Raw genomic sequence first — 55,436 nt, forward strand, 5'->3', positions numbered from 1 at the left:
CGATACGGCGCGTTCTACGGGCCGGGTGCCATTGATGACCAGGTCACGCTGCTGCGCAAACGGCAGTACCCGCTTGTCGGACGCGGCTCCGGCTACAGCTCGTGGGTGCATCTGGACGATGCGGCCAGTGCCACCGTCCTGGCCGTGGAGCAGAAAGTCACTGGCGTGTTCAACGTCGTCGACGACGACCCTGCGCCCGCCAGCGAGTGGCTGCCCTATCTGGCCGAGTGCGCGGGCGCGAAGCCTCCGCGGCGAGTTCCCGTCTGGTTGGCTCGGCTGCTGGCCGGGGATCAAGCGGTGCTGATGATGACCGCAGGCCGCGGCTTCTCCAACAGCAAGGCCAAACGCGAACTCGGCTGGCAACTGAGCTACCCCTCCTGGCGACAGGGGTTCAGGGCAGAACTCGGATGACACGGATAGAGCAGTTCGAGGATCTTCGGCCGCTGCTGTTCTCGATCGCCTACCGAATCCTGGGCAGCGTAAGCGAGGCCGAAGACGCCGTCCAGGAGACCTGGCTGCGCTGGACCGCCTCCACGACAACGCCGGTGTCAGCCAAGGCGTACCTCTGCGCCGCTGTGACCCGGGTCTCGATCAACGTGTTGCGCTCGGCGCGCTTGCGCCGCGAGCACTACGTGGGGCCATGGTTGCCCGAGCCGCTGTTGGGAGACCCATACCAGGACCCGCAGCGTTCGGCCGAGCTTGCCGACTCGGTGTCGATGGCAGCACTGTTGCTGCTCGAGCGGCTCAGCCCGCTCGAGCGGGCGATCTTCGTGCTGCGCGAGGTGTTCGCCTTCGACTTCCCCGAGATCGCCTCGACCGTAGGACGCTCGGAGGCGGCATGCCGCCAGCTGGCGGTCCGGGCTCGCCGCCACATGGACGAAGGACGACCTCGCTTCGAGGCCGATCGGAAGCGGCGCGAAGAACTCGCCGCCCGGTTCCTCGACGCCGTCCGAGACGGGAGCGTCGACGAGTTGCGCGAGTTGCTCGCCGCCGACGTCCAGCTCATCGGCGACAGCGGCGGCAAGGCCCCGCAGTTCGCCGAACGCATCGTCGGTGTCGAGAACGTGGCCAGGATGCTCGCCGCCCTCGCCGCGCCGTTCGCACGGGTGGGCGGGGTCGTTCAGCCGCACCAGCTCAATGGCCAGCCGGGCGCGATCTTCCGCGACCAAGAAGGCAAGGTCGTCAACACATGGACTCTCGACATCCTCGACGGGCAGATCCAGATCATCCGCTCAGTCATCAACCCCGACAAGCTCGCCCACCTGGGCCCCCTGGCGGACACCTGGATAGTCCTGCGCGACACCCAGCAGGCTCGCACAACAACGGGGCCTCGTCCGAAGCCGGACGACGTCGAGCTCACCGAACTCGACGCAACGCGGGACGGGTCGCGGTGATCAGGATCGGGTCATGTCGTCGCCGCGTCGGAGAAGCCAGAGGAAGGCAACCGAGACTGGTCCGCGATCTCCGTCGCAGTGATCAGTCTGCTGTCCGAAGCGTCCCGCTGACCGGCTTCGGTCTCGTTCGCCCGTGGGGAGAGGTGGCACCGACGCGGCTGCCAGTCACATCGGTGGCCGTCGCGTGCGTCCGCTCGTCCAAGACGACGTGTTCGTCAGTGCAGCGGCACGACCGCGACCGGGCAGGTCGCGTGATGCAGCACGCCCTGGCTCACCGAGCCGAGCAACGTGCCGGCCAGCGCATGCCGCCCGCGCGAGCCCACCACGAGCAGCCGCTCCGCGGTCGACTCCGAGACCAGCCCGGCCACCGCGTGATCGCGGATCACCGCGCCGTGCACGTCCACGTCCGGGTACCGCTCACGCCATCCGGCCAGCGCCTCCGACAACCACGCCTCGCCTCTCGCCGGCGCGGGCGGCTTGGGGCTCCAGACCATCTCGGTGAGCAGGTCCGGGTGCCAGCACATGACCGCACGCAGCGGCGCACCGTGCCGGCTGGCGTACTCGAGGGCGAACTCCAGCACTTCCTGGGACTCCTCGCGCGGGTCGACCGCGACGACCACCCGGGCACGCTCGGCCGCGTCGCCCGCAGGCCCGCGCACGACGACGACCGGGCAGCTCGCTCGGGCCGCCACGGCCGTGCTGACCGAGCCGAGCAGTATCGATCCGGTCGCGTGCAGGCGCCGCGAGCCAACGACCACCAGGGCCGCGCCCCGTGCCTGCGCGAGAAGGGTGGGCGCCGGGTCGCCGTCGATCGCCTCTGTGGTGACCTCGACATCGGGCGCGTACGCGGCCGCGTCCGCCTCCGCGCGGGAGAGGATCGTCTTCGCCGCACTGCGCACCAGTTTCGTGTCCGCGGCGGGCAGGTTCCCGTACATCGCCATCGAGCCGTACGTGTACGTGCCGTCGTATGCGTGCACGATCCGCACCGGCAGCCGGCGCGCCCGAGCCTCGTCCAGCGCCCAGATCAGCGCTTGGTCGGCCCCCTCGGAGCCGTCGAAGCCGAGGACGAGCGGCGCCGTTGCGGTGCTGTTCACGTTGTTGCCTCTCTGCGCGGGAGTTGGTGTCTGGGGTGCAGGTTCGTACCGGCCCGGCGCGCGGGGTTGCTGGCCTCGAGGAGCACCCGCTGCTCCGCGGCTGCGATGGTGCGGCGCACCGGGTCGACGACGTCGGGGTTGACCGAGACGGACGTGATCCCGAGCCGCACCAGGTGCTCGGCGAACTCAGGACGGTTCGACGGCGCCTGCCCGCACAGCGAGGAGGTGATCCCCGCGTCCTGGCAGGCCGCGATGATCCGCCCGATGGCGTCGAGCACGGCAGGGTCGGATTCGTCGAAGAGTTCGGCGCACACCGTGGAGTCGCGGTCGACCCCGAGCATCAGCTGGGTGAGGTCGTTGCTGCCGATGGACACCCCCTCGATACCCAGCTGTGCGTACGTGGGGATCCAGTATGCGACGGACGGCACCTCGGCCATCACCCAGACCGGCAGCCGAGCTGCCGTCCGGTGGGCACGCACCAGATCCAGGCATCGTTCGAGCTCCCAGGCGGTGCGCACGAACGGGATCATCAGCCGCAGGTTCGGCGTCTGCTCGGCAACCGCGCCGAGCACGTCCAACTCCAGCTCGAACAGGTCCGGCTGGTCGACGTACCGGTAGCAGCCGCGGTAGCCGATCATCGGGTTCTCCTCGTGCGGCTCGAACTCGGTACCGCCCTCCAGTCCGTGGAACTCGTTGGTGCGGAAGTCGATGCTGCGGTACACCACCGGCCGCGGCGCGAACGCCCTGGTGATGCGCAGCAACGGTTCGGTCATCTCGTCGATGAAGGTCTGCTTCTGCCCCCGCTGCAGCAGCAGGCGCGGATGCACGCCGTGCAGCGCATCGGCGACCATGAACTCGGCGCGCAACAGGCCGACCCCGTCGACGTCGAGGGCTGCGACCTCCTCGGCGTGCTCGGCTACCGCCAGGTTCACGTAGAGCTTGGTGCCCAGCGGGGTCGCCGCCGGGGCGGCCGCCGCAGCCGCGCTGCCCGCGGGCTCGATGGCTGACGTGCCGACCACGCCGGCCAGCACCTCGCCGGTGCGGCCGTCGACCGTCACGACATCGCCGTCGTGCAGGGTCGTGGTGGCGCTGCGCGCACCGACCACGCACGGGACGCCCAGTTCGCGCGACACGATCGCCGCATGGCAGGTCATCCCGCCGCCGTCGGTGATCAGTGCGGCCGCCCGCCGCATCGCGGGCACCCAGTCCGGGCTCGTCATCGGCGCGACCAGCACCTCGCCGGCCTGCAGCTGGACGCCCTGCTCGGGTGTCATCAGCACGCGCACCGCACCCGACGCGCGCCCGCTCGAGGCGGCCAGGCCCCTGAGCAGGACGTCGGCCCGGCCGGGCTGTGCCGGGCGGTCATCGTGCAGCGTCGTGATCGGCCGCGACTGCACGAGGTAGGTCACCCCGTCCGCGACGGCCCACTCCAGGTCCTGCGGCGTGCCGTAGTGGCGTTCGACGTCGAGACCGATCCGGGCGAGTTGGAGGATCTGCGCGTCATCGAGCACCCGCGCCTGCGCACTGTCCTCGTCGAGCGTGATCTCCTCGTCCGCGCCGTCCGCGCCTCGGACGATCTGCAGGTGCTGGCGCCCGACCCGAACACCGACGATGCGCGGGCCCTGCTTGTTGACCAGGTAGGTGTCCGGTTCGACGCGTCCGCTGACGATCGCCTCGCCCTGGCCGAGGATCGCCTCGATGACCAGCTGCTCGCGATCGTTCGTGGACGGGTCCACGGTGAACATCACGCCGGACCGCTCGGACGGGATCATCCGCTGCACCACGACGGCGATGCTCGGCTCCTCGTCCACGCCGGATGCGGCGCGGTAGGAGATGACCCGCTTGCCGTACACCGATGCCCAGCAGTCGACCACCCTGCCGAGCACGGCCTGCGCGCCCATCACGTTCGTGTAGGACACGTTCATCCCGGCGAAGGAGGTGTCGCCGGCATCCTCACTGGTTCCCGAGGACCGCACCGCGACCGCGATGTCGTCGCCCAGGTCGTGATAGGCGGCCGCCACTTCCTTCGCCAGTTCGACGGGCAGCGGGGTTGAGCCGATCAGCGCCTGCGCGAGCTCACTGGCGTGGGTCAGCGCGGCGTCGTCGGTCGGGTCGAGGTCGGCGGTGAGCTCGCGGAGCTTGCCGCGCGCCCCGGACGCCTCGACCGCGGAGAGGAACGCTTCGCTGGTCACGACGAAGCCGGGCGGGACGGGCAGCCCTGCCGACGTCAGCTCGCCGAGGTTGGCGCCCTTGCCGCCCACCTGCGCGGCGTCGCCCAGACCGATCTCGTCGAACCACTTGATCGTCTTCATGGCACCCCCATCGTCGATCCCCTGCGTCCACTCTCGTCCGGGCGCAGCGGAGCTGTCAGGGCCCAACGGCCCGTCCTGATCGGGACCAGTGCCGCCCAAGGGCACTTGCCGCGACGCGTTCCGGCTCGCGACCGTGGACACAGGGACACAAGGACACCAGGAAACAAGACACCAGGACACAAGGCGCCGACCGCGCCGTCGTAGGCAAGGGAGCCGGGCCATGGTCACCGAACAGCCACTGCTACGGATCGAGCATCTGAGCAAGAGCTTCGGCGCCGTCCAGGCGCTGCGTGATGTGTCGCTGGACGTGCCCGCGGGCAGGGTCACCGCGCTCGCCGGCGACAACGGCGCGGGCAAGTCGGTGCTCATCAAGTGCATCGCCGGCAGCTACCCGCCGGACTCCGGACGCCTGATCTGGGACGGGCACCCGGTGTTCCTGCGCGGTCCCAAGGACGCGGCGGCGCTCGGGATCGAGACCGTGTACCAGGACTTGGCGCTGTGCGACAACCTCGACGTCGTCCAGAACCTGTTCCTCGGCCGCGAGAAGGTACGCCGTCACGGGCCACTGGACGAGGAGGCCATGGAGCTGGCCGCACGCGACACCCTGCGCAACCTGTCCGTGACGAGCATCCGATCCATCCGCCAGCGGGTCGGCGCGCTTTCCGGTGGACAACGCCAAGCGGTGGCGATCGCCAAGTCCGTCCTGTGGAACTCGCGACTGGTGATCATGGACGAGCCGACGGCGGCGCTGGGTGTGGTGCAGACCCGGGTCGTCCTCGACCTGCTCCGCAAGCTCGCCGACCGCGGTATCGCGGTGATCGTGATCTCGCACAACATGAACGACGTGTTCGCGGTCGCCGACCGCATCGCCGTCCTGCACCTCGGTCAGCTGGTTGCTGTCCGGCCGATCGAGGAGCTGAGCCGGCAACTGATCGTCGAGCTCATGACGAGCGGCTACAGCGAGGGCAGCGGCTCGGACGCGGCGGCCGCACACCGCTCGACGCCGGCACCGGCACCGGCACCGGCACCGGCACGCTAACCGTCCACTAAGGCCGGCCGTGCCGCCCTGATCAACTCGATCCCGCTGCTGCGGTCCAGGCCACCGATCTCCCAGCTGTCCGCGCGCACCTCGATGGTTGCGTTCTGCGAGCCGACGCGGATGCCGCCGACGCGCAGCGGAACGAATCGATCGCGCACTGCGGGCGCACACCACAGCCGTCCGGCGCCGACGTCCGGATCGAAGCGCAGCATGCTGCGCAGCAGCAACAGCGGCGCCGCCGACGCCCATGCCTGGGGCGAGCAGGACGTCGGGTACGGAATCGGGTCGGTGAACTCCTCTCGCGCGAACCCGCAGAACAGTTCGGGCAGGCGGTGCTCGAAGTGCTCGGCTGCATCGAGCAGACCGGCGGTGACACGCTGGGCGTGGTCCACGAAGCCGTACCGCGTCAGGCCGGCCACGCAGATCGCTGTGTCGTGCGGCCAGACCGATCCGTTGTGATAGCTCATCGGGTTGTAGGCACCCATCGACGACGACAGCGTCCGGATCCCCCAGCCGGTGAACAGCGGCGGCGACAGCAACAGGTCGGCGATCCTGGCGGCCTTGTCCCGATCGGCGATCCCGGTCCACAAGCAGTGCCCGATGTTGGAGGTCAGGGCATCGACGGGCCGCTTCTCATGGTCCAGGGCCACCGCGTACCAGCCTCGGTCGCCGAGCCAGAACGTCTCGTTGAACCGTCGGCGAAGCCGGCGCGCCCGACCCGCCCATCGCTGCGCCGCTGCCTGCTCACCGACCTGCGCGGCAAGCGCCGCGCCGGCGCGGAACGCAGCGTAGGCGTACGCCTGTACCTCGGCCAGCGCGATCGGCGTTCGTGCGAGCCGGCCGTCGGCGAAGTTGATGCCGTCCCACGAGTCCTTCCAACCCTGGTTCACGAGCCCCCGGTCGGTCTTGCGCTCGTACTCGACGAAGCCGTCGCCGTCCTGATCGCCGTGCTCCTCGATCCAACGCAGCGCGCGCGCCGCGTGCGGGAACAGCGCGTCCACCTCGTCCCGGTGGCGTCCCCAACGGTTCAGCTCGCCGAGCAGCATGACGAACAGCGCGGTCGCATCTGCCGTGCCGTAGTAGGTGCTGGCGCCACCGAGCGCCAACTCGGCCACCGGGCCGAGCCGGGTCTCGTGCAGGATTCGCCCCGGCTCCTCCTCTGACGCCGCTTGGAACTCGCTCCCCTGGCGCTCGGCCAGCGTCTGCAGGGTGCCGAGAGCGACAGAGCTGTCGACGGGTAGCAGCATCCACGAGGTGAGCAGCGCATCACGGCCGAACAGGGCCATGAACCACGGTGCGCCCGCCGCGACAACGGCGCGTTCGGGATGGGACGCGTCGAAGATGCGGAGCGATCCGAGATCTTCCAGGCTGCGCCCGAGCACCGCCCCGAACGCCCGGTCGGCCGTGTGGATCTGCGGGCTGGCACGCTGCCAGGCGCGTGCCTTGCGTGCCGGCGCCGCCTCGGCGGCGTCCTCGCCCCGGCTGTGGAGCAGGGGAATGGTCTTCCCGGCGATGATCGGCAGCACCTCAACGGTCATGGTCGTCGTCTGCCGCGGCGACAGCGCGATCTGCCAAATGGCTCCATCCGCAGTGAGCACCGCACCGACGTCGTGCATCCGAACCAGCACGCCGAACGGCCGTCCGGCCCGCACCCGCGTGATCCGCAGTTCCTGCCCGCTCACGCTGACGTCGGTGTGCGCGTCCAGAACGCCCGCACGCTGGTCCTTCACCTCGAACAGGTCGGCCAGGTCCGCGCTCACGGCCAGTTCCACTCGGCAGCGTGCCGAATCAGCACCGGTCGAGCGGACCGTGATGTCCTCACGCATGCCGTTGCCGACGTAGCGCCGGCGGATCACGAGCACCGCGCTGTCGGACCGCCCGTCCGCGGGCGCCACCCGCCCGATGAAGGACGCGGCGAACGGATCGGAGCGGTGCACGGTCACCGGAAGCACATCCGCACCGTTGATCCGCAACCGCCAGCGCGAGATGACCCTGGTGTCCTGGACGAACAGGCCCTGGACCGCTCGGGCGTCCATGTTCGCGTTCGCGTCGCTGATGCAGAACGACGACCCCTCGATCAAGGTGATCGTCGCTGCGCCGCCACCCACGACTGGTGGGTTCTGGAACGCGGTCACGCGCAGAGCACACCGCGGCCGCGAGTTCGAAGCCAGGGGCGAACGTCCTGGGCCTTGTGCCGACGGGGCGCCGCGTGATCGGTGACCAAAGCCCCTGGGGCCCGCGCGCGGGCGCGCCGAGAGTGGGAGTGTCACCGAAGGAGGGAGCACCAAATGACCACCAGGACAGCCCCGTGGGACCAGGTGAGTGCCAATCTCGACCGGCTGGGTACGGACGTGCGCAACCGGTTCGAGCAGGCGGGCGCCGACGTGACCGCCGAGCGGGCCGCGGTCGAAGCGGCGGTGCAGTCGCTGATCGCCGCGATCGAGGACGCGTTCGGAACGGCCGGGGATGTCGTGCGCGACCCGGTGCTGCGCAAGGACCTCGCCGCGGTGGCCGCGTCCATGCGGCACGCGCTGGTCGGCACGCTCGAGCAGCCCGGCGCAGCGGTCAAGCAACTTGCCGGCCGGGCGCGACGCCCCGCGCCGGCCAGGACCGCCACGAAGGCGAGTGCCCGCACGCCGTCCGGGTCTGCTGGCACCAAGAAGCCTGCGGCGCGTCGCGCCGCAGCGCCGCGACGGCCGGAGCACTGACGCCAGGGGTAGGACCGCGCCGCGCATGGCGGGGGACGTGCGTGGCAGCGCCCGGGCAGGGCTGACCGTAGTAGTCGCGGCAGGGCCGGGGGTCGGTGCAATTGCCGGCCCCCGGCCCGCTGTCTTGCGTGCTCACCGTCCGATCGGGATCTCACCGGCCCCGGCACTGCTCTCGAGGCGGTGGCGGGCCAGCCGCACGGCCATCTCCGAGAGGGAGTCGTGCGCGACCGACCCGCGCAGCTGCTCGAGGGCGAGCCGCACGTGCGCCCGTATGGTCGACGGTTGCGCCGTCGCACCCAGCTGCGCGCTCAGCTCGCGCGCCAAGGAATCGACAAGGACGTCCAGACCGGCTCGTTCGACCGGACGGGACGGGGATTCGGCCACGCCCATCGTCAGCTCCCCCGCTCAGCTCTGTCGCGCGTGCCCGTCGGCCGGCCCCTCGACCGGATAGCTGGCCACGAGCCTGCCCCGCACGTCGAACACGGCAGCCGCGGTGCGCTCCAACCCGGCGCGCCCGCTGCGGTAGTGGTGCGCGCACAGGAGCAGCTCGCGCCGACCTGCACGACCGTCAGCGCGCGGCAGGACGATGCGGTACGCGGCCGCGCCGGGGCAGCAGTCGGCCCGTTCGGGCGCGCGCACCTCGTCCGCGGCGATCAGCAGGTCGTCCCATGGGAAATCGAATTCTTCGCTGCCGTCACGCTTGGGGCGCGGCCCCGGTGACGGGTGCCAAGGCTGCAATCTCATGTGATGAGGATCCGCGAACCTGCGGGCGGCCAGTAGGTTCCACGTACCCCAGTTGCGGGGACTTTGGACCCACCGGCGGACGGTGCCGCCACCGGTCTGCAGCCGGCCGCGCGGCCAGCAGCCGCGCGTAGAGCCGCTCGTGATCGCCCGCCATCCGCTGCATCGAGAATCGTTGCGCCGCGGCTGCGCGGCAGCGCAGCCGGTCGATCGAACCGAGCCGGCCGGCCGCCGCGACGAGGTCGTCCTCGCTCCGCGCGAGGAAGCCGGTGACGCCGTCATCCACGATCTCCGGTGCCGCGCCGTACGGGCAGCCGAGCACCGGCGTCCCGCAGGCGAGCGCCTCGGTCATCACCAACCCGAAGGGTTCGGGCCAGGCGATCGGGTCGATCAGTGCGGGCGCGTGACGCAACAGCTCGACGCGCCCGGCCAGCGGCTCCTCCACGAGGACCTCGTCCGACGGGCGGAGCAGCGGGCGAACCGCCTCGGCGAAGTAGGCGCGCTCGTCGGCCTCGCGCACCTTGCTCGCGATCACGATGCGGTACCCCGCACGGTGCGCGATCCGCACGGCGCGTGCAACTCCCTTGTCCGGCGACATCCGCCCGACGAACAGCAGGTAGTCGCCGCCGCCGGGGCCCAAGCGGTACGCGTCCAGATCGATCCCGTGGTGGATGACCGCGGTGACGGGCACCGAGCCTGCGCTGACCGCCTGGGCCTGTGAGATCGCGACGAGGGCGACGCCCCGCGCGGTCGTGGCGGAGAAGATACGCAGCGCCTCGGCGTTGAACGGGCCGTGATTGGTGACGACGCGGGGCGCGGCGCCGAAGCTGTTCGCGGGGCCGATCAGCGAACCGAGCAGGGTGTGATCGTGAATGATGTCGACGTCGGCGAGCGCGTCGTACGCCGCCAGCACGTGCGCTGCTTCGTACGCTCCGCTTCCCATGGGCTCGACCGCCCGCTCGTACAGCGAGAACTTGTGCACCGGGCACGCCGAATCGCCGAGCGTGAACAGGACGACCTGATGTCCCAGCGCGCTCAGCCCGCGAGCCAGATTGTCGACCACCGCTTCGGTGCCCCCGTAGCGGGGCGGGGGAACGGGTACCCAGGGCGGCGCGATGAGGCCGATACGCATGGGCCGCCGGCCACCCGGCCGCATCGTGTCGGCGGGATCCGCTGCCGCCCGCGCCTGCATCACCCCTTCAGCACAGCGGGCAGCAGATCGGCACGGCAGGGCCGAACGTCACTGCGCCCGGCGGCCACGGTCCTCAGTTCTTCAGCGGGACCAGGAGCACCGGCCGCCCTGCCTCCAGCACCGATCGGCGCACCGTCAGCGCCCGGCCCGGCTCCAGATGCTGGGACCAGCCGAGCGCGATGAGGTCTGCCTGCTCGGCCTCGGCAACCGAGCCGACGAGCTCGCCCGGCGTTCCGGAGCGCAACTCCAGCCGTCCCCCGGCCGGCGCGTGCCGCGAGAGGAACTGCGCTGACCACGCCTGCTGGGTGTGCGCAGCCTGATCCCAGAACATCGGCGCCGTCGTGGCGTCGAACACGTGCAGGACCACGATGTCGACGCCGGCGCCGGCAAGGAGCGCGACGAGGTCCGCCACCGCCTCGGCCGACGCGGGCGTGCCGTCGAGCGGCACCAGCACCCGCGAGACAGCCGCGACCGGCCGGCCGAGATCAGGCGGTACGAGCACCACCGGCTTGCGGGCCCGCCGCACGACGCGCCAGCACACCGCGTCCTCGTCCGGCCCCGCAGCGAGGACCGCCGCGACCACGTCCACGGTGTCGAGCTCGGCCAGCACCTCACTCGCGCGGTGCGCCGCCAGTTGCCCTCGCGTCGCGGACAGGGTGCGCAAGTCGGCGCGCAGTACCTCGGCCAGCGCGGACCCGACCTCCACGACAGGAGCTCCCCCGCCCGGCTCGGCCACCGCCAGCACTTGAGTCATCGCCTCACCTCCGCACGAGGTGCCGGCACGAGCGCCGCCACGCCGTTCACCCGCACCGGCGGGCCGCCGAGCAGCCGCACCGCCAGCGGACCGTCGGTGCCGACTTCCACACGCCCGTCGGCCACCCGCACCCGGACCCGCCGGCGCAGGCATCGCATCCGGACCGTGACGGTGTGCCAGCCGGACGGCAGGCACGGGTCGAGCGTCAGTGCGCCGCTGTCCACCCGCGCGCCGAGGAAACCGAACACGAGCGCCTGCCACACGCCGCCGAACGTCGCCATGTGCAGCCCGGACGAGGTGCTGCCGGTCAGGTCGTCGAGGTCCAGCCGCAGCGCGACCCGTAGCAACGCGAGCGCCTCGTCCGGGCGACCGGCGCGGGCGAGAAGCGCTGCCGAGATCGCCGGGGAGAGCGAGGATCCGTGTGCCGTCCGAGGTTCGTAGTAGTCGAGGTTCGGGATCAGCGAGCCGGCAGCGACCTCGTCCGGAACGAGGTGGTGCAGCATCAGGACGTCCGGCTGCTTGATCAGCTGCGAGCCGGCCACGCGTTCGCGGCCCAGCAGCACGTCGATGGCCACCGGTGCGACGGCGAAGTCGGCGACGCGCAGCGGTTCCAACCGGTAGTAGCCGGCGAACTGCTCGTACCGACCTGTTTCGGGGTCGTAGCCGTCGACCAGCCTGTCGGCGAGCTCACGCCAGTTCGCCGCGTCCGCGTGGGCCGGATTCAGCGCGGCGGCAGTGCGCAGGTTCCAGCGCGCCAGCACGTTCGTGAACGCATTGTCATCGACGAGTTCGTGGTACTCGTCCGGACCGATGACGCCGTCCAGGTGCGCGGCGCCGGCCGCGTCCAGCCGTACGCGCGAGGACCAGTAGCTCGCCGTCTCGACGAGCAGCTCGCGCACCGGGGCGGTCCCGCCGGCCGGCTCACCGCACCATCGCGCCAGGTGCACGGCGCTCCACGCCACATCCGCGGTGATGTGCTCCTCGAAGCGGCCGGTCAGGATGTCCACCGGTTGACCACCGATCGCACCGGTCGCCGGCGTGACGTCCGCGCCGCTCGAGGCCGACTCCCACGGGAATCTGGCGCCCGACCGGCCTTCGGTGCGGGCGGCGGCCCGTGCGGTGGCCAGCCGCCGCACGCGGTACTGCAGCATCGCCGCGGCGGCGGCCGGGTCCATTGTCGCGAGCGCCGGCAGGACGAACACGTCGCTGTCCCAGAACACGTGGCCGCTGTACCCCGGCCCGGACACCCCACGGGCACCGAGCCCCTGTTCGCCACGGCGGTCAGCGTTGGACCACAGCTGGAACAGTGCGAACCTGATCGCGAGCTCCGCCGCCCGGTCGTCGGGGATCTCCACGCCGGCGTCGCGCCATCGCCCGGCCCACGCCGCACGCTGTTCGGCCAGGAGCCGATCGAACCCGAGACGTTCGGCCTCATCGAGCAACTCCTGCGCGCTCGACAATTTCGGGCGCTGCGGCGCGATCACGTACGCGGCCAGCCGCTGCACCGTCCGTATCGCGCCGTCGCGACCGATGCGTTGCCGGGCGACCGCACCGATTCCGCCGCTGTTCCCGGTCGATTGCGCCCACCATCGCCCGTCGACCTGGCCGGCGGTGGACGACTCCGTCGCCGCCGGTCGTAACGCCCGACCGGGCCGGAGCCGGCCGACCGCGGCCTCGGCCCGAAGTGCCACCACTCCCGGGCGTGCGACGCTCATGAAACGCATGCTCTTCAGCGGCGATGGGCCGGGCGTCGACTCGGTGCGCAGCAGCACGCCCGAGCGGAGGTCGAGGATGCGCTCGTCCCGCACCACCGGCGGTGCAATGTCCAGGTCCGTCCACGCCGGCCCGGGGAGCAGGTGCTCGGCGGACCCCGAACCGCAGTAGATGCCGCTGGCCAGCAGCAGCGGCATGGCGGGAGCGACTGCGCCGGCGGCTTCCTCGCGGTTACCGCGCGTGCCGATGCCGCCGGCGCCGATCGTGAGCACGGCGTCCGCCGTGCCGGCGTCTGATGCGTAGACGGTCCAGCGCACGTCTTCATCGATGCCCGGTACGCGGCGCGCGCGGCGCCTGCGCACCTGCTCGGCGAGCAGCCCGGACACCAGCTCCGGCCCGGCCCGCAGCACGAGCACCAGCTCGCCCGTGATTCCGACCGCGGCCAGCTTGTCCAGCTCCGCCTGCAGCGCCACCCGGTCTGTCGTGTCGAGCACGACCACCTCAACACCCTGTTCGCGCAAGCGGTTCGCCGCGCGCCGCACATCGCGCGCCCGCACGCGGTCCAGTCGGGACATCACGTGCTCACGGTCCAGGATCACGGCATCGACGGTGCGCCCGATGCACGACTGCGCTGCACTCGAACTCGCCATGCGCGACGTCCCGTTCCTCGACCTGTCTGTGCATCCGACCGCAGCAGCATGCGGGCACGCGAGAGTCCAAAGTCCCTGGCCGGGAGCATTCGCCGGGGACCACAGTGAGGTTCGGACGAAATCGAAGGGACGCGCGATGCCTTCCACGGCCGCGGCCGACGCCGCCGAAGTCCACGAGACGCACAGCGCGGTCGTGCTGATGTTCGGTGATCGTGCCTACAAGTTCAAGAAGCACGTGAGCCTCGGGTTCGTGGACCTCGTGACTGATGCGGCTCGCCTCGCGGACTGCCGCCGCGAGGTCGAGCTCAACCGCCAGTTCAGCCCGGACGTGTACCTCGACGTCGTCACCATCGCCGGCAGCGACAGCGAACCGTTCGAGCGCGGCATCGCGATGCGCCGGATGCCGAGTGAACTGCGGCTGTCGACCCTGGTGCAGTCGGGCGCCGACGTCGACCAGCACCTGCGCGCGCTTGCCCGGCTCGTGGCGTGCTACCACTCGCGCGCAAGGCGCGGGCCGGAGATCGACGCCGAAGCCGGCCTACCCGGGCTGCGGCGGCGGTGGGCTGACAATCTGCGCGAGAGCGAACTGCTCGGCCCGATGGCCGTCCCCGCGCAGGAGCACGCCGAGGTCGCGCGGCTGGCGATGCGTTATCTGGACGGCCGGGCCGACCTGTTCGCCGAGCGGGCCGCGGCCGGCGCCTACCTCGACGGGCACGGGGACCTGCTCAGCGAGGACATCTTCTGCCTTCCGGATCACCCGCGCGTGCTCGACTGCCTCGAGTTCGACGACCGGCTGCGGTGGGTGGACGCGCTCGACGACGTCGCGTTCCTCGCGATGGACCTGGAGCATCTGGGCCGACCCGACCTCGCCGAGCGCTTCCTGAACTGGTACCTGGAGTTCAGCGGGGCACCGGCCGTCGAGTCGCTGTGCCATCACTACGTCGCCTATCGCGCGTTCGTTCGCGCAAAGATCGCCGCACTGCGCTCGGCGCAAGGCTTGCCGAACGCCGAGGCCGGCGAGTATCTGCGTATCGCACTGCGCCACCTCCGCTCCGGCGAGGTAAACCTGATCATGGTCGGTGGGCCGCCCGGATCCGGGAAGACCACCCTCGCCCGCGCGCTCGTGGAGCGGCTCGGCTGGTCACTGCTCAGCACCGATGAGATCCGGCGCGAGTTCGGCGGTCGTGACCGGTACGACCCAGCGGCCAAGGCCGCGGTCTACCGGAGGCTGCTGGCGCGCGCCCGAACCTCACTCGAGCACGGCGTCTCGGTGATCGCGGACGCGACCTGGGGCGACCCGTGCACCCGTGCGTTGGCAGAGCAGCTCGCAGTCGACACGGCCAGCACGCTGGTCGCCGTCGAGTGCAGCGTCGCGCCGGAGTTGGCCGCGCAGCGCGCACAGCAACGACTGGCCGACGGCGAATCGAGCTCGCGCGCAGGGGCCGACGTGGCGCGCCGGCTCGCCGTGCAGCGCGCGCCCTGGCCCCGAGCCGTCCGAGTCGACACCGAGAACGGGGTGCAGCGCGCCGTCGAGCAGGTCCTGACCGTGCTCGGGCCCGACCTCGCCGAGCGGGCCGATCCCGGATGAGCCGGCCCGAATCCGGCCGTCTGCAGCGCAGCTGGCTCGACGTCGACGGGCGACCTGCGGCGTTCGCCGTCGCCGGTGCCGGCCGGCCGCTGGTCTTCCTGCCCGGCTGGGGCCTGGACATGCGCGCCTACCGAAGGGCGCTGCACCAACTGATCCGGCACGGGGTTCGCGTGTACGCCCCGGCCCTGCCGGGCCTGCACGGCACGGCACCTCTGCCGCCCGACCAGTTCAGCCTGGCCGGCTACAGCAGCTGGGTGGCGAAATTCCTGGACGCTGTGGGGCTGAGCGAACCGGTCGCCCTGGTGGGGCATTCGTTCGGCGGCGGCGTCGCCATTCGCACCGCGTACGACTGGCCGGACCGAGTCAACCGGCTGGTCCTGGTGAACGCGATCGGCGGCGCCACCTGGAGTGTGCGCGGGGGGCAGCTGCGACCGATGTCAGAACGCCCGCTGTGGGACTGGGGACTGCACCTGCAGACCGACGTCCTGTCGCTCAGGCAACTCACCCGGATCCTTCCGGTCATCGCGGCAGACGCGGTGCCCAACGCGCTTCTTCGGCCCCGAGCGATGTGGCAGGTCGGCAAGCTGGCCCGCCGGGCAGACCTCAGCGCCGAACTGGCCGCACTGAAGGACCGCGGCCTGCCCGTGGTGATCCTCTGGGGACGCAACGACACGGTGCTGCCGTGGGCGTGCCTGGAGTCGCTCCGGGCGGCGCTGGGCGAGCCCCCGGTCCGAACGATCGAGGGGACACACGGCTGGCTGATCGCAGATCCGCAGCGGTTCGCCCAGGAGATCACCAACATCCTCGGTCTGGATGCGGCCGCAGGCGGCGCGGAGCAGACCTGAGCGCGGCTGCCGTCCCGGGATCGGCGCGGGCAGAAGGACCACCGCCCTTGCGGACGTTGGGCCCTGTCGCGCCGCCGACGGCCGGGACACGCTGGAAGCCCTGGGAAACCTCAGCAGGCAGGCGATTCGAGCGTAAGGGAGCGGACGATGACACACATCCAGGAGTGGCCGATCCAGGTCTGGATCACCGAGGAGGACGACCGTACGACCGCTCGAGCGGTCCTGAACACGCGTGACAACGTGCTCACCGCCGACGGTGTGGCGCGGCGCAGCCCGCGCGATCCGGCCGTGCCGGAGATCGGCGACGAGATCGCGGTCGGCCGCGCGCTGGCCGAACTCGGCCGGCAACTGCTGGCCTCCGGCGCCGACGACGTCGCCGCGATCGAGCAACCTCGATGATCCGAGGAACCTCGATGATCCGAGGAACCTCGATGACCTGAGCGATCTCGCCAGGCACCGCCGGGTGGTGCTGTCAATCGTCGACGATGTGCATCGCGGCCTCTTCGGCGCTCGCACCCCAGCCGGCGCGGCCGACGTCCTCGCCGTACGGCGTCTCGTTCTGCACGAACATGTTGCCCGTGCTCACCAGCCGCCCGGCCCGGTCGTCCTCGTACGCGCGATCCAGGTCCCGCTCGCAGACATCCGGCTCCTCCGCGGCGAGGTGGCGCTCCAGCGACTCGGCGGTGGACATCTGTGCGTACGTCTGGTCGTGGCGCGAGGAGACGGGTGCATGATCCGGCGGTGAGTAACCCGCGTCGAGCGGGTCCTCGCCGATCTCGCCGGCGAGAGAATCCGCCGGATCGAGCTGCGCGTAGCCGTCGTAACCACTTACGTAGATCTCGTCCTGCCTGCTCATGGCCTCAGTCTTGTGGGGAACAACCCGCCGGAGCAGGGGCCAAAGGCCGGGACCGTGCGGACGTACGACCCGTCAGTGATCGCCGACCGCGCCCGTTCCGGCCGTGACCGCGCCCAGCAGGCCGCTGCCCCAACTGCGCGCGCGCTCCTGCTCGCCCGGCTCGAGCGTATTGGTCTTGGACACGTAGAAGCTCCGCGGCCGGGCGATGAGGTCGTAACCGCTCCTGCGCAGCCGCCTGCCGATCCGGACCGACGCCCGGCCGCTGAGCCTGGCGTGCAGCTTGGTGTCGAAGGCAGCGGCCGCACCGCGCCCGCGAGTCGTCGTCAACCATTCACGCAGCCCCGGACCGTCGGCACCGTCCTCCACGGTCAGCCCGCTGCCGGCCTTGCGCCCCGCGCTGACCGCCATCCGCCGGCTGCCCGGACCGCTCAGCCCGAGCATGTGCGTCGGGCCACCCACCACGATCAGGTCGGCACCGGCGACCGTGTCCGGCGCCAGCTTCGAGACGGGGACGACCGCGGTGTCGGCGGCGGCGCTGAGCCCTTCCGCGATCGACTCCGCGATCTGCCGCGTGTTGCCGTACATGGACTCGTAGATCACGATCGCACGCATCTGAGTCTCCTCAATGGCTGGTCGGTGGCGTGTCGCTACGAAGGAACACCCGCAGCAGGTCGGCTCGCGCGACGATGCCGACCAGCACGCCGTCGGCGTCGACGACAGGCAGCCGCTGCACCCGCTTGTGAGCGGCGAGCCGGGCGGCGGATTCGACCGTTGCGTCCGGTGTGGTCACCACCGCGGGCGTCGTCATCAGCTCGCGAGCCGTCGCGTCGCGCATCGGATGGCTGTGGGCGAGCAGGTCCGAGGCGGAGATCACCCCGACGACCCGGCGCCGCTCGTCGAGCACCGGCACGGCTCCGACGTGATTGCGCGCGAGGGCCTGCACGATGTCCGGGAAGCGTGCCTGTTCCCGGGCCGCGACGACACCGCGCACCATGACCTCGGCCACCGGTGTCGTAGCCGCTCGGCTGGACGCCTCGCCCGTCGATGTGCCGAGCTCGCGAAGGTACCGCAGCGTCGTCTCGCGATGCTCGGCGTGTTGCTGCACCCAGTCCGGGTTCAGCTCCGGCATCCATGTCGACGAGAGCATCGTCATCGTCATCGCCTCCTGTTCAACTCTCTTCCGGCACCATCTCGATGGCGCCGCACGGGCACTCGGCCGCGCACAGTCCGCAGCCCTTGCAGTAGTCGAGATCGATGGCGTAGTGGTTGGCGCCGTCGAGCTTGATCACCGCGTTGTCCGGGCACACCCCGAGACAGTTGTCGCAGCCGAAGCAGTTGCCGCACGACAGGCAGCGCCGCGCCTCGAACAGTGCGGTGTCCTCGTCCAGCCCACCGACGACCTCGCCGAACGTGTCCGTCCGGCGGGCTGCCTCGAGGCGGGGACGAACGCTGCGCGGCGCGTCGCTGTAGTACCAGGTGTTCAGCCCGGAGTACGGCACCGGATCGCGTTCCTGCCTCTGCGCCGGCGGATCCTGCCGGCGCAGCCAGCTGTCGATGGCCACGGCGGCCCGGCGGCCGTGGCCGATCGAGTGTGTCACCGACCGGTCCGTGGGCACGGCGTCGCCGCCGGCGAACACGCCCGGGCTACCGGTCATCATCGCCTCGTCGACCTCGATCACCCCGTCCACCACGCGCAGTCCGGGCACCGTGTCGAGCAGGCTCCGGTCGACGTCCTGGCCGAGGGCCAGCACGACGGCGTCCCCGGCCAACTCCTCGAACTCGCCGGTCGGCTGCGGCAGCCCGGCCTCGTCGAGCGTCATCTTCTCCAGGGTGAGCGAGCCCTCGCCGACCGCGGCGATGGTGCGTAGCCACTTGATCCGGACGCCCTCGGCGAGCGCCTCGTCCAGCTCCTGCCGGTCGGCGGGCATCTGCGCCTGGGTACGCCGGTACACGACGACAGCATCGTCGGCGCCGAGCCGCCGCGCGGTGCGCGCGGCGTCCATCGCGGTGTTGCCGCCGCCGTAGACCACCACTGCGCGGCCCAGGCCGGGCCGCTCGCCGTCGGCGACGCTGCCCAGCACGCTCAACGCGTCCAGCACCCGGGACGCCTGGCCGGCGGGCAGGTAGGCGCGGCGGCTGAGCTGCGCCCCGATCGCGATCAGCGCCGCGTCGAACCCGCCGGCTCGCATCGTCTCCCGTAGGTCGGTGACCTTGCTGTTCATGCAGAAGGTGACGCCGAGGTCGGCCAGCCGGGCGATCTCGATGTCGAGAACGTCGCGGGGCAGCCGGAAGGTCGGGATGCCGTGGCGCATCATCCCGCCCGGCTCCTCCCCCGCGTCGTGCACGTGCACCTCGTGGCCCAGGCGGCGCAGTTGATAGGCCGCCGACAGGCCACAGGGTCCGGCCCCCACGACGAGGACGCGGCGCCCGGTCGCAGGTGCCGCATCCGGCAGCCGCCAGCCGGCGTCGATCGCCCGGTCGCCGAGGAATCGTTCGACGGAGTTGATGCCCACGGCGGAGTCCAGTTCCGCGCGGTTGCACGCCGTTTCGCACGGGTGGTAGCAGACCCGGCCCATCACGGCCGGGAACGGGTTGTCCTGCACCAGCCGGCGCCACGCACTCTCGTAGCTGCCGTCCTCAGCGGCGTACAGCCACGCCTGGACGTGTTCGCCGGCCGGGCAGGCGTGCTGGCACGGCGGCAGCCCGGCCGTGTAGACGGGGCGCTCGCTGCGCCACATGCCGGTGTGGTTGGCGAGGCTGGACCGCACGTCCAGCGTGATCGCGAACGGCTTGTTCATCAGCTCTCCTCGTCCAACAACCCGTAACGGACGATGTTCTGGTCGGCCAGCCGCTGCACCCGCGCGACCAGATCGGGCCGGCCCTCGCCACGGAACAGGTGGGCGTACCGGCGTTGTGGGCGCAGGTACTCCTCGACCGGCACCCGGCCGCGGATCGGCAGCGCGCTGGTGACCACGCCGCCTTCTGCCTCGATGACGGGGAACAGCCCGCTGCGTTGTGCCAGCCGCGCCAGCCGGACCGTCTCGGACGTGGCCGAACCCCAGCCGAGCGGGCAGGGCACCAGCACGTGCAGGTAGCGGGCGCCACGAATGCTCATCGCCTTGCGCACCTTGGCCTCGAGGTCGTGCAGTTCGGCCACGGTCGCGGTGGCGACGTACGGGATGTCGTGGGCGATCGCGATCCGCGCGGCGTCCTTGCCGATGCCGAACAGGTTGCCCGGCTCGGCGCCGACCGCCTCGGTCGTCGCGGTCCGCGCGCCGCCTGGCGTCGCCCCGCTGCGCTGCACGCCGGTGTTCATGTAGGCCTGGTTGTCGTAGCACACGTAGAGCACGTCGTCGTTGCGCTCGAACATCCCGGACAGGCACGCGAAGCCGATGTCTACCGTGCCGCCGTCCCCGCCCTGCGCGAGCACCCGGATGTCGCCGCGGCCCGTGGTTCGCAGCCCGGCGGCGACGCCGGACGCGACCGAGGCCGCGTTCGCGAACACCGAGTGCAACCACGGCAATTGCCAGGCGCTCTCCGGGTACGGCGTGGAGAACACCTCGAGGCAGCCGGTGGCGTTCACCGTCACGAGCCGGCCGCCGACGGCGTGCGCGGCCGCGTCCAGCACGTAGCGCGCGGCCAACGCCTCGCCGCAGCCCTGGCAGGCGCGGTGGCCCGAGGTCAGCGCATTGCGCCGCTCGGGATTCGCCTGCTCGGTGCGCTGGTCGAGCGGGAGCAGCCGGTTGCCCACGGCACGCGAACCGACTTGGTAGAACTTCGCCGTCTGCGTCATGACAGCCCTCCTGCGGCGAGCGCTGCATCGACGACGTCCTCGTGCAGGTCGAGGAAGCGCAGGTCCTCGAGCCGGCCGGCCGCCGCGTCGTCGAGAACGGTGCGGAGCGAGTCCTTGGTGACCGGACGCCCTCCCAGCCCGGCGATCACGGTGCGCACCGTGATCGGCAGGCCGGTGAGTGCGGCGCGCACGTCCGGCGTGATGACCCCGCCGGCGCCCGGTGCGAAGGCACGCTCGAGCACGATCACCTCGGCGGCACCGTGCAGGGCGTCGCGCAGCGCTGCGACCGGGAAGGGCCGGAACAGCGTCAGCGACACCACCCCGACATCGCGGCCCTCGGCGGCGAGTTCGTCGGCAAGTTCGTGTGCCGTGCCTGTGACCGATCCGATGGTCAGCAACACGGTGCGCGCGTGCTCGGCACGGTACGGCGAGACGGCCGACAACCGGTGCCCGGTCAGTTGCGCGTAGCGCTCGGTCAGCTCGTCGAAGACGTCCGCGGCGCGCAGCAGGGTGCGGTGGCTGATCGCGCGCACCTCGGTGAACGCCTCCGGCCCGACCATCGCGCCTATCGTCACCGGGTGGTCGGGGTCGAGCACCTGCCGCGGCGTGAACGGAGGCAAGAAGGCGTCGACCTGCTCCTGGCCGGGCACCTCGATCGGCTCGATCGCGTGGGTGAGGACGAAGCCGTCGACACACACCATCACCGGCAGCGACAGCGATTCGGCGAGCCGGAAGGCGACGACGTGCAGGTCGACCGCGGCCTGGTTGTCGTCCGCGTACAGCTGCACCCAGCCGCAGTCACGCTGGCTCATCGAGTCGCTCTGGTCGTTCCAGATGTTGATCGGCGCCCCGATCGCCCGGTTCGCAACGGTAAGGACGACGGGCAGGCCCAGCCCGCTGACGTTGTAGAGCACCTCGGCCATGTACAGCAGCCCCTGGCTCGCGGTCGCGGTGTAGGCCCGCGCGCCGACAGCGCAGGCACCGAGCGAGGCGGACATCGAGGCGAACTCGGACTCGACCGTGAGGAACTCGCAGCCGGCCAGTTCGCCCGCCTTCACCATCGCGCCGAGCGCCTCGACGATGTGCGTCTGCGGCGTGATGGGATAGGCCGCGATCACCTTGGGCCGGCAGCGGGCGACCGCCAGCGCGACCGCGCGGGAGCCCTCCACTTGCTCATACATCCGTGCTCACCACTTTTCGGCTGACCAGGTCGTGGGCCGCGCGCGCGGCCGCCACGTTCCCGCCGGCGATCGCGGCGGCCATGCGTTCGTGCACCGCTCGCTCCAGGCCGGCGAGTGACACCGCGCCGGTCAGTGCGGCGAAGGCACCGAGCAGGCAGATGTTCGGCACCGCGGCGCCGGTGTGCCGGCGGGCCAGGTCGGTCGCGGGCACCACCTGAAGCCGGTCAGGCCCGATCCGCGCCGACAGGTCGGCCAGTCCGAGTTCCTCCGGTGAGCGCGTGGAGTTGACGACGACGTAGCCGGCTGGTGCGAGCCCGGCGAAGACGTCGACGTGGTGCAGCAGGGTGGCGTCGACGATGATCACGGCATCCGGTGCCATGACCGGTTCGCGGGTGCGGATCGGCGCCTTCGCGAGCCGGCAGTACGCCACCACAGGTGCGCCCATGCGTTCGGAGCCGAAGCTGGGAAAGGCCTGCGCCTGCAGCCCGTCGTGGAAACCGGCGACGGACAGCACCTCGGCCGCAGTGACCACGCCCTGGCCGCCGCGCCCGTGCACGCGAACCTGGACGAGGCCGGAATCGCTCACTGTGCGGCCTCCTGCGACTCGGTGACCAACAGCTCCGACAGTGGGCGGCGGTTCACCGGCGGCATGGCCGGTGCACGACCGACCCGCAGCAGGATGTGCGGGAAGTGCTCGAGCCCGAGTTCGGCGCGCAGTTCGCGGTTCGTCTGCTGCACCTCGATCACCTGCGTCAACGGGCCGGCCGCGTAGCCGCGCCTGGTCAGTTCCAGCAGCAGCCGCTCCAACGCCTCGCCGGCCCGTAGCCAGTCGACCGTGCGGTTCGCCCTGGTGTTCAGCAGCATCAGGCACTGCGTCAACGCCGAGTGGGTGCGCATGGGCAGCCAGCCCATTCCGTGCGTGTCGAAGTCGCGGATCGGCAGGTCGTCGCCCGAGCCGGTGTCCACGTGTGGGACCGACATCGCCGGCACGCCGTCCGGGCGGCGCGGATCGTCCGTCGTCCACCGCCGCAGTTCGGCCCGGTACCCGGGATCGGCGTTCTCGATCGCATCGGCGCGTTGGCTCAGCGCCGCGAGCGCCAGCCGGTGTTCCGGGCGGGTCACCGGCATCAGCTCCGCCCCCTCCTCCGCGACCGCGTCGATCAACTCCGCGATCACCTCCGCCGGGACCGGATCGTCCTCGAACTGGCGCCGGTTGGTGTGCCGGTCGGCAATGGACGCCGCCAGTTCGCCGAGCGGGATCCACTCCAGGTGCGCGTCGACGATCGTGATCCGGTAGGCGAGCTCGGGACGCGTGATGTCGGGGAAGCGCTCGACCTGTACCCGCCAGCCGAGTGCGGCCAGTGCGACGCGGGCGTTGAAGGCTGCGCAGCCCACGCTGATCAGCAACTGGCGGCCCAACGGGTCGAGCACCTGAAGGTGCCGGGTCCCGTCGACGAAGATCTCCAGGCTCGGGCCGCTGATCGCGAACCGCCACGGTTGGGTGTTGTGGATCGACGGGGCGAGCGCGGCTTGCGAGGCGGCGTGGTGCAGGGCTGCCGAAAGATCGAGCTTGTCGAACTCCATGTCCTCACCCCTCGCCGTCACCGCGTGGTACTCCAATCCTCAGGCCGCTGCCGCGGCGGCAGCAGGGCCGAACGTCCCACCGGTCCGGTTCGTCCGTCCCGCGGCGGCGGCACGTCGGCCGCCCGCCGGCGGGCCACGGCGCGGTAGAACTCGTCGACGCCCCAGACCAGGACCGGGCAGGCCAGCAGCAGTGGCACGGTGTACAGCGGCGGTGCGGCCGTCCCCAACATCCGCTGCAGCGGGGGCAGCAGGACGACACCGGCCGCAAAGGCGATCTCGAAGGCGATGCCCGCGAGCAGCAGCCGGTTGCTGGTGAGGCCGATGTCGCGTAGCGCCGCCCGCTCGGTTCGGGCTGCGATCGCGGTGCCCACCTGGCAGGCCACGATCGCCAGGAAGGTGATCGTGGTCGCCTGCAGGTAGGCGGCATGCAACCGATGGCCGGCGGCGACCGCGTCACCCGGCCGCCAGCCGGCCCGGGTGAGGACCAGGAAGAACAGCGCCATGGCCAACACGGCGGACACCGTGCCCATGAGCAGCCAGGCCCGTCCCAGCAGTCGTGCTGTGATCAGGTGCACGCCGCGCGAGCGCGGCGGGCGGTCCATGACGTCCGGCTCGGCACCTTCGCGGCCGAGCGCCAAGGCGGGCAGCGTCTCGGTACCGAGGTCGATGGCGAGGATCTGCAGCACCGTCAGCGGCAGCGGGACGGCGCCCGCGCTCAGCGCGAACACCGCGAAGGGAACCACCTCGGGAACGGCGTGGGCAAAGATGTAGAGCACGAACTTGCGTAGGTTCTCCCAGACCCTGCGGCCCTCGCGCACCGCGGTGACGATCGTCGCGAAGTCGTCGTCGGTCAGCACCATCGTCGCCGCTTCGCGCGCCACGTCGGTTCCCGAACGTCCCATCGCCACGCCGATGTCCGCACGCCGCAGCGCTGGGGCGTCGTTCACGCCGTCGCCCGTCATCGCGACGACGTCGCCGCGGTGCCGCAAGGCATCTGCGAGCCGCAGCTTTCCCTCCGGCGTGCTACGGGCGAACACCATGTCGCCGTCGCGGTCCAGCACGGAGTCGAGCTCACGATCGGTCATCGCATCGAGTTCCGGGCCGGTGACCACGCGGTCCACCCGGATGCCCACCTGGCGGGCGATCTCCGCCGCCGTCCGCGCGTGATCACCGGTGATGACGTTCACGCGGATGCCGGCACGGTGGCATGCCGCCACCGCGTCGGCCACCTCGGGCCGCGGTGGGTCCAGCAGGGCCACCAGCCCGAGCAGGCACAGCCGCGACTCGGCGTCCTCGGCGTCCTCGGCGCCGGACGGGACGGCGCCGCGTCGCTCGGCCAACGCCAGCACCCGCAACCCGCGCTGCGCGAACGCGTCCACCGCATCCTCGACGAGCTGCCGGTCCGGTGGTGTCAGCGCGCTCGTCACATCACCGCCGAACCACCACGACGTGCACAGTGGCAGTACCGACTCCGGCGCGCCCTTGACCGACACCACGACCTGCGAGCCGTGCCGCGCAACGACACTCATCCGTTTGCGCCTGCTGTCGAAGCGGAAGGTGGCGATCCGCTGACCCGGTTGCACGCCGACGGCTTCGGCGAAGCCGAGCAGCGCTCGCTCCATCGGGTCCGCGGACGCCTCGAGCGGGTTGCAGTCGGCCATGACCGTTGCCAGGGCGACGGCCACGCTCGCGTCCTCAGCACCGGCGAACTCCCGGCCCGCGGCCCAGAGCCGCTCGACGGCCATCTGGTTCTGCGTGATGGTGCCTGTCTTGTCGGTGCAGATGACGGTCGTCGACCCGAGCGTCTCGACGGCCGACAGCCTCTTGACGAGGGCACCTGAACGGGCCAACACCCGGACGCCGACGGCCAGGGCCAGGGTGATCGTCGGCAGCAAGCCCTCCGGGACGTTCGCCACCAGCAGGCCGACTGCGAAGACAGCGGCGTCACGCAGCGACAGCCCCGCCAGCAGGCCGAGCGGGAGGAACAGCACACCGATCGCGATCGCGACGGCCGCGATCAGCCATGCGGTTCGGCGTACCTGACGCTGCAACGGGCTCTCCTCGCCTGCGCCGCGTTGCGAGAGCGCAGCGATCCGGCCGAGTTCGGTGTGGCTGCCGGTCGCGAACACCACCGCCGTCGCCTGCCCCGACGTGCACGAGGTGCCCGAGAAGACGACTGTGGGAGCGTCGATGAGCCGGTCCGCGACATCCGGCAGTCGCGCCGCCCGGACGACCGGCACCGACTCACCGGTGAGCGAGGACATGTCGAGCTCGAGCTCGCCGTCCAGCAGTCGGGCATCCGCGCAGATCCGGTCGCCCTCGCCGACGTGCAGGACGTCGCCGCGCACGATCTCGGCGACCGGCACCGTGCGGACGACGCCGTCCCGGGCCACCCGCGCGGACGGGGGCAGGTAGCCCGCGAGGGCTTGGACCGCCCGAGCTGCCTGCCGCTCCTGCGCGAACGCGACGAGTGCGTTCACGCCGATCACGCCGACTATCGCCCACCCCAGGGCCGGGTTGCCGGTCACGAAGGACAGCCCGGCGGCCAACCACAGCAGCAGGGCGAGCGGATGCGTGAACTGGGCACCCAGTTCGACGAGCCATCGCGCGCCGCCGCTGACCGGTAGCACGTTCGCGCCGTACAGTGCCAGACGCCGCGCCGCTTCGCGCTCACCGAGGCCGCCACGGCAGCTGCCCAGGTCGCGCAGCAGCAGCTCGGTGGGCTCGGTCGTCATCTGCCGCAGTGACCGCGCCTCCGTTGCGTGAGCGCCGTCCGGCGCGCCACCGGCCACGGTGCCCGTCAATGGAAGGTCGCGTCGTCGACGAACTGCTCGATGAACGGGTCGAGGTGCCCATCGGCGTTGTCGGCGTACCCGGCCCGGACGCGCGTCGGGATGGTGAAGCCGTCGAAGGTGCGCGGCTGGTCGACCTGGACGACGAACCGATGCTCGCCGAACCCGGCGCCGCCGACCTGTGCCCATCGGCGTAGTGCCGCCGCCCGCGGTTCGCCGTCGGGCGCGACGCACAAGGTCAGTTCGTAGTGGTGGCGTAGGAACGGCACGGTGACGGTCACGGTGTCCTCGTCCACAGCACTCCAGCGGATGCCCGGATCGAGTGCTGCCGCGGGAACCAGCAGCATCTCGGCCACCAGCCGCCCGGCCGCGCTGTGCGTGATGTCCGCACCGGTTGCCGAGACGACCGGAATCCGCCCGGCGATCGCGTGCCGCATCTCGCCGTGGCCGGCGGTGAGCCGGTCGTACCCCGACAGCGGCAGCCCGAACAGCCGGGTGCGTTCGGCCCAGATGTAGCCGCAGCCGCCGACGAGCACCTGACGCGCCCGGAACGAGCGCCACCGGCCGAGCCTGATCCGGCCGTGCAACTCCAGTTCGACGCATCGGCGCAGCTCGGTTCCGGGCGCGATCGCGAACCGCAACCAGCGTCGCGCCGGTTCGGGCAGCGCGGCGACCGACTGGGGGTCGAAGTGGCCGGCGACCGTGGGGCGGGTCAGGAACTCCGTCCACTGCCGGCGCAGCTCCGGCGGCAGTTGGGCGGGCGCTTCGGGCGCGGCGAGTTCCTGCACGGACTCAGCGTCGTGCTGTCCGCGCAACGCGGGTACGGGCCGAGGTCCCGGGCCGTCGGGACCTTGCGCCCTGACCGCGCCCGCTCGCGCCGAGCAGGGTGGGAAGGGATCCCGAGAGGAGCGAGCAACATGACTGACAAGGGTGTGGACCGCCGCCGGATCGTCGTCGGCGTCGATGAGTCCGAGGAGTCGCGGCACGCACTGCGCTGGGCCGCCGGCCTGGCCAATTGGGCGGTCGCGGAACTCGACGTCGTCAGCGCGTGGCATCTGCCGGTCGGCTACGGCTGGGGCGCAGTGCCGCTGGAGTGGAGCCCGACCGAGGACCTGGAGAAGCGCCTGGACGTGTTCGTCGACGAGACCCTCGGCGCGGACCGGCCCGCAGATCTGAAGATCGTCGTCCGTGAGGCCATCGCCGCCGAACTGCTGATCGAGCAGAGCAAGGGCGCCCTGATGGTGGTCGTGGGCAGTCGTGGCCGCGGTGCCTTCACCGGCCTGCTGCTCGGTTCGGTGAGCGCGAAGGTCGCCGAACACGCCACCTGCCCCGTCGTCGTCGTCCATGGCGACCAGGCGGTGCCGTCGGTGACCGCCCGATGACTACCCGCGTCGGCATCAACGGGTTCGGGCGCATCGGCCGCAACTACCTGCGGCTTGCCCTGGCGTCCGAGAACATCGACGTGGTGGCCGTCAACGACGTCGCCGACACCGCCACCCTGGCCCGGCTGCTTCGTTACGACAGCACCTTCGGCCCGCTGCACAGCGCCGTCGAGGATCTGGGCGACGCCATCGCCGTCGACGGGCGCAAGATCGCGGTGACCAGCATCCGCGAACCGGACCAGCTGCCCTGGCACCGGCACGCGGTGTCGGTCGTGATCGAGTCGACGGGCAAGTTCCGCACCCGTGACAGCGCCGCAGCACACCTCTCGGCAGGCGCCGAGCGCGTGCTCATCTCCGCTCCGGGAAAGGGCGTGGACGCGACGATCGTGATGGGCGTCAACGACGACACCTTCGATCCGGTGCGGCACCACGTCATCTCCAACGCCTCGTGCACGACCAACTGCGTCGCGCCGATGGTGAAGGTGCTGAACGACGCGTTCGGCATCGAGCGGGGGCAGATGACCACGGTCCACGCGTATACGAACGACCAGAACGTGCTCGACGCGCCGCACAAGGACCCACGACGCGCACGCGCCGCCGCGGTGAACATCATCCCCACGACGACGGGGGCCGCCCGCGCAGTCGGCGAGGTGCTGCCGGCGATGAAGGGCAGGCTGGACGGCGTCGCGTTGCGGGTGCCGGTCGTGGACGGCTCGCTGGTCGACCTGGCCGTCCTGCTGGACCGCGAGGTCACGGCCGAGCAGGTCAACGCCGCCTTCGAGGCGGCCGCGGCCAGCGGACCGTTGGCGGGTCGGCTGCGGTACACCACCGACCCCGTCGTCTCGAGCGACATCATCGGCGACCCGTCCTCGTGCGTGTTCGACTCAGCGCTGACGCAGGCGTCCGGACGGCTGGTGAAGGCGTTCGGCTGGTACGACAACGAGTGGGGCTACACCGCTCGCCTGATCGACCTGACCAGGCTCGTGACCACAGGAGGGTGAGCCAGGTGGAGCCCAAGCGCGCCGTGCATCCGTACCCGGTTCGGCTGCAGGCGCGGCTCGACCCGCAGTTGAGCCGCTGGCTGTGGCTGGTGAAATGGCTGCTGATCATCCCGCACCTGATCGTGCTGGTGTTCTTGTGGATCGCCGCGTTCGTGCTCACGGTCATCGCCGGATTCGCGATCCTGTTCACCGGCCGTTACCCACGCTCGATCTTCGGCTTCAACGTCGGGGTGCTGCGCTGGGGCTGGCGGGTATCGTATTACACCCTCAACGGTTTCGGAACCGACCGCTATCCGCCGTTCTCGCTGCACCCGGATCCGGACTACCCGGCCGACCTCGACGTCGAATACCCGCAGCGGCTCTCGCGCGGGCTGGTGCTGGTGAAGTGGTGGTTGCTCGCCATCCCGCAGTACCTGGTGGTGGCGATCTTCTCGGGCGGCTGGGGCGGCGGCCATGTCGGCCTGATCGCGGTGCTGGCGTTCATCGCCGTCGTCACCCTGGCGTTCACCGGCAGCTACCCGCGCTCGCTGTTCGACCTGATCATGGGCCTGAACCGCTGGTGCTACCGGGTCGCCGCCTACGCGGCGCTGATGACCGACGAGTACCCGCCGTTCCGGCTGGACACCGGCGGGGCGGAGCCGGCGCGGCTCACGGCAGACTGAACACGTGCACGCCTGGATCGTCGACCGTCCCGGCCCGATCGCGACCGATCCGCTTCGCCGGGTCGAGCGGGCCGACCCGCTGCCCGGACCTGGCCAGGTCCGGGTGCAGGTGACGTGCTGCGGCGTGTGCCGCACCGACCTGCACCTCGCCGAGGGTGACCTTCCGGCGCGCCGTCACGGCGTCACGCCGGGGCACGAGGTGGTCGGCAGGGTCGACGCGCTCGGGCCGGGCGCGAGCCGGTTCGCGCCCGGCCAGCGGATCGGCGTCCCGTGGCTCGGCGGGACGGACGGCACGTGCCGCTACTGCCGGCGTGGCGCGGAGAACCTGTGCGTGGCGCCGACGTTCACCGGCTGGGACGTCGACGGCGGCTATGCGGACGCGTGCCTGGTGGACGAGGCGTATGCGTTCGCGCTGCCCGAGGAGGTCGGCGACGAACAGGCCGCGCCACTGCTGTGTGCCGGCATCATCGGCTACCGCGCGCTGCTCGCCGCCGACGTCCCGCCCGGCGGCCGGCTGGGGATCTACGGTTTCGGCGGCAGCGCGCACCTGACCGCCCAGGTCGCGCTGCACGAGGGGCTGCGGGTCCACGTGCTCACGCGCGGCGCAGCCAATCAGGAGCTCGCGCGCCGGCTCGGGGTCGACTCGGTGGGCGGCCCGACGGACGCACCCCCGGAACAGCTGGACGGCGCGATCCTGTTCGCCCCCGCCGGTGAGCTGGTGCCGCTCGCGCTTCGGGCGCTGGACCGCGGCGGCACGCTCGCGGTCGCCGGCATCTGGCTGTCGGACGTACCCGCGCTGGCCTACGAGCGCGAGCTGTTCTACGAACGGCGGCTGCGCAGCGTCACCGCGAACACCCGCGCCGACGCCGAGCAGTTCCTGCAGCTGGCCGCCCGTTTCGGCGTGCGCGCCACGACGACGCCGTACCCGATGGCCGACGCGGACCGCGCGCTGCGCGACCTCGCGGCGGGGGCGTTCAGCGGTGCGGCCGTCCTGCACAACTGACCGGCGTCCGGCCGCGCGGCACTCTCGTTCGGAACGCACCGGTCGGGCACCGTTGCACTTCTCGTGGTCGCTCGCCGCGGCCGGTAGCGACCAGCAGGAGGGCAACGGCCTTGCTGTCGGACGCACCTGTCCGCGATCCCGATGCCCGAGACCATCACCGTGTCGCATCGCCGGGGCCGGGTGACCGATCGCGGCTCGCGGTGCTGAAGTAGGACGCGCGGCGGCGCAGGTGCCGGCCCGGCTTCGGCGCGTGCGGCGGAACCTCCGCACGCTCGTGCGCGTAGAACAGCCGCTTGCCGAACTCGATCAGTACCAGGTACACCACAACCATCGCGGCGAGCGTCGCGAAGAATCCCATCGGCAGGGCCCAGAACCCGAGCACGTGGCCGAGCGGGGTCAGCGGCAACAGCGCCCCGATACCGGCCGCGCCGAGCGCTGTCAGCGTCAACGGCAGGCTCGGCCGGCTGCGCACGAACGGCACCCGCCGTGTCCTGATCGCGAACACCACCAGGCTCTGCGTCGCGAGCGACTCCACGAACCAGCCGGAGCGGAACTCGGCCGGGCCGGCGTCGAAGACCCACAGCATCACGGCGAAGGTCGCGAAGTCGAAGATCGAGCTGATCGGACCGAAGACCAGCATGAAACGGCGGATCAGCCCCAGGTCCCAGTGCGAGGGCCGGCGCAGCTGCTCCTCGTCGACGTCGTCGGTCGGGATGGCCAGTTGTCCGGCGTCGTAGAGCAGGTTGTTGAGCAGGATCTGCGAGGGCAGCATCGGCAGGAAGTGCAGGAACAGCGATGCTCCGGCAGCGCTGAACATGTTGCCGAAGTTGCTGGACGTGCCCATCAGCACGTACTTGATCGTGTTGGCGAAGATCCGCCGCCCTTCGGCCACCCCGTCGGCCAGCACGTCCAGGTCCTTCTCCAGCAAGATGACGTCGGCGGCGTCCTTGGCGACGTCGGTGCCGGAGTCGACCGATATCCCGACGTCGGCCGCGTGCAGGGCGAGCGCGTCGTTGACCCCGTCGCCGAGAAACGCGACGTCGCCGCCGGAGCGCCGTTGTACTCGAACGATCCGCGCCTTCTGCTCCGGGCTGACCCTGGCGAATACGGTCGTCGTCGCGATCGCGGCGGCGAGCCCGGCATCGTCGAGGTAGTCCAGGTCGGTGCCGGACAGGGCACCACCGCCGGTCAACCCGAGGTCGGCACAGACTTTGAGTGCCACCGGCGCGCTGTCGCCGGTCAGCACCTTGACCCCGACACCGAGATCGCTGAGCCGCTTCAGCGCCGCGCCGGCACCCGCCTTGGGCGGATCGAGGAAGACGAGCAGGCCGACCAACTCCAACTCACATTCGGCAGCCGCGATCGGGATCCCCTCGGCGGGCGCGGGACGCAGCCCGACCGCGACCACGCGATTGCCTGCGGCGAACTCCGCGGCAAGCGCTGCACGCGCCGCGTCAGGCACGTCGACGCAGCGCTGCAGCACCGTCTCCGGCGCGCCCTTCGTGACCAGCGTCCGCGTGCCAGCGGCGTCCGCCACGATCATCGACACCAGCCGGCGCTGATGGTCGAACGGCAGCGTGTCGAGCCGGCGGTACCCGTCCAGCAGGTCCCGCCCGGCCGCGGCAGCAGGTGAGGTCCATAGCGCGTCGTCCAGCGCATTCGCACCGACGTCCGTCGACAACAGGCCCCAGCGCAACACGGCCGACGCGTCGCTACCGGGCGCCGGCACCGCGCGCATGAAGCTGATCCGACCGTCCGTGAGCGTGCCGGTCTTGTCGGTGAACAGCAGATCGACGTCGCCGAGATCCTCGATGCACACCAGCCGCTTGACCAGCACCCGGCGCCGACGCATCCGTCGGGACCCGGCCGCCAGGCTCGTGGCGACCACCGCCGGCAGCAGTTGCGGCGTGATGCCGACGGCGATCGCGAGCGAGAACAGCAACGCGTCGATGACCGGTCGGTGCAGCGCGACGTTGGCCACGAAGATCGAGGTCGTCAGCACCGCCGCGACGTAGACCAGCAGCATCGAGAAGCGCCGCAGCCCGACCTGGAACTCGGTGTCGAGATGATGGGTACTCAGGCCGACCGCGATCCGGCCGAACTCGGTGCGCGGGCCGGTGCTCACGACCACACCGCGCCCGGTGCCCGCGTGCACCACCGTGCCCATCAACGCGCACGACGTCAGCTCGGCGAGCGATGTTCCGGGAGCAACCGGGCCCGGCAACTTCGGCACCGGCAGTGATTCGCCGGTCAGCACCAACTCCTCGCACTCCAGCGCGGTCACGGCGAGCAGCCGCAGATCGGCCGGCACGATGTCGCCGAGCCGCAACTCGACGATGTCGCCGGGCACCAGCTCGCGAACGTCGACCTCGACCGCACCGCCGTCACGAACGGCGAACGTGCGGTGCTGCACCTGCGAGTGCAAGGACTCGGCGGCGCGCTCGGCCCGGTATTCGTTGCCGAAGCCGAGACCGACCGACAGTGTCACGATCACCGCGATGATGACCGCATCGGAGCGTTCGCCGACGAAGTACGAGGCGGCCGCGGCCGCGACCAGCAGGAACAGCAACGGCGAGCGCAGTTGTCTGCCGAGCACGACCAGGGCACGCGTCCGGTGCGAGGCCACCGCGTTCTGGCCGTAACGCAGTTGCCGTTCGCGCACCTGCGCGCTCGTGAGGCCGCGCTCGGTCGTCCCGAGTCGTTCGGCGACCTGCTCGGCGGGCAGCGTGGCCGCCGAGCTCACGTCGAGGTCGGGCGACGGCGTCGTCATCTTGCCGTGACCAGCCGGTATGCAGCAGGGTCGACAGCGTGGATGTTCTCGTGGTCAACGCCGGATCCAGCAGCCTGAAGCTGCGCCAGATCGGCGCCGGCGACGAACTGCTCGCTGCCGCGGACCTGCCGGCTGTCGACCGGTTGGCGGACGGCGAGCTGGACGCGGCGCTCGAGCGGCTGCGGGCCGACAGCGGTGCCCGGGCGGCGGCCGTCGGCCACCGCATCGTCCACGGCGGCGCGCAGTTCTCGGCTGCGGTCCGGATCGATCCGGACGTGACCGCGGCGCTGCGCCGGTTGACCGACCTCGCGCCGCTGCACCAGCCCAAGTCGCTGGCCGCACTGGACGTGGTGACCGCCGCGCTGCCGGGCGTCCCCGCCGTCGCCTGCTTCGACACCTCGTTCCACAGCACGATGGCCGACTCGGTCTACACCTACGCGGTGCCGCGCGAGTGGCAGGACCGGTACGGCGTGCGCAAGTACGGCTTCCACGGCCTCTCGCACGCCTACTGTTCGGCGCGGGTGGCACAGATTCTGGAGCGCTCCGGGCTGCGCGTGATCACCTGCCACCTGGGGGCCGGGGCCTCGCTCGCCGCCGTGGTGGACGGGCGGTGCGTGGACACCACCATGGGATTCACGCCGCTCGACGGTCTGGTGATGGCCACCCGGTCCGGCGCGATCGATCCCGGGCTGGTGCTCTGGCTGGAGGAGCACGAGCGGCTGCGGCCGCGCGAGATCGCGGACGCCCTCGAACACCGCTCGGGCCTGCTCGCGCTGGCCGGTTCCGCCGACATGCGCGTGGTGGAGCGGCAGGCCGCGGCCGGCGATGCTCGGGCGCGGCTCGCCCTGGCGGTGTATCTGCACCGGCTGGTCACCTCGATCGGGGCGATGGCCGCGGCGGCCGGCGGAGTCGACGCGCTGGCGTTCACCGGCGGCGTGGGCGAGCGCGCCCCGGCGATCAGGGCGGCGGTTGCGGAGCGGCTGGATCATCTCGGGATCGCGATCGACGAAGAGCTGAACGCCTCTGCCGGTCGCGATCTCGACGTCAGCTCGAGATCCGCGCGCGCCCGGACGCTGGTGATCACCGCGCGAGAGGACCTGCAGATCGCACGAGAGACGCGTCGAGTGCTGTGGCCCGCCGCCGGGCCGCGATGATTCCGTCCCAACCCTTCGTGTCGAGGGTGGCCAGGGCTGCGGGGAACAGCCCGTCCTGTTCCTTGAGGATGTGCTCGAAGAGCAGGTCGAGCACCGCGATGGTGTCCGCCGGCCAACTGGCCGGCGGCGCGACGAAGAACAGGTTCTCCAGCGCCGCGTGGACCCGCTGGTGTTCGGTCTCCAGGTTTGCCACGTAGTTGCCGTACTCCGCTTCGAGCGCCGGGAACAGCCCGTCCTCCTCGACCGCCGTGTGCGGCCCCAGCACGCGCAGCATCTCGCCGGCGAGCCCACGCGCAACGTCCAGGTCGCACGTCTCGCAGGCGTCCATGAGATCACGGCTCAGCCCGCGCAACCGGTCGTGCTCGGCGGTGAGTTCGGCGATGGCGGGGATGTCCTGGCAGCCGCAGTACTCGCACATCTCAAGCTCGCTCGGCCGCCGGGCGAACCGCGTTCGCCCGGCTCTGCACGACGCAGAACAGCAGGCAGCCGGCGGCGACGACCGCGAGGGCGGCGAGCCCGCCGGCGTAGCTGCCGTAGCGGCTGTAGACGCTGCCCATGACCAGCGGCGGCACGAACCCACCGAGCCCGCCGGCCGCCCCGACCACGCCGGTGACCGAGCCGACCATCGAGGCGGGTGCGCGCCGGGCGACCAGCGCGAACACCGCGCCGGATGCGGCGCCGAGGGCGAGGGCCATGGCGAAGAACGCGATGGTTCCGGTGGGGGCGAGCGTCGGGGTGCTCGCCTGGAGCAGCGCGCTGCACGCCACCACACCGAACGCGAGCGCGAGCACCCGGCTGGGATCGATGCGGTCGGACAGCCAACCGCCGATCGGACGGGCCAGAACCGCGAGCAGCACGAACCCGGCCATCCGGTTCGCGGCGTCCTGCTGGGTGAGCCCGTAGGCCGACTTCAGGTAGGTGGGCAGGTAGACGCCGAAGGCGACGTACCCGCCGAACGCGACCGCGTACAGCGCGGACAGCTCCCAGGTCACGCGCAGCCGGGCCGCTGCGCGCAGGCGACGGGCCAGTGGCTCGCTCGGCCGCACCCGGTCGGGGGCGTCCCGCAGCACGATCGCGGCAAGGATGCCGAACGCGGCGAGCACCGCGGCGGTGAGCAGGAACGGCGCGTGGATGTCGCGTGCGTTCATCAGCTTGACGGTGGTGAGCGCGCTGATCGCGGTACCGCCCATGCCCGCGCCGAACACGCCGAGGGCGAAGCCGCGTCGCTTCGGGGGGAACCAGGCGTTCACGAACGGGACGCCGACGGCGAACGTGGTGCCGCCGAGCCCGAGGAAGAAGCCGCCCACCAGCAGCGCGCCGTAGGACCGGTAGCCCCACTCGCCGATGAACAGCACCGGGACGATGGTGGCGAACGAGATCAGCGGGAACATGATCCGGCCGCCGAACCGGTCGGTGAGTGCGCCGACCGGGATGCGGCCGAGCGAGCCGACGATGACGGGCACGGCCACGAGCAGCGCCTGCTGGAAGGAACTCAGGTGCAGCACGGCCTTGAAGTGCACGCCGAGCGGGCTGAGCAGCGCCCAGGCCCAGAAGTTCAGCGCGAAGCCGAGCGTGGCGAGGCCGAGCATGAGGGCGGGCCGGGTGGCGGCTCCAGATGCGTTCCGCGACGGTGCGGTGTCGCTGAGCTGGGCGGTCACGTCTCTCCTAGTTGGTCGGAGTCCAAGTCGTCCAGTGGCGCGGGCCCGCGGTCCTGACGCGGGCCTGCGCCAGCTGCACACCTAGTCTCGGCTGCCCGCGTGCCTGCCAGTCGCAGCAATCGTCCCGACTGCGCGGGACGAAAGTCCCGACCAGCGCGCCGCCAAGGCGCCGTTGACGACGTCGCAGTGCTGGGGATGAGATGGCAGGTGTGAAGGACGGCCCGGAGTCTGCCCAGCTGGTGACGAGGTCCACCGTCAGCGACGGTGTCGCGCTGGTGACGGTTCGCGGGGAGGTCGATCTGGCCAACGTTCCGGCGCTGGAACGCGCGCTGCTCCCGTTGCTGGCCCGCAGCGACGTCGACGTACTGGTCGTGGACCTGTCCGGCGTGCAGTTCCTGGACAGCTCGGCCATCGCGGTGCTGCTGCGCGCCCGCAGCTCGGGCAAGGCAGTGCTCCTGCGCGAACCGTCGACGGCGGTGCGCCAGCTGATCGAGGTCACCGGGCTCGGGGACGTGTTGCGCACCGAATCGTGATCGCGTGGACGCAGCGGTCAGTCGATCGGCCAGGTGTGCACCGGCTGGTTGCTGTGCATCAGCTCGACGTAGCGGCGCAGCATCTCGCGCAACGAGTCGCGGCGGTCCAGGGGCTGCCGGGCGTCATCGACCGCGTGAAAGGTCCGCACCTGCCACTCGGCGCCGTTGCTCTCCGTGATGCAGCGCTGCTCGATGATGCCGAGCAGCCGCTCGCGGACCGCGGCATCCACACCCCACGCGGCCAGCCCCTCATGGGCGAGCGGCAGCAGCCGGCGCAGCACCAGTTCGGTCACCGGCACCTCGCCGAGCCCGGGCCAGTAGAGGTGCGCGCCGATGCCGAGCCGCGCGGCGGACTCGAAGTTGTCCTCGGCCGCCTGGAAGGACATCTGCGTCCACATCGGCCGGTCCGCCGCGGCCAGCATGCGCAGCGCGCCGTAGTAGAACGCGCCGTTGGCCAGCACGTCGACCACGGTCGGCCCGGCGGGGAGCACCCGGTTCTCGACGCGCAGGTGCGGGCGGCCGCGGTACACGTCGTAGACCGGGCGGTTCCACCGGTAGACGGTTCCGTTGTGCATCCGCAGCTCGCCGAGCTGCGGGGTGTCCCCGCGCGCGAGGACGGCAACCGGGTCCTCGTCCTCGGTGACCGGCAGCAGCGCCGGGAAGTAGCGCACGTTCTCCTCGAACTGGTCGAAGATCGAGGTGATCCACCGCTCGCCGAACCACACCCGCGGCCGCACGCCCTGCGCCTTGAGCTCCTCCGGACGGGTATCCGTGGCCTGCTCGAACAGGGCGATCCGCGTCTCGCGCCACAGCTGTTTGCCGAACAGGAACGGCGAGTTCGCCCCCAGCGCGACCTGCACGCCGGCCAGGCACTGCGCCGCGTTCCAGTGTGCCGCGTACTCCTGCGGGCTGACCTGCAGGTGGTACTGCACCGACGTGCACGCGGCCTCCGGCGCGATGGTGTCCGCGTGCACCGACAACCGCTCGGCACCCTCGATGGCGATGTGCAGATCCTCGCCGCGCGCGGCGAAGATCTGCTCGTTGATCAGGCGGTAGCGCGGGTTGGCACTGAGTGACTCGCCGGTGAGGTGCTCGCCCGTCAGGGTGGGCAGCATGCCGATCATGACGATGTGCGCGCCCTCGCCGCGCGCCCGCTTCTCCGCCTCGTTCAGGCTGTCGCGCAGTTCGGCCTCGAGCTCGTCCAACGCGGTGCCGCCGAGGGCGCGCGGCCGCACGTTGATCTCGATGTTGAACTGGCCGAGCTCGGTCTGGAAGTCGTCGTTCGCGATGGCGCCGAGCACCCGCGCGTTGCGCATGGCCGGGTCCTGCGCGTCGTCGATCAGGTTGAACTCGATCTCCAGCCCGGTCATCGGTCGCTCGAAGTCGAACTTGGACTCGGCGAGCATCCGGGCGAACACGTCCAGGCAGGTGCGCACCTTGGTGCGGTAGGCCTGCCGGTCGGCGCGGGTGAACTCCCGGCTCGGCACGTCCTCGCCCACTGCCACCTCCCGCACGGCATCGAGTCCACGGCTGCCCTACAGCGTGGCATGCGCGGTGCTCCCGGCGCGACGCCCGCACCGCTCGTGGCGCTCGTGGCGCTCTCGGCGCTCGTGGCGCTCTCGGCGCTCTCGGCGCTCTCGTGGCGCTCTTCGCCCCCGGCGAGACGATAGCGGAAGGTCGCGACTGGGTAACCATCGGATAACGAACTGATAACGCAGGTCGCCGCGGGGCGGTGTTCCCCACTGCCGTCCACCCACGCGTCGCGATGCCTGCGTCTGCACGAAGGAGCGCGGCGATGCAGCCTGCGGTAGGCGGTACCCGGGTGGTGCGCACCCTGTCGGCGGTGTCGGCTGTGGCCGTGCTGTGCTGCGTGAGCGCGTTCGTCAGCCTGCACGTCCTGCCGGTCAGCCGGCGGCTCAACCCGGTGTCCGTCCCGTTGAGCAACTACGCGCTGACCCCGGCCGGCTGGCTGTTCAACGGCGGCGTGCTCGCCCTGATCGTCGGGCTGCTGTGCCTGCTCGCCGCCCTCGTCGCAGCCGGCGAGCTGTCCCGCGTGTCGTTGCCGGTGCTGGTGACCGCCGGCTGCTGCCTGGCGCTCACCGGCGTCGTGCTCTTCCCGAACCGGACGCTCCCGGACGGCGCGCTCACCCCGGCCGCGGAACTGCACTGGGTCGCCGCCATGGCTGCGTTCGCCGGGCTGCCGGTGGCGCCGCTGCTGCTCGCCCGGCGACACCGGATGCGGGTCGGCTGCTCGGGCCTGCCGCGGGTGGCCGGCTGGCTCGCCAGGGGCGCGAGCATCTGGTTCGTCGCGCTGCTCGGCGGCAGCATCATGGCCTTCACCGACCGCAGCCACGTCTGGCACGTCGGCGGTGTCGTGGAACGCGCGCTGGCCGGCAGCGAGATCCTCGCCGCGCTGCTGCTGACGGTGTGGCTCTGGCGTGGCTGCCGTTGCTACCGGCAGGACGAGGCGGCGCTGGTCGTCGAGACCGCCGACGCCCCGCTGGCCGCTGCCGCCTGAACACCCCCGCGCCCGAGGTCTGCTTAGCTGAGCCCGGCTCGCTGTCGAGGTTGCCCGCACGCCTCCGTCCTCTGTAAGTCATCGCGGCACACCGCCGCCCGGACCGACCAAGGAGACACCCGTGCGCTACGTGATCCTGATCCACAGCAACCCCCGACCATGGGGCCATCCCACCCAGCTGCTGACCGACGAGGGGCGTGCCCTGCCCGCGGAGGAGCACGAGCGGATGGACCGCGAGTTCGACGCACTGATGCAGGAGATCTCCGCGTCCGGCGAACTGGTCACCGCCGAGGCCCTGGCCGACCCGGCCACGGCCACGCTGTACCGCTGGAACCCGCCGGAGAACCTGGCCACCGACGGCCCCTACGCCGAGACGAAGGAGCAGCTGGCCGGCTTCTTCCTCATCGACTGCCGCACCCGCGAGCGTGCCGAGCAGATCGCGGCACACTTCGCCCAGCCCGGCGGCACGGTCGAGCTGCGTCCGGCGATGTGGCCCGGTGCCGACGACCAATGATCCCGGGCGATCCGCAGGACGTGTGGCGCGAGTGTGCGCCGCACGTCCTGGGCGCGCTGGTCCGCCGCTACGGCGACTTCGACGCCGCCGAGGACGCGCTGCAGGATGCACTGCTCGCGGCGGCCCGGCACTGGCCGGCCGAAGGACAACCTGCGGACCCGACGGCCTGGCTGGTGCGGGTCGCCTCGCGACGCCTGGTCGACCGGTGGCGCGCGGATCACGCCCGCGCCGAACGCGAGCAGGCGACGGCCAGGCGCACCCCGCCGGACGAGTTCGTGGTCCCGGGCGCCGACGTCGCGGCCGCCGGCGACGACTCACTGTGGTTGCTGCTGCTGTGCTGCCACCCCGCGTTGCCGTTGCCCGCGCAGGTCGCGCTCACCCTGCGCGCCGCCGGTGGGCTGCGCACCGCGCAGATCGCCCGCGCGTTCCTCGTCCCGGAGGCCACCATGGCGCAGCGGATCAGCCGGGCGAAGGCGCGGCTGCGGTCCGCCGGCGCGCGGTTCACGGCGCCGCCCGCGCACGAGCTGCCCGCCCGCGTGAGCGCGGTCGAGCACGTGCTGTACCTGATCTTCACCGAGGGTCACACCAGCACCGACGGGCCCGGCCTGCTCGACGTCTCGCTCAGCAGCGAGGCGATCCGGTTGACCCGGCTGCTGCACCGGCAGCTGCCGGAGCGCAGCGAGCTCACCGGCCTGCTCGCGCTGATGCTGCTCACCGACGCCCGCCGTGCCGCGCGGGTGGGAGCGGACGGTGGGCTGGTTCCGCTGGCCGAACAGGACCGCGCCCGCTGGGACACCCCGCGCATCGCCGAAGGCATCGCGCTCGTGGAGGCCGCGCTGCCCTCGGGGCCGGTGGGCCCGTTCCAACTGCAGGCGGCGATCGCTGCGGTGCACGCCGAGGCCGAGCGCCCCGAAGACACCGACTGGGCGCAGATTGCCGAGCTCTACCGGATGCTGGCCGACATCGCGCCGAACCCCGTCGTCACGCTGAACCGCGCGGTCGCGGTGGCCATGGTCGACGGCCCGGACGCCGGGCTGGCCATGGTCGCGCCGCTGCTGCAGGACCCGCGGCTGCGCCACAACCACCGGCTTCCCGCCGTGCGCGCGCACCTGCTCGAGCTGGCCGGCCGGGGCGAGCAGGCGCGCGCCGCCTACGTAGCGGCCGCGCGACTGGCGACCAGCATCCCCGAGCAGCGTTACCTCAACGGCCGCGCGGCGGCGCTCACCGGCGTCGTCGGTTCGCGGGCCTACCGTGGCGCTCGTGCATGAGCTCTCGCGGACCGACGCGCGCCGGATAGCGGTGCGTGCCCAGTTACTGGACTCGTGTCGTCCGGCCGGGCTGCTGGACACCGTCAACCGGCTGACGCTGCTGCAGGCCGACCCCACCGACGCCGTCGCGCCGAACGCCGATCTGGTGGTCTGGACCCGGCTGGGCTCGGCGTACTACCGCGACGAACTTACCGCCGCGCTGCGAGGCGGGGCGCTGGTCGAGTTTCGCATGCTGATCCGACCCGCTGAGGACATCGCGCTGTTCCGCGCGGAGATGCAGGCCTGGGGCGAGCCCGGCGGCGCGCCGGGCTGGCGCCACTCGCAGTCGGACTGGGTGCAGGCCAACGACGCGTTCCGCCGGGAGATCCTCGACCGGCTCGAGCGCGAGGGCCCGTTGACCTCGCGCGAAGTTCCGGATACCGCCGCAATACCGTGGAAATCGAGTGGCTGGAACGACAACCGCAACGTCACGATGATGTTCGAGTTCCTGGAGTTGCGCGGCGAAGTTGCCACGGCGGGGCGGCGCGGACGGGACCGGCTGTGGGACCTGGCCGAGCGGGTCTTCCCGGACGACGAGCCGGTCCCGCTCGCGGACGCGCTGCGCATCCGGGCCGAGCGCCGGCTGGCGTCGCTGGGTATCGCCCGGGTTCGAGCAGCCGCGACGCCGGGAGAACCGCTGGACGTCGGCGACGTGGGCGAGCCCGCGGTCGTCGACCGCGTCCGGGGCGAATGGCGGGTGGACCCTGATCAGCTCGGGCAGCTCGGGCAGCCGTTCGGCGGGCGGGCCGCGTTGCTGTCACCGCTGGATCGCCTGGTGTACGACCGCAAGCGGATGGTCGAGCTGTTCGAGTTCGACTACCAGCTGGAGATGTACAAGCCGTCCGCCGCCCGGCGCTGGGGGTTCTGGGCGATGCCGATCCTCTACGGCGACGCCCTGGTCGGCAAGCTCGATGCGAGCGCCGACCACAAGGCCGGCGTGCTGCGCGTGAAGGCGATCCATGAGGACGTCCCGTTCAGCGCCGCGATGGCCGAGGCGATCCACGCCGAGATCGCCGACCTGGCCGAGTGGCTCGAACTCGAACTCGTCCTGCCCTCCTGATCGCACCGCCTTGATCGCACCGGTCAGCGTGGCCGGCGCAGCACGGTGACCGCGAAGTCGGCCTCGTCAGCGAACGGGCGCAGGTCCCAGGTGGCGAAGCGGTGCTCGTGCAGCAAACCCGCCGCACGCGCGTGGGCGTCGAAGTCGTCCAGCGGGTAACCGCGGTCGAGGCCGAAGCCGATCACGACGAACCCGTCCGGCCGCAGGTGCGCGGCCACGCGCGAGAGCACCGCCGGCTCGGTTCCGGGCGCGACGAACGCCATGACGTTCCCGGCGATCACCGCCGCGTCGAACGGCTCCGGCTCGCCGAGCGCGGCCAGGTCCAGTTCGGCCAGATCCGCGACGAGCCAGCGCGGTCCGGGGTGATCGGCCTCGGCCGCCGCGATCAGCTCAGGGTCGACGTCGACGCCGACCACGTGGTGGCCGCGCGCGGCGAGTTCGGCGCCGACCCGTCCCGGCCCGCAGCCGGCGTCCAGGATGCGCGCGCCGCGCGCCACCATGGCGTCCACCATGCGCGCCTCGCCGGCGAGATCCGCACCGTCCGCGGCCATCTTGCGGAACCGGTCGATGTACCAGGCGGAGTGGTCCGCGGCGTGGTCGCTGAACCAGCGTGGCGTGGCACTCATGTCCGCCAGGTTAGCCACCGGCGGGACCAATGGCCGTGTTTGCGGTATCCGCGCGGTACCTAGCGTCGTAGTGGACGGCTAGGAGGCCGCGATGTCCATGTCGTGCACGCCCGCAATCCGAACCGAAGGGCTGACCAAGCGCTTCGGTGACGTGCTCGCGCTCGATCATCTCGACCTCACCGTCGAGCGCGGCGAGGTGTTCGGCTTCCTCGGCCCCAACGGGGCCGGCAAGACCAGCACGATCCGGCTGCTCCTGCATCTGATCCACCCGAGTGCCGGACGCGCATGGGTGCTGGGCGTACCCGTCGACGACGTCGCGCGGGCCCACCAGCACCTCGGTTACGTGGCCGGGGACGTCGCGCTGTGGCCGCAGCTGACCGGTCTGGAGGCACTGCACCTGCTGGGCAGGCTCTCCGGCGGGGTCGACCAGGCGTACCTGGACGAGCTGTTGCTCCGGCTGGACCTGGATCCCAGCCGGCGGATCCGAACGCTGTCCAAGGGCAACCGGCAGAAGGTCGCGCTGGTGGCCGGGTTGATGCATCGGCCGGACGTACTGCTCCTCGACGAGCCGACCGCCGGGCTGGACCCGCTGATGGAGGCGGAGTTCCAGCAGATCGTCCGCGAGGCCGCGGCCCGGGGCCAGACCGTGTTCCTCTCCTCGCACATCCTGGACGAGGTCGAGGACATCTGCACCCGGGTGGCGATCCTGCGCAGCGGCCGACTGGTGGAGGTCGCCACGCTCGACGCGCTGCGACAGAGGGACGTCGCGGTGTTCGAGATCGTGATGGACGGGCCGGTGCCCTCGTTCAGCGACGTCCCGGGCGTCGTGGCCGAACAACGCGTGGACGGCGCCGTGCGGGTCTCGGTTCACGGCTCGCCCCAGCCGCTGCTCGCCGAACTCGGCCGGCGTCCGGTGGTGTCGCTGCGCAGCCGTGAGCCGGACCTGGAGGAGGTCTTCCTCGGGTTCTACGGGGTGAAGGACCGCCGATGACCACGCTGGCACGCGCTCCGGCGACCCCGCTGCGTCCCGCGGCCGGGCCAGAGCTCCGGTTCGGGCCCCGGTTCGTGATGTCCTGGCGGTTGATCCGCCGCGGCGCGTCACTCATCTGGCTGACCGCGGCCGGTTACATGGCGATCGAGGTGCTGGTCTTCCGCGGCGCCTATCCCGACGAGGCGTCACGACAGAAGCTGCTCGAGCTGTCGACGTCCACGGCGGTGCGGATGATGCAGGGCGTTCCCAGCGGTGTGGACACGGCGGGCGGGTTCGCCGTGTGGGACGGCGGCTGGATGTTGATGGTCATCGTCGGCTGCTGGGCCCTGCTCACCGCGATCAGGCTGACCCGGGGCGAGGAGGATTGCGGCCGTGCCGAACTCGTGCTGTCCCGGCCGCTGACCGCGCGGCAGGCGCTTGCCGCGCACCTGGCCGCGCTGGCCGCCGCTGCGGCCGGCGTCGGGGTGGCCGCGGCGCTTCCCTTCGTCGCGCTGGGCGAGTCGCTGACCAGCGCGGTCTTGTGGGGCATCGGGCTGGGCGCGCTGTGCGCCGTGGCCGCCGCTCTCGGCGCGCTGGTGGCTCAAGTGGTCGCACCACGCCGCGCTGCCGTCTCGGTCGGGCTCGGGCTGCTCGCCGCGGCGTTCGTCGTGCGGGTCGTCGCGAACAGCGCCGATGGGCGCATCTGGCTGCTTACCGTGGCCCCGTTCGGCTGGGTGGAGCGTCTTCGGCCGTTCTCCGACAACGACTGGACCTGGCTGCTCGCGCCGGTGGCCGCGGCGGTGATCCTCGGCGGCGTCGCGCTGGCAGTGTGTGGCGGTCGCGACACGGGCAGCGCGCTGCTGCGCGCGGCACGCAGCCACCGGTCCAGCTTCCGGCTGCTCGGCAGCGCGCCCGGGTTCGGCTGGCGGCTCAACTCGGCAGCGCTGGTCTACTGGGCGCTGACCCTCGCCGTCGTCACGTTCGTGTTCGGGTTGATGACCGGCGCGTTGGTCGAGTTCATCCAGGACGACGAGACGTACCGCAAGATGCTCGAATCGATGGGCATGGACATGTCGGTGCCGGCGGTCGGCTACCTGAGCTATATCGCCAAGTTCCTCGCGCTCCCGTTCGCCGCCTTCCTCGGCTGGCGCGTCGGCGCGACCCGGCAGGAGGAGGCGGACGGGCGCCTGGACAACCTGTTGGTGCGCGGTGTGGTGCGCTGGCGATGGCTTGCGATCACGGCCGCGCATGCGCTGCTGGCGGCGCTGCTGCTGGCCGCCGCCACGACCGCCGCCCTCTGGGCCGGCACCCGCGCGGTCGACGCCCCCGTAACGACCTGGCAGGTGATCGAGCCGCTGCTCGGCACTGTTCCGCTGCTGGTGTTGTTCACCGGCCTCGCGGTGCTGACCTTCGGCATCGCCCCGGAACTGACCGTGGTCGTACCCGTCACCCTCGCCGTGCTCGGCTACCTGCTCGACACGTTCGGCGCCGCGCTCGCCTGGCCGGACGCGGTGCTCGGCCTGTCCCCGTTCCATCACCTGGCACGGCTGCCCGGCGAGCCGATGACGCCGGCCGCCGTCGCGGTCATCACCGCCATCGGGCTCGCGGCCGCGATCGCGGGCGTCGTCGCTTTCGCACGGCGCGATCTGCGCGGTGCGTAGCAGGCGTCTGTGCGTAGCAGGCGTCTGTGCGTAGCAGGCGGCTGTGCGGCTCGCGGCAGCCGTCAACGTGTCCGATACGCGGAGACGAGTCCGCGCCCATCGTGCTCGCCTACGGGCTCAGGCGCTACGCCCGATCCAGATCTGGGTTTCCGGATGTCCGCTCACCCGAATTCACTGCCGAGGCGCATCGGCAGGCTCGCCTAGTGGCCGCCAGCCACACAGCTGACGCCGATCAGGACTTCGTTGACGCGATCTCCGAGTGGCCGGGCGAGTGAGACGGGCAGAAATCTGGACGGCATCTGGCGGACCTGACCACGCCGGCAAGTCCCGACCGGCGGTCATTGTTCAGGACGATCGGTTTGATACCGACTCCATCACGCTCTGCCCGTTCACCACAGATCCGACCGACGCGCCCTTGTTCCGCCTCGTCGTCGAAGCCACTCCGGCGACCGGCCTCAGTGCTACCAGCAGGCTGATGGTCGACAAGATCACAACGGTTCGACGGGCCAAGCTAAGTGAACGTATCGGCGAACTCGACGACGCCGACATCGTCCGGCTCAACCGAGCGGTGGTTACGTTCGTCGGAATCGCCAACAGCCGGCAAGCCACTTGATTCGCTGCCGGCGTGTCACATATCCGGCCGAGATTCGCACTTCTAGGTGGTGGGCCTTACTTACCCTCATGCGAACCGACCTGTGCTGGTAGGCGGACCAGGTATCGGACTCGCAGGTAGGTTGGTCGGCACCCGCATCTCAAGGTGATAGCATCAGATATCGCAGGGAGGTGGCCTGATGTCAGATGTGCTGATTCGCGACGTGCCCGATGACGTCCTTGCGGCGGTCGAGTCGCATGCAACGAAGCTCGGGCTGTCGCGCAACGAGTACCTGCGTCGCCAGCTCGCACAGGACGCGATGCGGTCGACCGTGCCCGTCACGATGGACGACCTGCGGTGGTTCACCCAGACATTCAGCGATCTCGCTGAGTCAGAGGTCATGCGGCAGGCGTGGGAGTGACCGCTGCGGAGACGCGGCGCTGGCTCATCGACAAGTCAGCGCTCGTTCGTCTGAGTGAGAGCCTGGACGCGTCAGAGTGGATCTCTCGTATTGATCGAGGACTCGTGCGGATCGCCACTGTCACGATCCTGGAGGTCGGATTCTCCGCGAGATCGGCAGATGATCTTCGAGCCAAATTGCGTAGACCGCCTGTCGCTGCGATGCCTATCGAGAACGCGACTCCTAGAATCGAGACACGCGCCATCGAGGTCCAAGAATCGCTCGCGGGGCTCGGACATCACCGGGCGCCATCCGTTCCAGATCTGATCATCGCCGCGATCGCTGAACTGGCTGGGCTGGTGGTGCTTCATGTCGACAAGGATTTCGAGCTAATCGCCGGCGTGACCCAGCAGCCAACCGAACGACTCCGGCTCGCACAGCCACACTCGACCTGAGGACTAGAACCTCATTGCCGAGTGTGAATCTCGCTAAACCACGTCACACATCCGGCTGAAATCCGGACTTGTGGGTGGTGGGCGATACTGGGATCGAACCAGTGACCCCTGCCGTGTGAAGGCAGTGCTCTCCCGCTGAGCTAATCGCCCGACGCGCGCGTCGTGAAGCCACGTCAGACTACACGGCACGATGGTCATGCGACCGCGGGGCCGGGACCCCGCAATTGCATGACGATCGTCGGCTCAGCGGCTCACGACACCAGCCACCAGGCGAGCCACAGCGCGCTGCCGACGACGAGCAGCCCGGCGAGCCCGATCAGGAACTGCACGAACAGCGACTGGCGCGCCGCCCACCTCGTCCAGGCGAGCACGTACCTGCGAGTGCGCTGCAGCAGGCGCGACGCCCACGCGTACTCCGTTGCCAACAGACCCAGGCCGGCGAAGATGATCAGCCAGCCGGGACCGGGCAGCGGCAGCAGGATGATTCCGAGCACGATGATGGCGACGCCGACGAGCGTGACGAGCACCCGCCAGGCGATGGTGCCGCCCGGCAGCGCGCGGATCCGCATGCGCGCCCCGTCCAGCCGGTCCGCCAGCCGGCGCACCCCGGAGGCGCTCATGCGACCGGCGCGGAGGCGCTCATGCGGCCGGTGACGTGGCGCTCACGAGTCCGCCAGGCGGTGTGTTTCGGCTCCCAGCAAGTCGCGCAGCCGCGCGGGTGCTCGATAGCGTTGCCCAGCCCCGCAATACGGATGGAGAGTCATGCGCAATCCGAAAGCCTTCTTCCGACCGCTGGCCCTCGGCGCCCCCGCGCCGGTCCAGGAGATCCCGTTCCGTCCGTCCCGGATGATCCACTTCTTCGATCCGAGCAACGAGCGGATGGCCGCGAAGGTTCCCGAACTGGTAGGCAAGGTCGACGTCCTGCTCGGCAACCTCGAGGACGCGATCCAGGCGGATCGGAAGCAAGCCGCGCGCGCCGGCCTCGTGCAGATCGCCAAGAACACCGACTTCGCGCAGACCCAGTTGTGGACGCGCATCAACAGCCTCGACTCGCCGTGGATCCTGGACGACCTGACCACCCTGGTTCCGGAGATCGGCCACAAGCTGGACGTGGTCATGGTGCCGAAGGTCGAGGGCGTGGAGGACATCCATTACATCGACCGGCTGCTCGCCCAGCTCGAGGCCAAGGCCGGCCTGGACCGTCCGATCCTGGTGCACGCGATCCTGGAGACGGCCGCGGGCGTTGCCAACGTGGACGAGATCGCGGCGGCCAGCCCGCGCATGCAAGGCATCTCGCTCGGCCCGGCGGACCTGGCGGCCAGCCGGCGGATGAAGACCACGCGGGTCGGCGGCGGGCACCCCGACTACCTCGTCCGCACCGACCCCGTCGACGGCGAGATCCAGGGCACGCGACCGACCTTCCAGCAGGACCTGTGGCACTACACCATCGCGCGCATGGTCGACGCATGCGCCGCCGCCGGCATCCTGCCGTACTGGGGACCGTTCGGCGACATCGCCGACGTGGTGGCCTGCGAGGACCAGTTCCGCAACGCGTTCCTGCTCGGCTGCGTCGGTGCCTGGAGCCTGCACCCGGCGCAGATCGCCATAGCCCGCAAGGTGTTCAGCCCGTCCGCCGAGGACGTCCGGTGGGCCCGACGGGTGATCGACGCGATGGGCGACGGCACCGGCGCGGTGATGATCGACGGCAAGATGCAGGACGACGCCACCGTCAAGCAGTGCAAGGTGGTCGTCGACCTCGCCGAGGCGCTCGCCGAGCTGGATCCGGAGTTGGCCGATTCGTATGCGGCAGCCGGCGATGAGTGAGATCCCGCTGCGCTCGGTGCTCTACATGCCCGGCTCGAACGCGCGGGCGCTGGAGAAGGCGAAGACGATCCCGGCGGACGGGCTGATCCTCGATCTGGAGGACGCGGTCTCGCCCGAGGCGAAGGCAACGGCCCGCGACCAGGTCTGCGCGGCCGCCGCGTCCGGTGACTACGGCACCCGGGTCGTGACGATCCGGGTGAACGGGCTGGCCACCGAGTGGCACGCCGATGACATCGGCGCTGCGGCCGCCGCACGGCCCGCCGCGGTCGTGGTGCCCAAGGTGAACTCGGCCGAGGACGTACGGCACGTCGAGCAGTCACTGCTCGCCGCCGGAGCGCCGGAACAGCTCGCCATCTGGGCGATGATCGAGACACCGGCGGCTATCCTGCGCGCGGCCGAGATCGCCGCCGCGACGCCACGCCTGACCACGTTCGTGATGGGCACCAACGACCTGCTCAGCGAACTGCGCGCCCTGCACACACCGGGGCGGACGTCGCTGGTGCACGCCCTCGCCCAGTGCGTGCTGGCCGCGCGAGCACACGGCAAGACGATCCTGGACGGCGTCTACAACGACGTGAAGGACGAGGCGGGTTTCGCCGCGGAGTGCCGCCAGGGCCGGGTGCTCGGCTTCGACGGCAAGACGCTGATCCATCCCGGTCAGGTGGAGTCGTGCAACGCCGCGTTCGCCCCGTCCGCGCAGGACGTCGAGCATGCACACGCGGTGATCGCCGCGTTCGAGCAGTCGCTTCGCGAAGGCAGGGGTGTCGCGACGCTCGATGGCAAGCTGATCGAGAACCTGCACGTCGCCGACGCGCGGCGGGTGCTCGCGCTCGCTGACGCGGTCGGCTGACGGCGGCTACCCGGACGAGAGCGGGTACCGCGGCGGAGGCGCGTTGAGGCCGTCGTCGTGCACCGGCCCACTCCGCTCACGCAACGACGCCGGTGCCCGGCCGGACCGCGCCGCCAGCATCTCGGCCGTTATCGCGACCGCGATCTCCGCGGGCGTGCGCGCACCGAGATCGAGGCCGGCCGGGCCATGGACGCGCGCGAGATCGGTGACGCCGTGCGCGGCCAGCCATTCGGCGCGCGCGCTCTGCGTGTGCCGGGCACCCAGCGCGCCCACGTAGCCGGCATCTCCCGCGAGCGCCGCCGCGAGGACGGGTCCGTCGACCGCCCGGTCGTGGCTGAGCACCACGACGCCGTCACACGAGGCCAGTTGCCCGACCTGGTCCGCAGCGCCCGCATCGTTCGCGACTTCGGTGCTCCAGCCGAGCAGGTGCGCCGAGGCGACCAGGGCATCTGCGATCAGCCCGTCGCCGACGATCACCAGATGCGGGACGGGCCAGATCGCGGTCGCCGCGACGCCGTCGAGCACGGCCCCCTCGCTCGTGCCGCGCGCGAACAACCGCGCCAGGTTCGAGTAGCCGGCGGCGATTTCGCCGATCGTCGCGCGCGTGAAGACGCGCGTCGCCGCGGCGCGTTCGCCGTCGAGGTCGGTCACCAGGCAGACCGGTTCCCGCGCCGCGATGAGCCGCCACGCCTCCTGCGGAAGCTCGTCCGCGGGCTGTACGAGCACCTGGGCGGTTCCGCCGCACGACATGCCGCAGCGGTCGGCCGCCGCGTCGTCGACCTTGAGCTCCAGCAGCTGCCCGCGCTCGACCGGGGCGGCGACGAGCGCGTCCAGCGCGCCGGACAGAACGCGTCCCGCGGCGGGCTCGCCCGGCGTGAAAGCGGCCAGCGGGACGCTGTCGTGGCCGCTGACACCGCGCACCGCGAGCAGCCTGACGACGGTCACCGGCCGGCGCTCGGCCTGCCAGCTTGCGATCTGGCGGACTACCGCATCCATGTGGCCGAATCTAGTCCGCAGGACCGGCCGTGCCTATGACCGGACCAGCCGGGTGATCGCATCGGCGGCCTCACGGACCTTCTCGTCCGCCTCGGGACCGCCGGCGCGCGCGGCGTCGACCACGCACGAGCCCAAATGCTCCTCGAGCAGGCCGAGTGCCACTGACTGCAGCGCCTTGGTCGCGGCGCTGACCTGGGTCAGGATGTCGATGCAGTACTTGTCCTCGTCGACCATCTTGGCGATGCCGCGCACCTGCCCCTCGATCCGGCGCAGGCGCTTGAGGTAGGCGTCCTTGTTCTCGGTGTAGCCGTGCATGCTGCGATCCCTTCGTTACTTGCAACTATACCCCCCGTGGGTATAGTTCGGTAAGAGGACCGAGAAAGGACAGCGATGACGGACAAGACGTACACGGTGAGCGGGATGACGTGCGAGCACTGCGTCAAGGCGGTGCGTAGCGAGATCGGCAGCCTGAGCGGGGTCGACTCGGTCGACGTCGACCTGGCAGCGGGCCGGGTCACCGTGAGCGGAACCGAGTTCACCGACGAGCAGATCCGTGCCGCCGTCGACGAAGCAGGCTACGAACTGGCAGGAGCCTGATCCGGTGAGCGAGCCGACCGGCACTGCGGCAGGCACTGCGGCTGGCACTGCGGCTGGCACATCCAGCGTGGTGCTGGACGTCGGTGGAATGACCTGCTCGTCGTGCGCGGCACGGATCGAGAAGAAGCTCAACCGCCTCGACGGCGTGCACGCGGACGTCAACTTCGCGACCGAGCAGGCGAGCGTGCGCTTCGACCCCGACCGCGTCGGGACGGCGCAACTCATCGCCACCGTCGAGGCCACCGGTTACACGGCGCGTGTGCCGGCCGCGGCCGGCACCGTCGCGCCGGGGTCGCCGGGGTCGCCGGGGTCGCTTGAGCCCGAGGACACCGAACTGAGCGACCTACGCCACCGGCTGCTCGTGTCGGCGGTGCTGACCCTGCCGGTGCTCGTGCTCGCCATGGTCTCGCCGTGGCAGTTCGACAACTGGCAGTGGCTCTCGCTCACCCTTGCCGCGCCGGTCGTGGTGTGGGGCGGCCGGCCGTTCCACGTGGCCACCTGGACGAACCTCAGGCACCGCGCCGCGACCATGGACACGCTGATCTCGCTGGGCACCCTGGCGGCATTCGGCTGGTCGCTGTACGCGCTGTTCTGGGGTGAGGCCGGCATGCCCGGAATGCGGATGCGCTTCGAACTGACCTCCGCGAGCGGCGACGGTTCCGCGCAGATCTACCTCGAGGTGGCCTCGGCGGTCATCGTCTTCCTGCTCGCCGGGCGGTACCTGGAACTGCGGGCCAAGCGGCGTTCCGGCGCCGCGCTCAAGGCGCTGCTCGACTTGGGCGCCAAGGATGTCGCCGTGATCCGCGACGGCATCGAGTCGCGCGTGCCGATCGACGACCTGCGGGTCGAGGACACCTTCGTGGTGCGGCCGGGCGAGAAGGTCGCGACCGACGGGATCGTCGTCGAGGGATCGTCCGCGGTGGACGAGAGCCTGCTGACCGGCGAACCGGTGCCGGTCGAGGTACGCCCCGGCGACAGCGTCACCGGCGCCACGATCAACGCCGGCGGGCGTCTGTTGGTGCGGGCCACCCGCGTGGGTGCCGACACCCGGCTGGCGCAGATCGCCCGGCTCGTCGTCGCAGCGCAGGCCGGCAAGGCGCCGGTGCAGCGACTGGCCGACCGGATCAGTGCCGTGTTCGTGCCGATCGTGCTGCTGATCGCGCTCGGCACGTTGATCATCACCCTCGCGGTCGGTGACGATCCGGTGCACGCCTTCACCGCAGCGGTCGCGGTGCTGATCATCGCCTGCCCGTGCGCGCTCGGGCTGGCCACGCCCACCGCGCTTCTGGTGGGCACCGGCCGGGGCGCGCAACTCGGCATCCTGATCAAGGGCCCGCAGGTGCTGGAGAACACCCGCCGCGCCGACACCGCGGTGCTGGACAAGACCGGCACCGTCACCACCGGGCGGATGACGCTGAACGATGTGCGGACCGTCGCTGGCGTGGACCCGGACGAGTTGCTGCGACTGGCCGGCGCCCTCGAGGCTGCGAGCGAACACCCGATCGGCGCGGCCATCGCGGCAGCGGCGCGCGAGCGTTTCGGTGCACTCGCGCCGGTCGACGGATTCGCGAACGCGGCCGGGCTCGGGGTGAGCGGGACGGTGGCCGGGCGTCGCGTCGCCGTCGGCCGGGCGAGCTGGCTGGCCGAGCGGGGGCTGACTCCGGTGGCCGAACTCGACGACGCAGCCTCCGCCGCGGAGGGCGAGGCCAACACTGTCGTGTTCGTCGCGTGGGACGGCGCGGTGCGCGGACTGTGCGTCGTGGGCGATGCGGTGAGGGCGACCAGCGCCGACGCGATCGCCGAGCTGCGCACCCTCGGGCTGCGGCCGGTGCTGCTCACGGGCGACAACAGGGCGGCCGCGGTGGTGATCGCCCGCTCGGTCGGCATCGACGAGTCGGACGTGATCGCGGGCGTGCTGCCCGAGGGGAAGGTGGACGCCGTCCGGGAACTGCAGGACAGCGGACGGGTGGTGGCGATGATCGGCGACGGCGTGAACGACGCCGCCGCGCTCGCCCAGGCCGACCTCGGCCTGGCGATGGGCACCGGCACCGACGCCGCGATCGAGGCGGCCGACCTGACGTTGGTGCGCGGCGACCTGAGCGCGGCTCCGGACGCGATCCGGTTGTCGCGCCGCACCCTGCGCACGATCAAGGGCAACCTGTTCTGGGCGTTCGCATACAACGTGGTGCTGATCCCGGTTGCCGCGGCCGGGCTGCTCAGCCCGCTGATCGCCGGGGCGGCGATGGCGTTCTCGTCGGTGTTCGTCGTGACCAACTCGCTGCGGCTGCGCCGCTTCCGGCCCTGACCTCCGAGTCGTCCCCGCAGCCGGCGAAATGTTCCGGTGAGTGGAACGGCGGACGTGGGCGCCGGTGGCCGATGGCCTAGCGTCGGGGCCAACGGACAACCGGAGAGGAGGCCGAGTGAGCGAGCTTGCGAGCTCACCATCGAGCACAGCAACGTCTCTGCGGCCGACGAAGGAGGCCGAGTGAGCGAGCTTGCGAGCTCACCATCGAGCACAGCAACGTCTCTGCGGCCGACGAAGGAGGCCGAGTGAGCCTCACCGACGAGCAGGTGCGCGATCTCGGCGCGGCGCTGCATGCCGCCCGCGGGTCGGGCACGCCGATCGAGCCCCTGACGGATGACCACCCCGCGATGGACATGGCCGACGCCTACCGCGTGCAGCAGGACCTGGTCGCCCGGCTGCTCGCCGGGGGTGACCGCGTCGTCGGCTACAAGCTCGGGCTCACCAGCGCACCGATGCAGCAGATGCTCGGCGTCGACTCCCCCGACTTCGCCCCGGTGCTGGCCAGCCACGTGCACCAGGACGGCGCCGAGATCGCGGTCGCGGACTTCATCCACCCGCGCGTCGAGGCCGAGATCGCGCTCGTGCTCAGCGCCGACCTGGCCGGCCCGGACTGCACCGCCGTCGACGCCGCCCGCGCGGTCGGCGGCGCCGTCGCCGCGATCGAGATCGTCGACAGCCGCATCCGGGACTGGAAGATCAAGCTCGCCGACACCATCGCCGACCTGGCCAGCAGCGGCGCCATCGTGCTCGGCTCGAACGTCGTGCCCACCGAAGGGCTGGACGTGCGCCTGATCGGCATGGCGTTCACCCGCGACGGCGAACTCGTCGCCACCGGCGCGGGTGCCGCCGCGCTCGGCAGCCCACTCGCCGCGGTCGCCTGGCTGGCGAACACGCTGCACACCGTGGGCGATTCGCTGCAGGCGGGACAGTTCGTCATGACCGGCGCCCTGCACGCCGCGCTGGACATCACCGCCGGGCAACAGTTCCGTGCCGAGTTCGACCGGCTCGGCCCGGTCGGCCTGCGCGTCGTCTGATCACCACGAAAGGCAACCCATGACAACACGCTGCGCGATCATCGGTTCGGGCAACATCGGCACCGACCTGATGATGAAGATGAGGCGCTCGGAGGTGCTCGAGCTGGTCGCGCTCGTCGGCATCGACCCGGACAGTGACGGCCTGGCCCGCGCGCGAAAACTCGGCATCGAGGCGCCGCACACCGGCATCGACTGGGTGCAGCAGCATCCGGACGAGGTGGACCTGGTATTCGACGCGACGAGCGCCTACGTGCACGTGCGCAACGCGAAGATCCTCGAAGAACTCGGCATCGGGGCGATCGACCTGACTCCTGCGGCGCGCGGCCCCAAGGTGGTCCCCACAGTGAACCTCACCGCGCACCTGGACGCCCCGAACGTCAACATGATCACGTGCGGCGGGCAGGCGACGACGCCGATCGTCGCCGCGGTCAGCCGCGCTGCGACCGTGCCCTACGCGGAGATGGTCTCCACCGTCTCGTCCGTGTCGGCCGGGCCCGGCACCCGCAAGAACATCGACGAGTTCACCCGCACCACGGCCCGTGCGCTCGAGGAGATCGGCGGCGCCGAGCGCGGCAAGGCGATCATCATCCTGAACCCGGCCGACCCGCCGATCCTGATGCGCAACACGGTGTTCGCCGCGCTGCCGGAGGGAACCGATCACGAGGCCGTCGTCGACTCGGTCGAGCAGATGGTCAAGGACGTCGCCAACTACGTGCCCGGGTACCGGCTCAAGAACCCGGTGACGATCGAGGAGGGGCCGTTCAACACGCCCGGCGGAGTCGTCCCGCACCGCGTCGTCGTGCTGCTCGAGGTCGAGGGCGCCGGCGACTACCTGCCCACCTACGCCGGGAACCTGGACATCATGACCGCCGCGGCGATGGCCGTCGGCGAGGCCAAGGCCAACCACCTCGCAGGAGCATCGAAGTGAGCGCACCAGCCACCGCGGCCAAGCCGGCGTTCCGGCTCACCGACTCGACGCTGCGCGACGGCTCGCACGCCGTCGCGCACCAGTACACCGAGCAGCAGGCGATCGACATCGTCGCCGGGCTCGATCGCGCCGGCGTGCCCGTCATCGAGGTCTCGCACGGCGACGGGCTCGGCGGCTCGTCGTTCAATTACGGGTTCTCCGGCACCGACGAGATGAAGCTGATCAGCCGCGCCGTCGAGACCGCCAAGCAGGCCAAGATCGCCTGCCTGCTGTTGCCGGGCATCGGCGTGGCCGACGATCTCAAGGCGGTCAAGGACGCCGGCGTGCAGGTCGCGCGGATCGCGACGCACTGCACCGAGGCCGACATCGCCGAGCAGCACATCGGGATGGCCAAGGAACT

Annotated in this window: 55 protein-coding genes, 1 tRNA gene and 1 pseudogene (2 of these 57 running past the window's edge); 30 read left to right on the forward strand and 27 right to left on the reverse strand. The window is 71.2% G+C overall.

Features of this window, described 5'->3' with window-relative positions:
• Both M6B22_RS02485 and M6B22_RS02490 read left to right on the forward strand, forming a co-directional pair.
• A protein-coding gene (locus M6B22_RS02485; protein WP_269444194.1) for an NAD-dependent epimerase/dehydratase family protein crosses the window boundary here: on the forward strand, positions 1-411 show its end. Its footprint begins 522 nt before the window's first position; 411 of the gene's 933 nt are visible here — the last part of the coding sequence; its start codon lies off the left edge, out of view; its stop codon occupies positions 409-411.
• Positions 408-1,394, forward strand: a complete 987-nt coding sequence (locus tag M6B22_RS02490) for an RNA polymerase sigma-70 factor (protein ID WP_269444195.1) — start codon at positions 408-410, stop codon at positions 1,392-1,394. The genes M6B22_RS02485 and M6B22_RS02490 overlap by 4 nt, the downstream gene beginning before the upstream one ends.
• Before the next feature lie 215 nt (positions 1,395-1,609).
• Here M6B22_RS02490 and M6B22_RS02495 read toward each other — a convergent pair whose 3' ends face one another.
• Together M6B22_RS02495 and ppsA are read right to left on the reverse strand one after the other, a co-directional pair.
• Positions 1,610-2,488 carry a universal stress protein gene (locus tag M6B22_RS02495; RefSeq protein WP_269444196.1) on the reverse strand — a complete coding sequence of 293 codons (879 nt, stop codon included), beginning with the start codon at positions 2,486-2,488 and terminating at the stop codon, positions 1,610-1,612.
• Positions 2,485-4,800 (reverse strand): phosphoenolpyruvate synthase, encoded by a 2,316-nt coding sequence (gene ppsA, locus M6B22_RS02500; protein ID WP_269444197.1) that lies wholly within the window; start codon positions 4,798-4,800, stop codon positions 2,485-2,487. Before ppsA ends, M6B22_RS02495 begins: the two co-directional genes overlap by 4 nt.
• Before the next feature lie 220 nt (positions 4,801-5,020).
• Here ppsA and M6B22_RS02505 point away from each other — a divergent pair, with 220 nt between their 5' ends.
• Positions 5,021-5,839 carry an ATP-binding cassette domain-containing protein gene (locus M6B22_RS02505; RefSeq protein ID WP_269444198.1) on the forward strand — a complete coding sequence of 273 codons (819 nt, stop codon included), beginning with the start codon at positions 5,021-5,023 and terminating at the stop codon, positions 5,837-5,839.
• Here M6B22_RS02505 and M6B22_RS02510 read toward each other — a convergent pair.
• The gene (locus M6B22_RS02510) at positions 5,836-7,974 is read right to left on the reverse strand and encodes an amylo-alpha-1,6-glucosidase (RefSeq protein WP_269444199.1); all 2,139 of its coding nucleotides are present in this window, start codon (positions 7,972-7,974) and stop codon (positions 5,836-5,838) included. The genes M6B22_RS02505 and M6B22_RS02510 overlap by 4 nt on opposite strands.
• A gap of 153 nt (positions 7,975-8,127) precedes the next feature.
• Between M6B22_RS02510 and M6B22_RS02515 the strand changes: the two genes are divergently transcribed.
• Positions 8,128-8,547 (forward strand): hypothetical protein, encoded by a 420-nt coding sequence (locus tag M6B22_RS02515; RefSeq protein WP_269444200.1) that lies wholly within the window; start codon positions 8,128-8,130, stop codon positions 8,545-8,547.
• 132 nt (positions 8,548-8,679) lie between these two features.
• Here the strand turns inward: M6B22_RS02515 and M6B22_RS02520 are convergent, their stop codons facing one another.
• From M6B22_RS02520 to M6B22_RS02540, 5 genes are all read right to left on the reverse strand, one after another.
• Positions 8,680-8,937, reverse strand: a complete 258-nt coding sequence (locus M6B22_RS02520; RefSeq protein WP_269444201.1) for a hypothetical protein — start codon at positions 8,935-8,937, stop codon at positions 8,680-8,682.
• A gap of 15 nt (positions 8,938-8,952) precedes the next feature.
• The gene (locus M6B22_RS02525; RefSeq protein WP_269444202.1) at positions 8,953-9,291 is read right to left on the reverse strand and encodes a DUF7455 domain-containing protein; all 339 of its coding nucleotides are present in this window, start codon (positions 9,289-9,291) and stop codon (positions 8,953-8,955) included.
• The gene (locus M6B22_RS02530) at positions 9,242-10,420 is read right to left on the reverse strand and encodes a glycosyltransferase family 4 protein (protein WP_269444203.1); all 1,179 of its coding nucleotides are present in this window, start codon (positions 10,418-10,420) and stop codon (positions 9,242-9,244) included. The genes M6B22_RS02525 and M6B22_RS02530 overlap by 50 nt, the downstream gene beginning before the upstream one ends.
• 133 nt (positions 10,421-10,553) lie before the next feature.
• Positions 10,554-11,234, reverse strand: a complete 681-nt coding sequence (locus M6B22_RS02535; RefSeq protein ID WP_269444204.1) for a universal stress protein — start codon at positions 11,232-11,234, stop codon at positions 10,554-10,556.
• On the reverse strand, positions 11,231-13,597 hold the full coding sequence (locus M6B22_RS02540) for a glycosyl hydrolase family 65 protein (protein WP_269444205.1): 2,367 nt from the start codon (positions 13,595-13,597) through the stop codon (positions 11,231-11,233). The genes M6B22_RS02535 and M6B22_RS02540 overlap by 4 nt, the downstream gene beginning before the upstream one ends.
• Positions 13,598-13,733: 136 nt before the next feature.
• On the opposite strand from M6B22_RS02540, the gene M6B22_RS02545 reads away from it, so the two are divergent.
• The 3 genes from M6B22_RS02545 to M6B22_RS02555 all read left to right on the forward strand — a co-directional run bounded on the left by M6B22_RS02545 (position 13,734) and on the right by M6B22_RS02555 (position 16,429).
• A complete protein-coding gene (locus M6B22_RS02545; RefSeq protein WP_269444206.1) occupies positions 13,734-15,185 on the forward strand; it encodes a bifunctional aminoglycoside phosphotransferase/ATP-binding protein in 1,452 nt (483 codons plus the stop codon).
• Positions 15,182-16,030, forward strand: a complete 849-nt coding sequence (locus M6B22_RS02550; protein ID WP_269444207.1) for an alpha/beta fold hydrolase — start codon at positions 15,182-15,184, stop codon at positions 16,028-16,030. The genes M6B22_RS02545 and M6B22_RS02550 overlap by 4 nt, the downstream gene beginning before the upstream one ends.
• Positions 16,031-16,177: 147 nt before the next feature.
• Positions 16,178-16,429, forward strand: coding sequence for a DUF1876 domain-containing protein (locus tag M6B22_RS02555; protein ID WP_269444208.1), 252 nt, complete (start codon positions 16,178-16,180; stop codon positions 16,427-16,429).
• A 73-nt stretch (positions 16,430-16,502) separates the two neighbouring features.
• On the opposite strand, the gene M6B22_RS02560 is transcribed toward M6B22_RS02555, so the two are convergent.
• From M6B22_RS02560 to M6B22_RS02605, 10 genes are all read right to left on the reverse strand, one after another.
• Positions 16,503-16,886: a DUF5709 domain-containing protein gene (locus M6B22_RS02560; protein WP_269444209.1), complete on the reverse strand. Its 384-nt coding sequence runs from the start codon at positions 16,884-16,886 to the stop codon at positions 16,503-16,505.
• Between the two features lie 72 nt (positions 16,887-16,958).
• Positions 16,959-17,498, reverse strand: a complete 540-nt coding sequence (locus M6B22_RS02565) for a flavodoxin family protein (protein ID WP_269444210.1) — start codon at positions 17,496-17,498, stop codon at positions 16,959-16,961.
• 10 nt (positions 17,499-17,508) lie between these two features.
• The gene (locus tag M6B22_RS02570) at positions 17,509-18,039 is read right to left on the reverse strand and encodes a CBS domain-containing protein (protein WP_269444211.1); all 531 of its coding nucleotides are present in this window, start codon (positions 18,037-18,039) and stop codon (positions 17,509-17,511) included.
• Between the two features lie 16 nt (positions 18,040-18,055).
• The gene (locus M6B22_RS02575; RefSeq protein WP_269444212.1) at positions 18,056-19,684 is read right to left on the reverse strand and encodes an NAD(P)-binding protein; all 1,629 of its coding nucleotides are present in this window, start codon (positions 19,682-19,684) and stop codon (positions 18,056-18,058) included.
• Entirely contained in the window at positions 19,684-20,679 is a 996-nt protein-coding gene (locus M6B22_RS02580) for a thiamine pyrophosphate-dependent enzyme (RefSeq protein WP_269444213.1), read from the reverse strand. The genes M6B22_RS02575 and M6B22_RS02580 overlap by 1 nt, the downstream gene beginning before the upstream one ends.
• The gene (locus M6B22_RS02585) at positions 20,676-21,860 is read right to left on the reverse strand and encodes a transketolase C-terminal domain-containing protein (RefSeq protein ID WP_269444214.1); all 1,185 of its coding nucleotides are present in this window, start codon (positions 21,858-21,860) and stop codon (positions 20,676-20,678) included. Before M6B22_RS02585 ends, M6B22_RS02580 begins: the two co-directional genes overlap by 4 nt.
• Complete coding sequence (locus tag M6B22_RS02590) at positions 21,853-22,446, reverse strand: 2-oxoacid:acceptor oxidoreductase family protein (RefSeq protein WP_269444215.1); 594 nt, start codon at positions 22,444-22,446, stop codon at positions 21,853-21,855. Before M6B22_RS02590 ends, M6B22_RS02585 begins: the two co-directional genes overlap by 8 nt.
• Complete coding sequence (locus M6B22_RS02595) at positions 22,443-23,465, reverse strand: Acg family FMN-binding oxidoreductase (protein WP_269444216.1); 1,023 nt, start codon at positions 23,463-23,465, stop codon at positions 22,443-22,445. The genes M6B22_RS02590 and M6B22_RS02595 overlap by 4 nt, the downstream gene beginning before the upstream one ends.
• A complete protein-coding gene (locus M6B22_RS02600) occupies positions 23,462-26,179 on the reverse strand; it encodes a cation-translocating P-type ATPase (RefSeq protein WP_269444217.1) in 2,718 nt (905 codons plus the stop codon). Before M6B22_RS02600 ends, M6B22_RS02595 begins: the two co-directional genes overlap by 4 nt.
• A gap of 65 nt (positions 26,180-26,244) precedes the next feature.
• Positions 26,245-27,024: a DUF6544 family protein gene (locus M6B22_RS02605; RefSeq protein WP_269444218.1), complete on the reverse strand. Its 780-nt coding sequence runs from the start codon at positions 27,022-27,024 to the stop codon at positions 26,245-26,247.
• A gap of 129 nt (positions 27,025-27,153) precedes the next feature.
• On the opposite strand from M6B22_RS02605, the gene M6B22_RS02610 reads away from it, so the two are divergent.
• From M6B22_RS02610 to M6B22_RS02625, 4 genes are read left to right on the forward strand one after another with little or no spacing between them, the layout of a single operon-like run.
• Positions 27,154-27,618 (forward strand): universal stress protein, encoded by a 465-nt coding sequence (locus tag M6B22_RS02610; RefSeq protein ID WP_269444219.1) that lies wholly within the window; start codon positions 27,154-27,156, stop codon positions 27,616-27,618.
• On the forward strand, positions 27,615-28,619 hold the full coding sequence (gap, locus tag M6B22_RS02615; RefSeq protein WP_269444220.1) for a type I glyceraldehyde-3-phosphate dehydrogenase: 1,005 nt from the start codon (positions 27,615-27,617) through the stop codon (positions 28,617-28,619). Before M6B22_RS02610 ends, gap begins: the two co-directional genes overlap by 4 nt.
• Before the next feature lie 5 nt (positions 28,620-28,624).
• On the forward strand, positions 28,625-29,281 hold the full coding sequence (locus M6B22_RS02620; protein WP_269444221.1) for a DUF4389 domain-containing protein: 657 nt from the start codon (positions 28,625-28,627) through the stop codon (positions 29,279-29,281).
• Between the two features lie 4 nt (positions 29,282-29,285).
• Positions 29,286-30,284 carry a zinc-dependent alcohol dehydrogenase family protein gene (locus M6B22_RS02625; protein WP_269444222.1) on the forward strand — a complete coding sequence of 333 codons (999 nt, stop codon included), beginning with the start codon at positions 29,286-29,288 and terminating at the stop codon, positions 30,282-30,284.
• Between the two features lie 154 nt (positions 30,285-30,438).
• Here M6B22_RS02625 and mgtA read toward each other — a convergent pair whose 3' ends face one another.
• Positions 30,439-33,054, reverse strand: coding sequence for a magnesium-translocating P-type ATPase (gene mgtA, locus M6B22_RS02630; protein ID WP_269444223.1), 2,616 nt, complete (start codon positions 33,052-33,054; stop codon positions 30,439-30,441).
• A gap of 38 nt (positions 33,055-33,092) precedes the next feature.
• Between mgtA and M6B22_RS02635 the strand changes: the two genes are divergently transcribed.
• Positions 33,093-34,208, forward strand: coding sequence for an acetate/propionate family kinase (locus M6B22_RS02635; protein ID WP_269444224.1), 1,116 nt, complete (start codon positions 33,093-33,095; stop codon positions 34,206-34,208).
• Here M6B22_RS02635 and M6B22_RS02640 read toward each other — a convergent pair.
• Positions 34,135-34,626 (reverse strand): hemerythrin domain-containing protein, encoded by a 492-nt coding sequence (locus M6B22_RS02640; RefSeq protein WP_269444225.1) that lies wholly within the window; start codon positions 34,624-34,626, stop codon positions 34,135-34,137. The genes M6B22_RS02635 and M6B22_RS02640 overlap by 74 nt on opposite strands.
• Position 34,627: 1 nt before the next feature.
• Complete coding sequence (locus M6B22_RS02645; protein ID WP_407935624.1) at positions 34,628-35,797, reverse strand: MFS transporter; 1,170 nt, start codon at positions 35,795-35,797, stop codon at positions 34,628-34,630.
• A 269-nt stretch (positions 35,798-36,066) separates the two neighbouring features.
• On the opposite strand from M6B22_RS02645, the gene M6B22_RS02650 reads away from it, so the two are divergent.
• Entirely contained in the window at positions 36,067-36,399 is a 333-nt protein-coding gene (locus tag M6B22_RS02650; RefSeq protein WP_269444227.1) for an STAS domain-containing protein, read from the forward strand.
• A 17-nt stretch (positions 36,400-36,416) separates the two neighbouring features.
• Here the strand turns inward: M6B22_RS02650 and M6B22_RS02655 are convergent, their stop codons facing one another.
• The gene (locus tag M6B22_RS02655) at positions 36,417-37,898 is read right to left on the reverse strand and encodes a glutamate-cysteine ligase family protein (protein ID WP_407935625.1); all 1,482 of its coding nucleotides are present in this window, start codon (positions 37,896-37,898) and stop codon (positions 36,417-36,419) included.
• A gap of 296 nt (positions 37,899-38,194) precedes the next feature.
• Here M6B22_RS02655 and M6B22_RS02660 point away from each other — a divergent pair, with 296 nt between their 5' ends.
• From M6B22_RS02660 to M6B22_RS02675, 4 genes are all read left to right on the forward strand, one after another.
• Positions 38,195-38,917 carry a DUF998 domain-containing protein gene (locus tag M6B22_RS02660; protein WP_269444229.1) on the forward strand — a complete coding sequence of 241 codons (723 nt, stop codon included), beginning with the start codon at positions 38,195-38,197 and terminating at the stop codon, positions 38,915-38,917.
• Positions 38,918-39,038: 121 nt separating this feature from the next.
• Positions 39,039-39,431 (forward strand): YciI family protein, encoded by a 393-nt coding sequence (locus M6B22_RS02665; protein WP_269444230.1) that lies wholly within the window; start codon positions 39,039-39,041, stop codon positions 39,429-39,431.
• On the forward strand, positions 39,428-40,699 hold the full coding sequence (locus tag M6B22_RS02670; RefSeq protein ID WP_269444231.1) for an RNA polymerase sigma factor: 1,272 nt from the start codon (positions 39,428-39,430) through the stop codon (positions 40,697-40,699). The genes M6B22_RS02665 and M6B22_RS02670 overlap by 4 nt, the downstream gene beginning before the upstream one ends.
• A complete protein-coding gene (locus M6B22_RS02675) occupies positions 40,692-41,798 on the forward strand; it encodes a DNA glycosylase AlkZ-like family protein (RefSeq protein ID WP_269444232.1) in 1,107 nt (368 codons plus the stop codon). The genes M6B22_RS02670 and M6B22_RS02675 overlap by 8 nt, the downstream gene beginning before the upstream one ends.
• Positions 41,799-41,821: 23 nt before the next feature.
• On the opposite strand, the gene M6B22_RS02680 is transcribed toward M6B22_RS02675, so the two are convergent.
• The gene (locus M6B22_RS02680) at positions 41,822-42,424 is read right to left on the reverse strand and encodes a class I SAM-dependent methyltransferase (RefSeq protein WP_269444233.1); all 603 of its coding nucleotides are present in this window, start codon (positions 42,422-42,424) and stop codon (positions 41,822-41,824) included.
• A gap of 91 nt (positions 42,425-42,515) precedes the next feature.
• On the opposite strand from M6B22_RS02680, the gene M6B22_RS02685 reads away from it, so the two are divergent.
• The 6 genes and pseudogenes from M6B22_RS02685 (at position 42,516) to M6B22_RS02705 (ending at position 46,502) form a co-directional block, all read left to right on the forward strand.
• Entirely contained in the window at positions 42,516-43,415 is a 900-nt protein-coding gene (locus M6B22_RS02685) for an ABC transporter ATP-binding protein (protein ID WP_269444234.1), read from the forward strand.
• The gene (locus M6B22_RS02690; RefSeq protein ID WP_269444235.1) at positions 43,412-45,055 is read left to right on the forward strand and encodes a hypothetical protein; all 1,644 of its coding nucleotides are present in this window, start codon (positions 43,412-43,414) and stop codon (positions 45,053-45,055) included. The genes M6B22_RS02685 and M6B22_RS02690 overlap by 4 nt, the downstream gene beginning before the upstream one ends.
• A gap of 67 nt (positions 45,056-45,122) precedes the next feature.
• Positions 45,123-45,330, forward strand: a pseudogene (locus M6B22_RS22070) (antitoxin MazE family protein).
• Positions 45,327-45,668, forward strand: a complete 342-nt coding sequence (locus M6B22_RS02695; RefSeq protein ID WP_269444236.1) for a type II toxin-antitoxin system PemK/MazF family toxin — start codon at positions 45,327-45,329, stop codon at positions 45,666-45,668. The pseudogene M6B22_RS22070 and the gene M6B22_RS02695 overlap by 4 nt, the downstream one beginning before the upstream one ends.
• A gap of 178 nt (positions 45,669-45,846) precedes the next feature.
• Positions 45,847-46,068 carry a type II toxin-antitoxin system VapB family antitoxin gene (gene vapB, locus M6B22_RS02700; RefSeq protein WP_269444237.1) on the forward strand — a complete coding sequence of 74 codons (222 nt, stop codon included), beginning with the start codon at positions 45,847-45,849 and terminating at the stop codon, positions 46,066-46,068.
• Positions 46,065-46,502 carry a PIN domain nuclease gene (locus M6B22_RS02705; protein ID WP_269444238.1) on the forward strand — a complete coding sequence of 146 codons (438 nt, stop codon included), beginning with the start codon at positions 46,065-46,067 and terminating at the stop codon, positions 46,500-46,502. The genes vapB and M6B22_RS02705 overlap by 4 nt, the downstream gene beginning before the upstream one ends.
• 75 nt (positions 46,503-46,577) lie before the next feature.
• On the opposite strand, the gene M6B22_RS02710 is transcribed toward M6B22_RS02705, so the two are convergent.
• Positions 46,578-46,652 (reverse strand) — tRNA-Val (locus tag M6B22_RS02710).
• Positions 46,653-46,753: 101 nt separating this feature from the next.
• The gene (locus M6B22_RS02715) at positions 46,754-47,122 is read right to left on the reverse strand and encodes a TIGR02611 family protein (RefSeq protein WP_269444239.1); all 369 of its coding nucleotides are present in this window, start codon (positions 47,120-47,122) and stop codon (positions 46,754-46,756) included.
• 142 nt (positions 47,123-47,264) lie between these two features.
• Here M6B22_RS02715 and M6B22_RS02720 point away from each other — a divergent pair, with 142 nt between their 5' ends.
• Together M6B22_RS02720 and M6B22_RS02725 are read left to right on the forward strand one after the other, a co-directional pair.
• Complete coding sequence (locus tag M6B22_RS02720) at positions 47,265-48,326, forward strand: HpcH/HpaI aldolase/citrate lyase family protein (RefSeq protein WP_269444240.1); 1,062 nt, start codon at positions 47,265-47,267, stop codon at positions 48,324-48,326.
• Positions 48,319-49,176 (forward strand): HpcH/HpaI aldolase/citrate lyase family protein, encoded by an 858-nt coding sequence (locus M6B22_RS02725; RefSeq protein ID WP_269444241.1) that lies wholly within the window; start codon positions 48,319-48,321, stop codon positions 49,174-49,176. Before M6B22_RS02720 ends, M6B22_RS02725 begins: the two co-directional genes overlap by 8 nt.
• A 6-nt stretch (positions 49,177-49,182) precedes the next feature.
• Here the strand turns inward: M6B22_RS02725 and M6B22_RS02730 are convergent, their stop codons facing one another.
• Together M6B22_RS02730 and M6B22_RS02735 are read right to left on the reverse strand one after the other, a co-directional pair.
• On the reverse strand, positions 49,183-50,172 hold the full coding sequence (locus tag M6B22_RS02730; protein WP_269444242.1) for an XdhC family protein: 990 nt from the start codon (positions 50,170-50,172) through the stop codon (positions 49,183-49,185).
• Positions 50,173-50,205: 33 nt separating this feature from the next.
• Complete coding sequence (locus M6B22_RS02735) at positions 50,206-50,487, reverse strand: metal-sensitive transcriptional regulator (RefSeq protein WP_269444243.1); 282 nt, start codon at positions 50,485-50,487, stop codon at positions 50,206-50,208.
• A gap of 75 nt (positions 50,488-50,562) precedes the next feature.
• Between M6B22_RS02735 and M6B22_RS02740 the strand changes: the two genes are divergently transcribed.
• The 5 genes from M6B22_RS02740 to dmpG form a co-directional block, all read left to right on the forward strand.
• Complete coding sequence (locus M6B22_RS02740; protein WP_269444244.1) at positions 50,563-50,769, forward strand: heavy-metal-associated domain-containing protein; 207 nt, start codon at positions 50,563-50,565, stop codon at positions 50,767-50,769.
• Between the two features lie 88 nt (positions 50,770-50,857).
• Positions 50,858-53,074 (forward strand): heavy metal translocating P-type ATPase, encoded by a 2,217-nt coding sequence (locus M6B22_RS02745; RefSeq protein WP_407935626.1) that lies wholly within the window; start codon positions 50,858-50,860, stop codon positions 53,072-53,074.
• A gap of 245 nt (positions 53,075-53,319) precedes the next feature.
• Positions 53,320-54,108 carry a 2-keto-4-pentenoate hydratase gene (locus tag M6B22_RS02750; protein WP_269444246.1) on the forward strand — a complete coding sequence of 263 codons (789 nt, stop codon included), beginning with the start codon at positions 53,320-53,322 and terminating at the stop codon, positions 54,106-54,108.
• A 19-nt stretch (positions 54,109-54,127) separates the two neighbouring features.
• Positions 54,128-55,036, forward strand: coding sequence for an acetaldehyde dehydrogenase (acetylating) (locus tag M6B22_RS02755; protein WP_269444247.1), 909 nt, complete (start codon positions 54,128-54,130; stop codon positions 55,034-55,036).
• Positions 55,033-55,436, forward strand: partial view of a 4-hydroxy-2-oxovalerate aldolase gene (dmpG, locus tag M6B22_RS02760; protein WP_269444248.1) — the 5' portion only. It continues 622 nt past the right edge of the window; 404 of the gene's 1,026 nt are visible here — the first part of the coding sequence; it begins with the start codon at positions 55,033-55,035; its stop codon lies beyond the right edge, outside the window. The genes M6B22_RS02755 and dmpG overlap by 4 nt, the downstream gene beginning before the upstream one ends.

The organism is Jatrophihabitans cynanchi, assembly GCF_027247405.1.
Taxonomy (GTDB): domain Bacteria; phylum Actinomycetota; class Actinomycetes; order Mycobacteriales; family Jatrophihabitantaceae; genus Jatrophihabitans_B; species Jatrophihabitans_B cynanchi.

Coding starts and splice junctions, on each gene's coding strand:
- M6B22_RS02490 (WP_269444195.1), top strand. CDS start 408: ATGACACGGATAGAGCAGTTCGAGGATCTTCGGCCGCTGCTGTTCTCG.
- ppsA (WP_269444197.1), bottom strand. CDS start 4,800: ATGAAGACGATCAAGTGGTTCGACGAGATCGGTCTGGGCGACGCCGCG.
- M6B22_RS02505 (WP_269444198.1), top strand. CDS start 5,021: ATGGTCACCGAACAGCCACTGCTACGGATCGAGCATCTGAGCAAGAGC.
- M6B22_RS02515 (WP_269444200.1), top strand. CDS start 8,128: ATGACCACCAGGACAGCCCCGTGGGACCAGGTGAGTGCCAATCTCGAC.
- M6B22_RS02520 (WP_269444201.1), bottom strand. CDS start 8,937: ATGGGCGTGGCCGAATCCCCGTCCCGTCCGGTCGAACGAGCCGGTCTG.
- M6B22_RS02525 (WP_269444202.1), bottom strand. CDS start 9,291: ATGAGATTGCAGCCTTGGCACCCGTCACCGGGGCCGCGCCCCAAGCGT.
- M6B22_RS02530 (WP_269444203.1), bottom strand. CDS start 10,420: ATGCGTATCGGCCTCATCGCGCCGCCCTGGGTACCCGTTCCCCCGCCC.
- M6B22_RS02535 (WP_269444204.1), bottom strand. CDS start 11,234: ATGACTCAAGTGCTGGCGGTGGCCGAGCCGGGCGGGGGAGCTCCTGTC.
- M6B22_RS02540 (WP_269444205.1), bottom strand. CDS start 13,597: ATGGCGAGTTCGAGTGCAGCGCAGTCGTGCATCGGGCGCACCGTCGAT.
- M6B22_RS02545 (WP_269444206.1), top strand. CDS start 13,734: ATGCCTTCCACGGCCGCGGCCGACGCCGCCGAAGTCCACGAGACGCAC.
- M6B22_RS02550 (WP_269444207.1), top strand. CDS start 15,182: ATGAGCCGGCCCGAATCCGGCCGTCTGCAGCGCAGCTGGCTCGACGTC.
- M6B22_RS02555 (WP_269444208.1), top strand. CDS start 16,178: ATGACACACATCCAGGAGTGGCCGATCCAGGTCTGGATCACCGAGGAG.
- M6B22_RS02560 (WP_269444209.1), bottom strand. CDS start 16,886: ATGAGCAGGCAGGACGAGATCTACGTAAGTGGTTACGACGGCTACGCG.
- M6B22_RS02565 (WP_269444210.1), bottom strand. CDS start 17,498: ATGCGTGCGATCGTGATCTACGAGTCCATGTACGGCAACACGCGGCAG.
- M6B22_RS02570 (WP_269444211.1), bottom strand. CDS start 18,039: ATGACGATGCTCTCGTCGACATGGATGCCGGAGCTGAACCCGGACTGG.
- M6B22_RS02575 (WP_269444212.1), bottom strand. CDS start 19,684: ATGAACAAGCCGTTCGCGATCACGCTGGACGTGCGGTCCAGCCTCGCC.
- M6B22_RS02580 (WP_269444213.1), bottom strand. CDS start 20,679: ATGACGCAGACGGCGAAGTTCTACCAAGTCGGTTCGCGTGCCGTGGGC.
- M6B22_RS02585 (WP_269444214.1), bottom strand. CDS start 21,860: ATGTATGAGCAAGTGGAGGGCTCCCGCGCGGTCGCGCTGGCGGTCGCC.
- M6B22_RS02600 (WP_269444217.1), bottom strand. CDS start 26,179: ATGACGACCGAGCCCACCGAGCTGCTGCTGCGCGACCTGGGCAGCTGC.
- M6B22_RS02610 (WP_269444219.1), top strand. CDS start 27,154: ATGACTGACAAGGGTGTGGACCGCCGCCGGATCGTCGTCGGCGTCGAT.
- gap (WP_269444220.1), top strand. CDS start 27,615: ATGACTACCCGCGTCGGCATCAACGGGTTCGGGCGCATCGGCCGCAAC.
- mgtA (WP_269444223.1), bottom strand. CDS start 33,054: ATGACGACGCCGTCGCCCGACCTCGACGTGAGCTCGGCGGCCACGCTG.
- M6B22_RS02640 (WP_269444225.1), bottom strand. CDS start 34,626: ATGTGCGAGTACTGCGGCTGCCAGGACATCCCCGCCATCGCCGAACTC.
- M6B22_RS02645 (WP_407935624.1), bottom strand. CDS start 35,797: ATGCTCGGCCTCGCCACGCTCGGCTTCGCGCTGAACTTCTGGGCCTGG.
- M6B22_RS02650 (WP_269444227.1), top strand. CDS start 36,067: ATGGCAGGTGTGAAGGACGGCCCGGAGTCTGCCCAGCTGGTGACGAGG.
- M6B22_RS02660 (WP_269444229.1), top strand. CDS start 38,195: ATGCAGCCTGCGGTAGGCGGTACCCGGGTGGTGCGCACCCTGTCGGCG.
- M6B22_RS02670 (WP_269444231.1), top strand. CDS start 39,428: ATGATCCCGGGCGATCCGCAGGACGTGTGGCGCGAGTGTGCGCCGCAC.
- M6B22_RS02680 (WP_269444233.1), bottom strand. CDS start 42,424: ATGAGTGCCACGCCACGCTGGTTCAGCGACCACGCCGCGGACCACTCC.
- M6B22_RS02685 (WP_269444234.1), top strand. CDS start 42,516: ATGTCCATGTCGTGCACGCCCGCAATCCGAACCGAAGGGCTGACCAAG.
- M6B22_RS02690 (WP_269444235.1), top strand. CDS start 43,412: ATGACCACGCTGGCACGCGCTCCGGCGACCCCGCTGCGTCCCGCGGCC.
- vapB (WP_269444237.1), top strand. CDS start 45,847: ATGTCAGATGTGCTGATTCGCGACGTGCCCGATGACGTCCTTGCGGCG.
- M6B22_RS02715 (WP_269444239.1), bottom strand. CDS start 47,122: ATGAGCGCCTCCGGGGTGCGCCGGCTGGCGGACCGGCTGGACGGGGCG.
- M6B22_RS02720 (WP_269444240.1), top strand. CDS start 47,265: ATGCGCAATCCGAAAGCCTTCTTCCGACCGCTGGCCCTCGGCGCCCCC.
- M6B22_RS02725 (WP_269444241.1), top strand. CDS start 48,319: ATGAGTGAGATCCCGCTGCGCTCGGTGCTCTACATGCCCGGCTCGAAC.
- M6B22_RS02730 (WP_269444242.1), bottom strand. CDS start 50,172: ATGGATGCGGTAGTCCGCCAGATCGCAAGCTGGCAGGCCGAGCGCCGG.
- M6B22_RS02735 (WP_269444243.1), bottom strand. CDS start 50,487: ATGCACGGCTACACCGAGAACAAGGACGCCTACCTCAAGCGCCTGCGC.
- M6B22_RS02740 (WP_269444244.1), top strand. CDS start 50,563: ATGACGGACAAGACGTACACGGTGAGCGGGATGACGTGCGAGCACTGC.
- M6B22_RS02745 (WP_407935626.1), top strand. CDS start 50,858: ATGACCTGCTCGTCGTGCGCGGCACGGATCGAGAAGAAGCTCAACCGC.
- M6B22_RS02755 (WP_269444247.1), top strand. CDS start 54,128: ATGACAACACGCTGCGCGATCATCGGTTCGGGCAACATCGGCACCGAC.